The sequence below is a fragment of the Flaviflexus huanghaiensis genome, assembly GCF_014118685.1.
GTDB lineage: Bacteria > Actinomycetota > Actinomycetes > Actinomycetales > Actinomycetaceae > Flaviflexus > Flaviflexus huanghaiensis.
Genome location: NZ_JACFAK010000005.1, coordinates 112,559 through 170,229 on the forward strand (window position 1 = coordinate 112,559; position 57,671 = coordinate 170,229).

Genomic DNA, 57,671 nt, shown 5'->3' on the forward strand with positions numbered 1-57,671 from the left:
ACCTGTCGAGGGGCTACTCGGCGACGTCGTTGTTTGTCCCACCGTCGCGGCTCAGCAGGCAAGGCAGGCGGGCCATGCGACGATTGAGGAAGTCCTTCTCCTCGTCACCCACGGCATCCTCCACGTTCTCGGATATGACCATGCGACCCCAGAGGAGGAAAGGGAGATGTTTGGGCTGCAGCGGAAGCTGTTGCTCGGGTTCCTCGCGACACGCTCATGACCGCGATGATCGATGAGGTGCCGGAGCTTCCGGTTATCCTCACCATCACACTCCTCGCCATCATCTCCGCAGTCACGGTCATGGCTGACTCGGCACTCCTCCGCATCACGCGCACCGAGGCCGCTGAGGCGTTCGGAAGCGGAAAGAAGGGTGCGGGCCGAATCGCGTCGATCGTCGCTTCGAAGACGGCCGCCCGCGCCGGTCTTGCCATGTTGCGGACTGTGGCGGACATGATGGCCGGAGCCGGCGTTGCTCTCCTGCTCGCTGATTTGCTCGGCGCCTGGTGGCAGGTGGTGTTCGTTACCTTCGCCGTAGCCCTCGTGCTGTCTGTCCTCGTCGGTTTCTTCTCCCCGCGCAGGATCGGCTACCGACATCCCGTCACGGTGCTCCGCGCCATAGCCGTTCCCCTATCCGTGCTGACAACGATCTTCTCGCCCTTCGTCAAGAGAGATGAAGATGAGGAGGGCGACGATGATCTCGCGGTCATGGTCGAACGAATGGCCGAATCAGAAGAACTCGAAGACGAGGAACGGATCCTCCTGCAGTCCGTGTTTGACATGAGGGACACGATGGTTCGTGAGGTGATGGTGCCCCGAACCGACATGGTCACCGTTCACATGGACACGGATCTCGACTCGGCCCAAAGCCTCTTCGTCCGCTCGGGATACTCCCGCATTCCCGTCGTCGGCGACACTGTCGACGATGTTGCGGGTGTCCTCTATTCGAAAGACATTGTCCGACGCACACACCGGAGGCTCGACACCGACGAGCTCTCAGCAAAAGACGTTATGCGCGAGGCAGTCTTCATTCCTGAAATGAAGCCGGTCGACGATGTCCTGCACGACATGCAGGCGAACTACTTCCACATGGCGCTCGTCGTTGACGAGTATGGCGGGATCGCTGGCCTCGTCACCATCGAAGACCTTCTCGAAGAGCTCGTCGGCGAGATGGTCGACGAACACGACCAGGCAGCGCCCGAGGTCGAGCAGGTCGCGGACGGGGTCTACCGGGTGCCCGCACGCCTCCCGATCGACGAGCTCGGAGATCTTTTCGGCCTCGCCATCGAAGATGAGGACGTCGATACAGCGGGCGGTCTCCTGGCGAAGGGGCTCGGCCAGATACCGATCCTGGGCTCCGAGACAGATATTCTAGGACTGCACCTCGTCGCAGAACGCTTCGAGGGGCGCCGTAAACGACTTGCCACTCTCATCGCCAGCCTGGAGCAGCAATGAGCGACCTAGGAGGAGCCATGACTCGAGCCGGTTTCGTCAGCCTTGTCGGCAGACCCAACGCGGGCAAATCGACGCTCACGAACGCGCTCGTTGGCGAGAAGGTTGCGATCACGTCCGCCCGGCCACAGACGACCCGTCGCGTCATCCGCGGCATCGTTAACCGTGAGGGGGGCCAGGTCATCCTCGTCGACACTCCCGGTATGCACAGGCCGCGAACGCTTCTTGGGGAGCGGCTCAATGACCTCGTCCGCCAAACCCTCGGCGACGTCGACCTTGTTGCCCTGTGTCTGCCCGCGAATGAACAGCTCGGTCCCGGGGACGCGTACCTGCTCGAGGAGATCAGGAGATCAGGGACCCCCGCCATCGCCATCGTCACCAAGGCGGATCTCGTGACGAAAGAACAGCTTGCCGAGCACCTGACGAAAGTTGCCGGGTTCGCCGACTTCACGGAGATCATCCCAGTCTCTGCCACAACGGGTGACAACGTCGCCCGCCTGGCCGATGTGCTCGTGTCTCTCATGGACGAATCTCCGATCCTCTATCCGGAGGGGGAGACGATCGATGAGCCGGAGCGGATCGTCGTCGCCGAACTCATCCGCGAAGCAGCCCTCGAGGGCGTGCGTGATGAACTGCCGCATTCGATCGCGGTCCTCGTCGAGGAAATGAATGAGCGCCCGCAGCGGAAGGGCGACAAGAGGCCCCCGCTCATCGACATCCATGCCGATCTCTATGTCGAGCGTGACTCTCAGAAGGGCATCGTCATCGGTGCGAAGGGTGCTCGACTCCGGGAGGTCGGCATCGCTGCTCGCGAGGAGATCGAGAAGCTTCTCGCCTGCCGCGTTTATCTCGACATTCACGTGCGGGTCGCGAAAGAGTGGCAGCGGGACCCCAAGCTTCTGCGGCGTCTGGGCTTCTAGTGCGCGACGTGCGTCATCCGAGGCTGGTGGCGACGATCATCGTTGTCCTCCTCCTTGGCATGTGGGGCACAGTCGCCGGGCCGGGATGGTCGCCCGATCCGTACCTCAATCAGATCATCCCGGACACCTCCGATACGGCGATCGGTTCCTCTGTCCGCACCGATCCGCCCCGGACCTACGAAGTTGCGAGCGAGGTCCACTCTCTCGAGAGCGATGCTGGACCAATCAATGTGACGGTGCGCCGCCCCCTCGGCAAGGAGACCCCGAGTCCCGCTGTCGTCTTCATGCATGGGACGGGGACGTACCTGCACACGGCGTTCACCCAGCACGCAACCGTCCTCGCGAGCGCGGGAATCGTCACCCTTGTTGGGGACAAGCCGCTCGACTCCTATTCGACGACGGAGCGGGACTATGGGGAGCTCGCATCCGCCTACCGGGACCAGTGGGAGTGGCTTCGGGAGCTTGACGGTGTCGACGAGAACGAGGTCGGTGTCTATGGCGAATCGGAAGGCGCGTTTATCGCACCCATGGTCGCAGCGGCCGAGCCGGAGGTCGCTTTCGTCGTTCTCGTCTCATCCCCTGTCGTTCCCATCCGCCAACAGGGTGCCCTCGCCGCCGACACGTATCTTAGACAGATGAGAGTGCCCGAACAGCTCCTCCAGGCGATACCCCGCCTCATCGGCGGGGAACTTCCTGGCGGTTTTGACTACATCGACTTCGATGTCGGTCCGTACCAAGAGCAGATCACCCAGCCCGTTCTCATCCTCTACGGAACGGGAGACCTGTCAATGCCGGTCATTCAGGGAGCACAACAGATCATCGATGACATTGCGACCAACGGAAACACTGACTACACGTTGCGCTACTACGAAGGTGCCGACCATGGGCTGCGGGTTCTCGAGCGCGGCTCGCCGTCCCTGTCGCGGGTAGCGGCCGAAGACATCTCACGCTGGATCCTCGGCCTACCGGCCACCGCATCCGCAGATCCCCAGATCGCCGGCGCCCAACCGGTTCAGCACTTCACGGCGGAGGAGCCGGGAACACCCCGGTGGTATGCGTCGGGTGCGGCGCCGATCATCATCCTCATCGTCGGACTCACTCTCACCGTGTTCGGATTCCTGGCCGGACTGGTTGGCCAGATCCGCGTGCAGAAAGCGCCACTTCTTGACCTGCGCGGCACGTCGCGCCCCCTCATCCAAGCAGGTGCATCTGTTGTCATCGCGTGGGCAGTCTTTGTCTGGTACTTGCTGGCAATTGCGGACCTGGCGCTGTCCTACCAGACCGACGCCCTCATCGTGCGCGGGGGGTGGCTCGTCTGTCAGATCGTCGCGATCATCGCCGCAGGCATGGTTGTGAGGCTCATCTACTCCTGGTTACGGGCGCGCCCGCTCACCGGCTTCCCCCACGTTGTCCTCGTCTCCTCGATCCTTGGCCTCACAACGCTCCTCGCAGCCCTGGCCTACTGGAACGTCTATCCCTCCCTCCTGACGGCGCTGTGATGGCAGAGACATTCGCAAGCGACGCGCAGATCGTGACCGGGTTCGCGACTGCGATCGGACATGTCCGCACGCGCCAGGAGGACCGTCTTCTCGTCGCACCTCCGATCATCGCCGTGGCTGACGGGATGGGCGGGCTTGATGCGGGCGATGTCGCGGCAGAGAAGATGATCGGCGAGCTCGAGTCACTGAACCTTGACGGGAGCACGGCTGGAGCGAGAGCGGAGATCAAGAGAGCGATTTCCCGAGCAGAACGCGCCATCGGTCCCGCGTCCGGGACGACTGTTGTCGGTGCCGTCCTCGGACTTGCGACCGCGAAACACTCCTGGCTTGTGTTCCACGTGGGCGATTCGCGGATGTACTCGTACGTGGATGGGCAGCTCGAGGCGCTCACGACTGACCATTCGCTCGTCCAAGAGCTCGTCGACACGGGCGTGCTCAGCCGTGAAGAGGCCCGCTACGACCCGCGCCGCGCCATCGTCACACGAGCTGTCGGTGCCTCGATTTGTTCCGAGCCCGCATTCCGCCACGTCGATGCTGAGGGCTGTATTCTCCTCGCGTGTTCGGACGGGATCACCGATGAGCTGTCGGAGTGGGAGATCGAGGACATTATGGGTGGCGGCGGTAGTCTCGACGACGTCGCCCAGACCCTCGTTGACGCGGCTTTGGATGCAAGCGGCAGCGACAACGCAACTGCCATCCTCGCCAGGGCGTTTGTCTAGTGCGCTGACCTGTTTCCCCTACTATCGGATCATGACAGTTTCGATCGAATTCGTCGGCGAATGGTACACCGTCAACCCGAACGAGCCGTTCCTCATCGGGCGGGAGGGTCCCCTCGAGCTCGACGACAACCCGTACCTCCATCGGAGGTTCCTCACCATCAGCTTCGTTGACGCACTGTACTGGATCGAGAACGTCGGTTCGCGGCTGACCGCGACACTCGCTGACAAGGACGGAGCGACGCAGGCATATCTCGCGCCCGGGGCGCGGATACCGATCGTCTACGCGCAGACGCTTCTCCTGTTCACGGCGGGGCCCACGACGTATGAGATGACGATCTTCAACGATGATCCGCCCTATCTTCCCGCTCATACCGCTCACGGCGACGACACGGGCGAGACGACGATCGGCCCTGTCGAGCTGACGCCCTCCCAGCTCCTCCTCATCCTTGCTCTTGCCGAGCCGGTGTTGACCGGCAGGGGAACGACGTCGTCAATCCCGTCATCCCAGCAAGCTGCGGAGAGGCTGGGATGGCCGCTCACGCGTTTCAACCGCAAGCTTGACCACGTGTGTGAACGACTGACCCGCCACGGTATACGGGGACTGCATGGCGGCCCTGGCAAGCTTGCTGTCAACCGCCGCGCCCGCCTTGTCGAGCATGCGGTCGCCACCCGTCTCGTCACAGCCGAGGATCTCTACCGGCTCGACGATCCCTCGCTCTACGACGACGCGGGCTGATGTCAGGAGCGCTCGGACGCTGACCGGAGAGGGCGGCTCCCTCGCGACGCACGCGTGCCCGTCATGCGAGACACATCGGTGCCAGGTTCGCGGATAATCGCGGGCAGGTCGTACACTGTGGCCATGCGTTCACTCCTGCTTAGTCGCCGCGGCGAGGCCTGATCCGACCGGCCCCTCACCGCGGAGTCACGGCGCGCCGGTCCCCGTCACGAAGCGAAGCAGGACACAGTGAAAACGTCAGGACCTCAAAACCACCAACGACCTTCGACCATGCCGTTCGAGAAGTACCGGCCCTTCCTCGACACGAATCCCGTATCCCTGCCGGATCGGCAGTGGCCCGGCAAGAGGATCGAGAAGGCTCCGCGCTGGCTCTCGACCGATCTGCGGGACGGCAATCAGGCCCTTATCGAGCCAATGGATCCCGCCCGCAAGCGCGCCATGTTCGATCTGCTCGTGAAAATCGGCTACAAGGAGATCGAGATTGGTTTCCCGGCTGCGTCAAAGACGGACTGGGACTTCGTCCGCTCTCTCGTCGAGGATGACGCGGTGCCCGAGGATGTGACCGTCTCTGTTCTCACGCAGGCGCGCACCGATCTCATTAACCGCACGATTGACGCGCTCGAAGGGTTCCCGCGCGCCAACGTCCACCTCTACAACGCGACCGCTCCGGTGTTCCGACGGGTCGTGTTCGGCAACGACCGCGAAGCGACGAAACAGCTCGCGATCAGAGGCACCCGCGATGTTATCGACTACATGGAGAAGACACTCGGCGACGACATGATCGTCGGATACCAGTATTCGCCGGAAATCTTCGTCGACACTGAGCTTGAGTTCGCCCTCGAGGTGTGTGAGGCGGTCATGGACGTGTGGCAGCCGGCAGATGATCGCGAGATCATCCTCAACCTGCCCTCCACGGTCGAACGGTCCACCCCGAACGTGTACGCCGACCAGATCGAGTGGATGAGCAGGAACCTGTCGCGACGGGAATTCGTCGTGCTCTCCGCCCACAACCACAATGATCGGGGCACCGGAGTCGCGACAACGGAGCTCGCCATGCTTGCTGGCGCTGACCGGATCGAAGGATGCCTGTTTGGACAGGGTGAGCGGACCGGCAACGTCGACCTCGTCACCGTCGGCCTCAACCTCTACACGCAGGGCATCGACCCCCAAATCGACTTCTCTGACATCGACGACATCAAGTCCGTTGTCGAGTATTGCACGCGGATGGAGGTCCCGGCCCGCATGCCCTACGTTGGCGACCTTGTCTATACGTCCTTCTCCGGTTCGCACCAGGATGCGATCAAGAAGGGCTTTGAGGCGCGCCGGAAGAAGATCGCGGAAACCGGCGACGTCACGTGGGAGCTTCCCTACCTGCCGATCGACCCAGCCGACCTCGGCCGCTCCTACGAGGCCGTCGTCCGTGTCAATTCCCAGTCTGGCAAGGGCGGTGTCGCCTACCTCCTGTCGACAACGAAGAACCTCGACCTGCCGCGCCGTCTGCAGATCGAGCTGTCGGCGATCGTTAAGGACCACACAGACGAGTCCGGGGGAGAGGTGACCGCCGACGAGCTGTGGCATATCTTCGCCGACGAGTACCTGCCCGCGTCCGAAGTTGCCGGTCTTGAACCCTGGGGCCATTACGCCCTGCGCGGCATGTCGCTATCATCCGGTGAAGGGGCGCGATCCGAGCTCACCGTCACCATCACCGTCGGCGGCGAGGACCGGGTTATTTCCGCGTCCGGCAACGGACCGATCGACGCATTCGTCGCCGCCATCGCGCAGCTCGGTCACCGCGTTCACGTTCTCGATTACGCCGAGCACGCCCTGTCCGAGGGTGGGGACGCAACTGCGGCCGCCTACATTGAGGCCGACATCGACGACAAAATTCTCTGGGGCGTTGGCATCGACCCGTCAACTATCAATGCATCCTTCAAGGCTCTCATCTCCGCTCTCAACCGCACACGCCGCTGAGCGTCGGACCCTGCGGACGGAGCCTTCACCACCCACGAGGATCCTCCGCGGCGCACGGTAACAGTGTGATCCACCGCCGCCATGCGCCAGGTCGACAGTGCACGCCCCGCCACAAGCGGCCTCACTGTCGTGACCGACCCCGCCTCCCTCCTCTGTCCTGTTCGCCACTCAGGGCAATAAGATGTTCCTGTGAAGCTGTACCGCGACAAAGGGATTGTCCTGCGCACCCAGAAGATGGGGGAGTCAAGCAGGATCATCACCCTGTTGACGGCCCAGCACGGCAAGGTCCGCGCCGTCGCGAAAGGTGCCCGGCGGACGAAGTCCCGCTTCGGGGCACGGCTCGAGCCGTTTTCGCTTGTCGATGCGCAGTTCTATCGCGGGAAGACACTGGACACTGTCACCCAGGTCGAGTCCGTCCACGCCTACGGCTCCGAGATCGCCTGGGACTACGACCGGTATGTCGCCGGCACTGTCATGCTCGAGACGACCGAGAAGATTGCCTGGGACGAAGGCGAACCCGACATGCAGCAGTACCTGTTGCTCCACGGCGCGCTCAGCGCGCTCGCGAACAACGAACATCGGCCAGACCTCCTCGTCACCGCTTTCCTCCTCAGGTCCCTCGCGCACGCCGGCTTCGAGCTGTCGACCCGTGAATGTGCGTCGTGCGGACAGCCCGGCCCCCATGATTCGTTCTCGGTGCCCGCAGGTGGAACCGTGTGCATGGGGTGTCGACCACCGGGATCCGCCGCGCCCTCGCGTGAGACAGTGACCCTGCTCGGCTCGCTTATCGCCGGCGAGTGGGATGGTGCAGATGATGTGCCCGGCGCGACACGCAGCCAGGCCAGGGCGCTTGCGGCCGGCCACGCCCAGTGGCACCTTGAGCACCGGATCAAGTCCCTCTCCCTCGTCTAGGAGCACCATGCCCAGCCCACAACTGACCATGCCCGGCGTTACCCCGCCGCCGATTCCGGCCGATATGGTGCCCGGCCACGTGGCGATTGTGATGGACGGCAACGGGCGATGGGCGAACGCTCGGGGGCTACCGCGGACCGAGGGGCACAAGACCGGTGAACCGGTCCTGCTCGACATCATTGCTGGCGCGATTGAGATCGGCGTCAAAGAGCTGTCTGCCTACGCGTTCTCGACGGAAAACTGGTCCCGTAGCCCGTCCGAGGTGCGGTTCCTCATGGGCTTCAACCGGGATGTCATCCACCGTCAAAGGGACACACTCCACGAGTGGGGTGTACGCGTGCGTTGGGCGGGTCGCAAGCCCCGCCTATGGCGCTCGGTCATCAACGAACTTGAGATCGCAGAGAACCTGACGAAGAAGAACACCGGTCTTGTCGTCAACATGTGTGTCAACTACGGGGGCCGGGCCGAGATCGCCGATGCTGCTGCGGCGCTCGCACGCGATGCTGCGGCTGGCACAGTAAGGCCTGACAAGATCACCCCCGAGCTCTTTGCTTCCTACCTCTATCAGCCGATGAGTGACATCGACCTGTTCTGGCGAACCGGTGGGGAGAAGAGGCTGTCGAATTTCCTCCTATGGCAGACCGCCTACGCGGAGATTGTCGTGACCGATAAGCCCTGGCCCGAGGTCGATCGTCGCGATCTCTGGGAGGCCATCACCACCTATGCGAAACGTCACAGGCGGTGGGGTGGGGCGGTGGACATGACCGCTGGCGCAGACGACGCGGAATAGGATAGGTCCATGCTTTCTCGACTCGACCTTCGTAGCGGCGTCACTGCCGACGTTCTTGCTTCCTCCCTGCCCCGTGCCGCGCTCGATATCGACGCTGCCCTGGAAGCCGTCCGCCCGCTCGTGCACGATGTGCGGGAACGCGGTGAGGAGGCCCTCCTCGACCAGGCGGAGCGGTTCGACGGGGTCCGGCCGGACACGATTGCGGTTCCCCCGTCAGCGCTGACGGCCGCTCTCGAGAGCATCGACGACGACCTCGTCGATGCGATCACGCTCGCGATTGAGCACGTCCGCATCGGGCATGAGATTCAGATGCCGGAGGAAAAGTCGGTCGAGATTGTTCCCGGAGGCCGGGTGACCCAGCGCTGGATCCCCATGCGCCGAGTCGGGCTCTACGTGCCGGGCGGACTTGCCGTCTACCCGTCGTCGGTCGTTATGAACGCGGTCTGTGCCCAGGTCGCCGGCGTCGAGTCCATCGCCCTCACCTCTCCCGCGCAGAAGGAGTTCGGTGGACTACCCCACCCCACGATCCTCGCTGCCTGTGCCCTTCTCGGTATCGACGAGGTGTACGCGGCCGGTGGCGCTGGCGCGGTCGGCATGTTCGCCTACGGCGCTGGCCCGTGCCAGCCGGTCGACGTCATCACCGGCCCCGGCAACATTTATGTCGCAGCTGCGAAGCGGCTTGTTCTCGGCACCGTCGGCATTGACTCGGAGGCCGGCACAACCGAGATCGCGATCCTTGCCGATGCGACCGCCAATCCGCGTTTCGTCGCGGCCGACCTGCTCTCCCAGGCAGAACACGATCCGGCCGCCGCATCCGTTCTCGTGACCGACTCCGTCGAGCTCGCCGACGCGGTCGATGTCGAGCTTGCCGAGCAGGCGAAGACAACAAAGCATGCCGAGCGGGTTCATGAGGCACTCACAGGTCCCCAGTCCGGTACCGTGCTCGTCTCCTCCGTTGATGACGGCCTTGCCGTCGTCAACGCCTATGGCGCCGAACATCTGGAGATCCACACGGTCGATGCGGAGCGCGTCGCATCCCGTGTCCACAACGCAGGCGCAATCTTCCTCGGTCCCTACACCCCGGTGCCCGCAGGCGACTACCTCGCGGGCTCGAATCACGTCCTCCCCACGGGCGGGACATCGCGCTACAGCTCGGGTCTCAACGTGCACGCTTTCCTCAAGTCCGTTCAGCAGGTTGAGTATTCGAGGGAGGGGCTCGACAAGATCACGGCACCCCTTGTGACCTTTGCGAATGCGGAAGATCTCCCCGCGCACGGGGACTCACTGCAGGTGAGATTCGCATGACAGCAATGATTGCGGGCTGGTAACGGTCACGTTTGCGCTTCCCATCCGCCCGATTCTTGTGGGTATTATCTGTCTCAGCTGTGAAAATGTGTCCTAACCCGAAGAGGAAGCTGTGCTGACAGGATTGATGGTTGCGGCGCTCGTAGGAATTGGCGGCGGCGGCGATTTTGTCGAACCCTCCTATCTTGACGATGTCATCTTCAGCGTGGCGGTACCGACCCGCTCGGAAGCGCCGTCTGCCGTGGAGAATCACGTCGAGGAGTTGATGGACGACTTCGAGATGACGTGGCACGAGGCCTACAGGTGGTACCTCGGCGAGGACAACCGCGAATTTGGCCTCCTTGACGTTGAGCAAAACTTCGCATCGATCTATGAAGGATTTAGTGCGCTCGAAGGCGAGCTGGTTGTCTGGGTATCTTCCCCCGCGAAGTCCGGCGGGATTGTCGCCCTTCTCGGCGAGTACGATGTCGCCGCAGACGTCAGGCTCATGCCCACGGACGCCAAACCAGACCAGGTGGCGTATTCGTTTGTCACCGCGTACGGGTGCGATGAGTACTACGGGGCCGAGCTCAACGAAGAGGAGACGGGTCTCGTCGTCCTCGCGAGATCACAGTACGCGGCGGACGCTGGCCCTGATCGCTTCGGCACCGTGATCGACGGTGTGACCGTCGAGTATCGATACCAAGAGTAAACGGGCGCACCGATAGCGCGCCTGCGCTTAGGAGAAGTTGACCCGAGACCGTCATCGTCCACCCCTCGCTCCAGGTCAGCCCGACAAGTAGGACGTGTCTGCCCGCTATCTGCCCCACGTCAACGAGCGCCGGGTCGAGCCTCAGCTGTGCGGCAAGCCTCTTCACGCGCGATGACGATTCCTCCGGACCGACCACTGGCTCAATGCCGGTCAGCTCGCCGGCATATTCTACGTTCAATAACCTGGCAAGACCTCGCGCCGTGTGAACCGCCAGGACAGGGTGGCTCGGCTCTGGAGCCGCGACGATAGCCCCGATCTGCGTGCGTCCACGAAGCTGGTGCCAGGCGCCGATGACATCGGCGCATGGAGGGCGTAGCTCGACAGGTAAGCCTCTGTCCGGCCCGTCGAGGCATGTGTCGACTGCTTCCCCCAAGCCGATGTCACGCCGATCAGCCAGGGCCTTTCCCGGCAGAAGCCTGGACCCTGCGGGAAGGCGGAGGCCGGAGGGCCACGCGGCATGAGAGGGCAGGTCAACGCCAGCGCGCCAGCGCTCGTTGAGCACGGCCCGAATTCGGGCCTCTCGTACGGGATTCTTCTCAGGTGTGAGGGTGTCGAAGGGAATGATGGTGGCCGCATGATGAAGCGGTTCGCGCGTGGTCGTGAGGAATCCCCGGCTCGCCCCTGTCTCGACATCGTGCGCCGCGGCCTGGTGCTGACCGGGCACGGCCGGCGACAGTGGTGCGGAGCATTCCCGGCATACCTCGGCCATGATCTGAAATGGAATCTCGGAGTCGAGAACGATCTGCACAGGTCCACGCGACGACAGGATCGCGGAAATGAGGGCGGATAACCGCCCGGGCAGAATATCGAGGGCCGACATGACGTGATCGTGCCACGCCGTCCGGTCAGAAAACGACCTCGGACTCACACCGGGTCATCCGCTACAGTAGTGGCCGTGGCAGATGATCTTCCCATTGTCGTCGGCACTGACGGTTCGATCCGCGCACGATACGCGGTTCTTGAGGCAGCCCGGATAGCACGGACCCATTCGCTTCCCCTGCTCATCATCACCGCCCATTCGCCCCTTTTCGCGATCACGTCGTTCGATCCCGAGCCGACCGCCGACGAGATTGAGCGGCTAGAGACCATCCTGTCCGACTCAGAAGACGCGGTCCGCGACCGTTACCACGACGTGTCGATCGAACTCGGGTGGCGCGTCGGCGACCCGTCTGCGGTTCTCATCGAGGCGTCAAAGAATGCGACCGCGATCGTCGTCGGCGCCCGAGGCCAAGGCGCGATGCACCACATGCGAGTTGGCTCAGTGGCGACGAAGGTCGCCACCCTTGCCTACTGTCCGGTCTTCGTCATGAGGTCTGGCGAGTTCAATCCCGATGGTCCCGTAACGGTCGGGCTGGCCCCCGAAGAGACGTCCCTGCGGGCGCTGGAATGCGGGCTCAAGGTGGCAGCGGCCGAGGGCACATCGCTTCGCGCTTTGCGGGCACACCAGCACGAGGCGGCCGGACTGTGCAACATGCTGGAAGGTGAACACAAAGAGTGGTTGCGGGGCGAGATTAAGAACTCGGTCGGGGACACTCAGAAGCAGTTTGATGAGGTCGCGCTTCAGCACCCGGACGTGACCGCCAGCTTCGTCCACATCCAAGCGCACGCCACGGACTCGCTCATCGACGCGTCCCGCATGTCTCGCCTCATTGTCATCGCACCGAATGGTCAGAGCCTGCAGGAAAGGACTCTTGGCTCGGTTGCTCTCGCCGTCCTTCATCACGCGCCCACTGTCCTCGTTGCCCGCTGACGGAGTCCCGCTTCTTCGAGGCGCGGCCTGTCTGGACGCCGGTGTCGGGCGGCGCGGGCGTCTCGTAGAATGTACCGGTGACCATTCCTTACCGCCCTGCCCTTGCTGGCCTTGAACCGTACGGTGCTCCTCAGCTCGATGTGCCCGTGACGCTCAACGTCAATGAGAACCCGTATTCGCCGAGCGAGGAGATGATCGCCGACATCGCCGCAGCTGTTGCCGACGCATCGAGAACCCTCAATCGCTATCCCGATCGGGACTTTACGGCGCTGAGAGCAGATCTCGCCGACTACCTGGCAGCGGAGTCAGGCGTGCGCCTCGACCCTCAACAGGTGTGGGCGGCAAACGGGTCAAACGAGGTCATGCTCCACATCTTGTTGGCGTTTGCTGGTCCTGGCCGGACCGTCATGTCGTTCACCCCGACGTACTCGATGTATGTGGAGTATGCGAGGGACACCTTCTCCCAGTGGGAAACTTTGCCGCGAAAGGACGATTTCTCCCTCGATCTCGACGCGTTGCCCCGTGAGCTCGCCCGTGTCCGCCCCGCCGTCATTCTCCTCGCGAGCCCCAATAACCCGACGGGCACAGCGCTGTCGACCCATGAGCTGACGGCTGTCCTCGAAGCCGCGCGTGGCAATGGACCCTCCGATGCGGCTGGTTCAGACTGCCTCGTCGTCATTGACGAAGCCTACGGCGAATTCCGCAGGGACGGCGTGCCCTCGGCGCTTGAGTTGCTTGCCGATCATGACAACCTCGCCGTGTCGCGGACAATGTCGAAGGCGTTTGGTGCGGCAGGCCTACGCCTTGGCTACCTCGGTGCGGCACAGGCACTCATCGACCAGCTTCGAATCGTCCGGTTGCCCTACCACCTGTCTGCAGTGACCCAGGCGGCGGCGCGGGCGGCGTTGCGGCACTCGACGATCCAGCTGGCACAGATCGCAGCGCTTCGGGACGGCAGAGATATGATCGTTCAGCGACTACATTCGCTAGGCTTAGAGACAGCGCCGACGGACGCCAACTTCGTCATGTTCGGGACGTTCCCGGATCGGAGCGAGATCTTCTCGAGAGTTCTCGAGCGCGGCGTCCTTATCCGCGAGGTTGGCCCCGCCGGCTGGCTCCGGGTATCGGTGGGAACACCCGACGAGAATGAGGCGTTCTTCAACGCACTGGAAGAGGCAATGAGATGAGAACGGCAACAATCAACCGTCAGACGAGCGAATCGACGATCACCCTCACTCTCGACTTAGATGGTGACGGCACGTCGACGATCGACACTGGCGTGCCCTTCTACGACCACATGCTCACGGCACTGTCGCGACACTCTCTCATCAACCTCGACGTCCACGCTCGCGGCGACATCGAAGTCGATGTTCACCACACCGTCGAAGACACCGCTATTTGCTTCGGTGAGGCTCTCCGCGAGGCACTCGCTGACAAGCGCGGCATCCGCCGCTTCGGTGACGCGCTTGTACCGCTCGATGAGGCGCTCGCGAGGGCAGTCGTCGACATTTCCGGGCGTCCCTACCTCGTTCACGATGGGGAGCCGGCAGGCCAGGAGTATCACCTCATCGGCGGTCACTTCACAGGTTCGATGACCCGCCACGTTTTCGAATCCATCGCGTTCCACGCCGGCATCTGCATGCACATTGACGTGATCCGCGGCCGCGACCCGCACCACATCGTCGAAGCGCAGTTCAAGGCCTTCGCACGAGCTCTGCGCACGGCGGTCGAGCCGGATCCTCGGGTCAGCACGGTCCCGTCGACGAAAGGCTCCCTATGAGTGAAAACTCCCGCCGGTACGTCATCGTCACCCCCTTCAAGAAGGTCGATGTCCTTGCTGGTTTTTGCAAGATGAACGGCTTGGACGTGTGGGTCATACCTTCAGCGCAAGGTGCCATGGTCGTCCATGACCTGCCTGTGCCCGTCTTCGATGACTGGGATATATCGGAACTGCTCGGCAGCCGCCCAGCGGACGATGCTGACACGCCCGAGGCTGTCAACACCGCGCCGGACGGAGGGGTAAGTGCGCACCTCGACCCGACGGAGGCTGACACGGACCCGGAGAGGAGCGAGGGCTCTGACCTCGACCCTGCTCCCGGCCAGACGTCGCTCTTCGACGATGACAATGCACCATCGCTGTTCGACAGCGAGAAGCTCTCGTCCCTCTTCGGGGATGAGTCCGTGTCCTCTGTCCCCACACTCGATGACGTGACAGACGCTTCGACGCCAACCGAAACGCGAGAGCCGCAAGTAGATGAGCCAGCGGGCGGTGACGGCGACGAGAGCCCGACGGGGAAAGGCGCCAGCCTGTCCGCTGACGACCGGGACGGGGTAGCGAGAATGCTCGCAAAGCTGTCGCGTGCCGGAGTTCTCGTTCTCACGTCGGAGCTTGGCGAAGATGTTGGTAACGAAATCGGGGTGTCCGGGCTCGTTACCGCGCAGGTTGTCGACTCGACCGGCTTCACGGCCGACACTCCTGCTGGCCTCATTGTGGCCACCGGTGAGCCGATCCTCGAAGATCTCCTGCTGGGAGACGCGTCGCCGGAGGATGTACCGGGTGCGATCCGTTCCGGCAGCATCGACACGTCCGCTATCGAGCGGCTCGCAGGCGGTGCGAAGGACCCTGGCAAGCCCCTGCCCCCTCGCAGGCCCCGCCGCTTCTTCGGCAAGGACTCTTCGTGAAGGTTGTCGTCCTCGACTATGGCTCCGGCAACGTCCACTCTGCCGTTCGAGCACTGGTCGAAGCAGGTGCCGACGTTGAGCTCACCGCCGACCCGAAAAAGGTGATGGCGGCCGACGGGCTCGTCGTGCCTGGTGTTGGCGCATTCGACACCGTCGTCGACCGTCTTCGCGCGCTACGTGGCGATCGGCTCATTGAGCGCCGCATCGCGGGCGGTCAGCCTGTTCTTGGCATCTGCGTCGGCCTACAGGTTCTGTTCGAAGCTTCCGACGAATTCGGTAGCACGAAGCCCGGCCTTGATCAGTTTCCTGGCCGCGTGACGCGGCTCGACTCGCCGATCATTCCGCACATGGGGTGGTCGACCGTCGCAGCCCCGACGGGTTCGGCCCTCTTCCGCGGGATCGAAGATGAACGGTTTTATTTCGTTCATTCCTACGCGGTCCACACCGACCCTGCAGCTGACGCGGACCCGATCTTCTCCCCGCCCCTAGTCTCCTGGTCTGACCATGGCAGCCGCTTCGTCGCCGCCATCGAACAAGGCCCTCTTTCCGCAACACAATTCCACCCGGAGAAGTCCGGTCGCGCAGGAATTACCCTGCTACGCAACTGGCTCTCGACGATTAAAGGACAGTCATGACGACACCACTCCAGCTCCTGCCCGCCATTGACGTTGTCGACGGGAAAGCCGTTCGGCTCCTGCGCGGGGAGGCCGGGACTGAAACCGGATATGGCGAGCCACGGGAGGTCGCGCAGGACTGGATTGCAGGTGGAGCAACCTTCATTCACCTCGTCGACCTTGACGCGGCCTTCGGTCGTGGCGACAACCGCGCCCTTATTCGCGAGATTGTTGCCGACAGCCCCGTCCGCATCGAGCTGTCGGGCGGCATCCGCGACGACGAGAGCCTCAAGGCTGCTCTGGCGGCCGGCGCAACCCGCGTCAACCTGGGCACGGCCGCTCTGGAGGATCCGGAGTGGACCGAGCGTGTCATCAAGGACTATGGGGATCAGATCGCCGTCGGGCTCGACGTCCGCGGACACACTCTCTCAGCACGTGGGTGGACTCGGGATGGTGGGGACCTTTTCCAGGTTCTCGAGCGACTCAACGAAGCCGGCTGTGCACGGTATGTCGTCACTGATGTGAAGAAGGACGGCACCATGGAGGGTCCGAACACGACGCTACTTCGCGAAGTCTGCTCCCGCACCGATGCACCCGTCATTGCGTCCGGAGGTGTGTCTTCGCTTGCTGACCTGAGGGCGTTGCGTGCACTCACGGACGAGGGTGTGGAAGGCGCGATTGTTGGCAAAGCCCTGTACGCAGGGGCCTTCACACTGCCCGAGGCCATCGAGGTGGCGGGTGAGCAGTGATGGGTGGTCATGATCTTCAGGGGAAGCTAACCGGCGGGAACGCGGTCGACAAGCTGCAACCGAACCCGTTCGCGGGCGACGACGGCCGGGTTGACCCGCAACTGGCTGAGGCACTCGAGCTCCGTGAGTTCGCGTCTCGGCTTGAAGCAATCGTCGAGGTTCTGCCGAACGCTCGCGTCATTGTTCCCGTCCTTGCCCACGAGCATCCGGGCCGAACGGACGACGGGGGAGTGGCGAGCCACGCGTCGGCCGACAAGGATCCGTGCAAGGCGGCCGCGATGCTCGCGGTCGAAGCTCCTGACGGGCGGGCGGCTATGCCGATCTTCTCCTCGGTTGAGGCGCTCATGCGCTGGAACCCGAAGGCAAGGCCCGTGCCCGTCCACACGCAGAATGCCGCGATCGCGGCCGTGGCCGAGGCGGATGGTCTCCTTGTGCTCGACCCAGCCTCCGACCGTCCCATGCTGCTGGGCCGGCCCGCCGTCAGCGCCCTCGCGACGGGCGCGTCGTGGACCCCGCCGTGGCGGGACGAGGAGTTGCCGACCGTCGTAGCGCGTGCACTCGCGGGTATTGATGGCCTCAAGGGCCTGCAGATCACTCCGGGCCGCAACGCCGAGACCGCGATCGTCCTCGCAGTCGACGGCGAGGCGAGCCGCGAGGCGGTCGCCGCAGCCTTGGGTGAGGCGAGTAGCAGGCTTGGCGGTGTCGATGAGCTTACGCACCGGCTCGATTCCGTCGAACTCGTACCGGCAAGGGTCGCCACGTAATGAACGCCACTGGTACGGTTGTGGGCGGTTATGCATCGCACAGAGGTAGATGCCACGTCGTCTGATAGACTCTTTGGCGACCGACCGGTCAACGGACCGGGACGCAAGCGGAGAGATCCCACCTGGGTGCCTACGGTACCGGGTTATGAGAGTCACAGTGGGCAGGTGCATGATGCCCGTGACCCCTCTGCTCCGTGCGCGTACACGTCGAGATATAGAGGAGCAATTATCAACGAACCAAGAGTCAATGAGCGGATTCGGGTGCCCAAGGTACGTCTTGTCGGCCCCGCCGGCGAGCAGGTCGGCGTAGTCCGCGTAGAAGACGCACTTCGCCTGGCGCAAGAAGCCAATCTTGACCTCGTCGAGGTTGCACCGAACTCTGAACCGCCAGTTGCCAAACTCATGGACTACGGCAAATACAAGTACGAGGCCGCAATGAAGGCCCGTGACGCACGTCGTAACCAGGTGAATACGCAGCTGAAGGAGATCAGGCTTCGCCTCAAGATCGACACCCATGACTACGAGACCAAGAAGGGCCACGCAGAGCGGTTCCTCAACGGTGGCGACAAAGTCAAGGTGATGATTCAGTTCCGTGGACGCGAACAGTCCCGACCCGAAATGGGAGTCAAGCTCCTGCAGAGAATGGCCGACGATCTGGCAGAACTCGGCACCGTCGAATCACATCCCCGCCAAGATGGCAGGAACATGGTGATGGTCATCGCGCCGATCAAGAAGAAGTCCGAGGCCAAGTCCGACCAGCGTCGCCGCCGCGAAGCGGAGCGCGAAGCGCGTCGGGCCCAGAAGTCGGAGTAGCACTCCCCGCCCGCGGGTCAGTCCCGCGGCCAACGAAAGAGGAAATATCCATGCCTAAAATGAAGCCGCACTCCGGGGCCAAGAAGCGCTTCCGCGTGACTGGATCAGGCAAGATCATGCGCGAGAGGGCCGGCAAGCGCCACCTCCTCGAGCACAAGTCGTCGCGTCGCACGCGCCGTCTGTCGAAGGACCAGCTCGTCAGCCCGGCAGACGCCAAAAACGTCAAGAAGATGCTCGGCCTCTAGGCCACAAAGGAGAAGCAGATCATGGCACGTGTCAAGCGCGCAGTTAACGCACACAAGAAGCGTCGCACCGTTCTCGAGCAGGCCAGCGGTTACCGCGGCCAGCGCTCGCGCCTGTACCGCAAGGCGAAGGAGCAGGTCACCCACTCGTTCGTCTACAACTACCGTGACCGCAAGGTCCGTAAGAACGAGTTCCGCAAGCTGTGGATCACCCGCATCAACGCAGCGGCCCGCGCCGAGGGAATGACGTACAACCGGTTCATGCAGGGCCTCAAGCTCGCCGAGGTTGAGGTTGATCGTCGCATGCTCGCCGAACTCGCCGTCAACGAGCCGTCAGCCTTCAAGGCGCTCGTCGACACCGCGAAAGCCGCGCTTCCCGAGGATGTCAACGCACCGAGGAGCGAAGTAGCCTGAGATTGCACGAGAGGGGCCCGCATGAGCTGGCCCCTCCGTCATATCTAGAGCAATTATGCGCAGATACCACGACACGCTCTCAGGCCAGCTCGTCAAGATCCAGGGCCTTTACCAGGCGAAGAACCGAGCCACCTACTCGCAGGAGATCGCCGAGGGTCCGCAGGCAGCTCGCGAGGCCCTCACATGGGCGGGAGATCGCGTGCGTGACGTCCTCATGACAGAGGAAGCCCTCGACCGCCATCCAGACCTTGCAAGGTTGGCGGAATCGCACTGGACTCACGTGCTCCCCAGCCGCGTGCTGGGTCAGATTACGGGAGACAGTCAGGGCGTCCTTGTCGTTCTCAACACCGCCCCCACGCCATCGATCGAGGACGTTCTCACGGACGCGATGATTGCTGTGCTCGCGGTCGAGATGCAGGACCCGGGCAACGCCGGCACTCTCATACGCACGGCCGATGCTGCGGGCGCCGCAGGAGTCTTCTTCGGCTCAGGATCTGCCGACCCCGCCTCACCAAAGGTCATCCGGTCGGCGGCGGGCTCGACCTATCATCTGCCGATTGTGGGAAGCGCCGATCCACGCACCGTGATCGCTCACGCGAAGAAGCGCGGACTGCAGGTCCTTGCCGCTGATGGGAACGGCGACAAAACGCTTGGGGGGACCGGTCTCGATCTTGGCAGACCGACTCTATGGGTGTTTGGTAACGAGGCTCGCGGCCTCGCCCCTGACCTTCTCACACGAGCCGACGAGAGCGTCGCGATCCCGATTCCGGGCAGATCTGAGTCTCTCAACGTGTCCGCCGCAGCGGCGGTGTGTCTGTACGCGAGCGTGTTCGCGCAGTCGGCGTAGTCGTGAACTACTCTTGACAGCAGAATGAAGGGGCACTGATGGCGAGACGAGCACACGTTGCACTGTGGGGCGCCGGTGCGCTCTTCGCCGGCTCGCAGATGCTGGCCCGCCGGGCTCGAAAGGTGTCCGACCAGCGCCGCCCCTACGCCCGCTTCTGGGAGCGCTCGAACCTTGCCGTCATCGCGAAGCTGGAGCGCAATAGGCGGGCGGGCCTGCCCGACCCCCTCATCTATGTCGCACTCGGCGACTCCGCCGCCCAGAGCCTTGGCGCGACATCGGTGGTCGACGGATATGTTCCGCGGCTCGCTGCCGCATTGGAGGACATGACAGGACGCGACGTCGCTCTCATCAACCTGTCCGTCTCCGGCGCCGTTATCCCGTCCGTTCTCACCCATCAGCTCATGTCCCTCAAGGGCCTCGAGCGCCACGACGACATCGTTCCCGACATCGTCACGTGCGAGGTGGGCGGCAATGACGTGAGCTATCGTCTCGACAGCCCGACAATGGCGGAATTCGTCGAGTCGCTGACGTCAGCCCTGCCCCGCGGCACCTACATCGCGGACGTCCCCAGTTTTGGGCCGACGCCGCACGGACGCAGGGCGCGAGAGATCTCCGAGCTCATGAGAATCTATGCCGATCGTGACGGCCACTACCTCGTTCCACTTGAAAACTTCACGTCCGGGCTTTCGCTGTCGTCGTACCTCTTCAGCTACCACTCCTCGGATTTCTTCCACCCCAACACACACGCTTATCAGCACTGGGCTCAGCTGTGGGTGGACACGATCGCTCCCATCATGGATCTCCCCACGGTTGATGTGGCCGACGTTGCCGCGTTCCAACCCTGGGCTTAAGCTCCCCGCCCACGCATTGTCACGTGGCGGGTTCATGCCCGGCGAACAGCCGGGCTCTCGCGGTCAGGCCACCTCGCCTGACGATCACACGTAAGGAGACTCAGTGTCGCAGCTCTTCAGCCCCATCACAGTCGGTGGGGTGACTGTTCGCAACCGGGCGTGGATGTCGCCGATGTGCCAGTACTCGGCAGAACCATCCGGGGCAGAGATGGGTAGGCCCCATGACTGGCATGGTGTTCACTACGCGTCTCGCGGCTGGGGCGGAGTCGGCGCCGTTATCGTCGAAGCGACCGCCGTCACGGCCGACGGCAGAATCTCCCCGTTCGACCTGTCTCTCCATAGCGATGATCAGATCCCGTCCTTCACTCGCCTCGCCGACCTCATCCGGTCGACCGGCGCGGTACCCGGTATGCAGCTTGGTCATGCGGGACGCAAGGCGTCGGGCCCACGCCCGTGGGATGAGCCGGCTCTCCTCTATCCGGCATCCTCCGACATCGGCTGGCAGCCGGTCGCACCATCGGCGATCCCATTCTCCGGCCTGTATGAAGACCCCCGTGAGCTGACCGGAGATGAGATTGAGGGTGTCATCGAGGCCTTCGCACAGGCCGCGCAAAGGGCCGTTGAGGCGGGCTTCGAGATCATCGAACTGCACGGTGCCCACGGATACCTCCTGCACCAGTTCATGTCGCCACTGTCGAATACTCGCACGGACCGCTGGGGCGGCGAGAATCGGACGGCTTTCCCCCTTGAGGTGATCCGGGCGGTGCGACCGCACGTCCCGGGGGCTCTCGCAATCCGCGTGTCAGCGACCGACTGGTGTGAGTTTGTCGGTGATGAGAGGACCGGATGGTCCGTGGCGGACACCGTCTCCTTCGTTCGTGAGGCGAAGAAGCTCGGACTCGACTTCGTCGATGTGTCCTCTGGCGGCAACATTCCCGACATCAAGGTTCCAGCGGGCCCCGGATATCAGGTTCGCTTCGCTCGGGACCTCGCCGAGGCTGGGGTACCCCGCAGCGCTGTTGGCCTTATTACTGAAGCTGTCCAGGCCGAGCAGATTATCCGCGAGAGCGCAGACGTTGCCATGCTCGGCAGGATTCTCCTCTCAGACCCGTATGTGCTGCAGGCGTGGCGTACCCGGCTTCGTGAGAAACCGGACGTCGCCCAGCCCTACCATCGCGGCCTTCTTCGCAGCTAACTCTCAGGTCGCGCGAGGCATGAGGCGAGGGGTGGGAGCATGTCAACGCTCCCACCCCTCGCCATGTCAGCTTGTCGTGCTGTGGCTCAGGCAGCGCGTGCCTGAGCACGGACTAGTTGGCGGCGCCGCGGTACAGGACGTCGACGAGTTGCTCGATGTTCTCTTCCACTGCCCTCGTTGCCGCGACCGTCAGTGGCGAGAACGTATACGTGTCGGGCGTCTGCTCGAGGAGTTGTTGCACGGCTTCGAGTGCCGCCTTATCGGCGTACGTGTAGTAGTTAATCTTCCGAACGCCGCGTCGGATGCACTCGATGTATTCTGCTTCGCTCAGGCCGGACCCGCCGTGCATGACAATCGGCACGCCCGTGCGTTCCCGGAGCTCAGTGATGAGGTCGAAGTTGAGGTGGGGTTCGGCCTTATAGAGGCCGTGGACAGTGCCAAACGAGCAGGCAAGTGCAGTCACGCCCGAGGCCCGGACAAACTCCTCCGCCATCTGCGGGTCGGTGTACATCATGCTCGGATCCGATGACGTGGCCTCGGACCCGTCCTCGCGGCCCGGCATGACACCGAGCTCGGCCTCGACCCCGTAGCCGTATTCGTTCGCGAGAGCGACAACGTCCCGAGTGACCTTGAGGTTGTCTTCGTAGGGCATGCGGGAGGCGTCGATCATCGCCGAGTTGAAGCCAACGTCGAAGCCGCGCTTGACGTAATCGAAGGTCTCCCCGTGGTCGACGTGGACGACGAGGGGAGCACTCGAGCGCTGTGCAAGGTCGACCATCACAGGGCCGATGTCCTCGATCGCGTTGATCACCTCATGGACCTCGGCGTGCTGAATGATGACGGGAACCTGTCGTCGCTCAGCCACTCGCACCGTCGCCAACAGCATCTCGTAGGTCGGCGTGTTGATGGCGGCGATGCCGCAATTGTTCCTCTCAGCGTAGTCGAGGGCTTCCTTGAGGCTGATCAGCATGGTGGCTCCTTTGCATTCGGCGGCTACGGCGCCGCCACTCGGATCAGTCTATGCCGGTTCTTCGAGGCCGACTGGGAGGTCGGTCCCGAATGTGCGGGGGTGGGCACCGCGCCCGCGATCGGTCGTGTCGGGCTGGGGCGCGGGGCGTGAGGACCGATCGACGGCGAATGTCAGCGCGGGATATCGAATGCACGCAGGGCTTCGAGGGATGCTCGTGCGTTTGCGATGGGTCCCTCACGTGCCGCGGGCTCCCGGGTAAGCATGATGTCTTGTTCGAGGACGTAATATCCGCTGAAACCAGCTGCGTCGAGCGTCGCGACGATCGCTGCGAAGTCGACATCGCCCTGGCCGACAGGGGCGAACATGCCAGCCCTGACGGCCTCGCCCCACGTGAGCTCGCCCGCGATGAGCCGGTTGGCAATCGATGTGTCGACGTCCTTGGCGTGAACGATGGAGACCCGGTCGGCGTACGTCCTCGTCAGCGCGACGACATCGGCTCCGCCGCACGTGAGGTGTCCAGTGTCGAGGCACAGCCCAACGGACGTATTGTCGAGGACCCTGCGGACCTCATCGACGTTCTGCACCATCGTGCCCCAGTGCGGGTGGATGCAGGCATCGACACCGCGCCGCTCACATGCGTGAGCGATCCGGTCGATATTTTTCACCAACGTTGACCATCCCGCCTCATCGAGAACCGGGCGATCGTCATAGTTGGTCCTGCCGGAATCCGCGGCGAGCACGAGACACGATCCGCCCGCAACCTCGAAGGCATCGAGTTCCTTCTCAACATCGGGTACGGGGTCACTATCCGGGTCGTGCATGATCGCGAGGAAGAAGGAGCCGACCGCTTCGAGATCGTGCCGGGCAATAATCTCAGCCCGCTTTTCGGGTTCGGACGGCAACCAACCGGGTGGTCCGAACTCGGTTGCGGTGAGACCGATCTGCCGCATCTCTGACAGAACCCGGTCAGGCGACATCTGGTGGCCCCATGCGGGTACCTCGCATACCCCCCACGTGATTGGGGCTCCTGCGATGTTCATGTCGTCTCCTTGCGAGCTGGGGCTGTCACAGTGTCAAGATCAGAGCGAGATGATGGTACCGGTTCGCGCTGACCTGTCGGCTGCCTCTGCAATCTCGAGGGCCCGCCGACCGTCCTCAATCGTCGGGTCCGGTGTGCGGCCTTCAGCCAATGCCAGCAGAAACTCATCAAGCTCACGCCTATAGGCGTCTTCGTAGCGGCTGAGGAAGAAATCGAGATAGGGGTCCTGAGCGTCGGTCGAGTCCGCCGTCGACACCCGTACGGTTGTCGGGCGCACGTTGTCGGCGTTGAGGGTACCGTTGCTCCCAAAAACCTCAAGGCGCTGGTCATAGCCAGCGGCACAGTGCCTCGAGTTCGTGATCGTCGCTGTCCGGCCCTCGGAGTTCACGAGGGTGACGATGGCGCCATCGAAGTCGCCCGTCTGCTCAAGCGCCGGGTCAAGGTTCTGGCCGATAGCGACGACGGAAACGATGTCGCCGAGGAAGTGGCGCGCCATGTCAAAGTCGTGGATCGTCATATCCTTGAAGATCCCACCCGATGTCGGGATGTAATCCATGGGGGGCGGGGCAGGGTCACGAGAAATGATCGTGACCTGCTCGACGTCGCCGATGACTCCGGCCTCGACGAGATGGTGAAGACGAGCGAAGGACGGGTCGAATCTCCGGTTGAAGCCGATCATGACCGTCGCGTCGAGCCCGGCGAGCTCCGCTTCGAGCGCGTCGACGTGACCAAGATCAGCGGCGACCGGCTTCTCGCATAGCACCGGCCTGCCTCGGCGGGCGGCCGCGACAATATGCTCGGGGTGGTACGCGGTGGGGGAACACACGATGACGGCATCGACCTCGTCGAGCAGGTCGTCGATTGATTCTGTCGGTCGGCCCCCGTAGGCCTGGGTGAACGCCGTTGCGGACGAGAGCGACGGCTCCATAACCGCGGCGAGCTCCGTATTCGGATGATGCAGCACCGACCTCGCATGTACGTGGGCGATGCGGCCGGCTCCGATGATGCCAATCTTGATCACGTCATTAGCCAATTCTCTCGACGGTGGGACACGATAAGCATAGGCGCGCGCGGCCCGCACGCGTACGTGCCACATCGTGATGTCCGGCCACGTCTCCACGTTAGATCGACCGGTCCACCCGGTCAATCATTTGTTCTAACAAATACGGGGTCAGGACGCTCGGCAGGTCCGGAGGTGTTAGTCCGCGACGAGTGGGATGGTGATGTTGTACTGGGAGGCGTCGTACACGTGCTTACCGAACTCAACGACCTCGCCGGAGACGCTGTAAGCCGTGCGCTCAATCGTGAGGAGCGCCGCTCCGGTCTCGATGCCAAGCAACGTCGCTTCCCGGTGGTTAGCGACCCGAGCCCCGATTGTCTGCGCCCCGGTCGACAGCTTGACCCCGCGCTCCGACAGGCAGGCGTACAAACCCTTACGCGACAGCTCCGTGAGGGTTGGCGCGACCGCTGCGGGTATCGTGTTGTGCATAATTCCGAGCGGTCGGTCGTTGATTGACCGCAACCTCTCGATGGTGACGACTTCGTCGCCGACATCGCATGCGAGCATCGCCGCCTGGCCTTCGTCAGCAAGTTGAACCTGGTACGAGAGAACCTCCGTGTGGGTGACAAAGCCCGCTGCCTCAAGGTCTGCGTTAAGCGAGGTGAGGCCAATCTGGCGATGAACGTGCGTGGGTGTCACCCTCGTGCCCACCCCGCGTCTGCGCACGAGAAGTCCGCTACTCACGAGCTCCTGGAGGGCGCGTCGTGCCGTCGGGCGCGACACAGTGAGCCGTTGGGCGAGCGACACCTCATCCTCAATGAGACGGCCCGGCTCAATGACACCTGACATGATGAGCTTTGTCAGGGGAGCGGCAATCTGTTGATACAGCGGCGTCGCCGAGCTGCGGTCCAGTGCAATGTCGGCAACGTACGGGGTATCAGAGCTGGCGGGCGCAATGGACATGCTTCCTCGTGTGCGGGGCGGGTTCACGTTACATTAAGCACACACGAGCGAGCTTTGTAAAGTCCGTCAAGCGCCAATTTGCCGTGCTCTGAGCAACGGTGCGGACAATTGACTAAACATTAGCTGTCGCAGATGATGGGAAGTGCCCTGTCGACGAGGTAAGGAGCCGCCGTGACCGTTGACGTTCTCACAATGGGCAGATGCGGGGTGGACATTTATCCCCTTCAGACCGGCCTCGGCTTGGAAGAGGTCACAACCTTCGGGAAATTCCTCGGCGGATCGCCGACTAATGTCGCGGTCGCGGCTGCACGGTTAGGGCACTCGGCGGCCACCGTCACCGGCGTCGGCAACGATCCATTCGGACGCTTCGTCCGTTCTGACATGAGACGGCTCGGGGTTTCCGATGAGTACGTCATCGTCACCGACCTCAACACGCCCGTCGTCTTTTGCGAGATCTTTCCGCCGGATAACTTCCCTCTCTATTTCTACCGTCAACCCTCGGCGCCTGACCTGCAACTGACGGCCGCCGACATTCCAGAACATGCGGTGCGGGATGCGAAGGTCTTCTTAATCTCCGGTACAGGACTGTCGGAAGAGCCGTCGCGTTCCGCCCACCACCACGCGCTAAAGGTGCGTGGCGGCGCCCGATGGACCATCGCCGATCTCGACTATCGGCCCATGTTCTGGGAGAGTCCAGAAACTGCCTCTCGCGAAATTTCCGCCGTACTTGAACGCGTCAACGTCGCTGTCGGCAACCTCGAGGAGTGCGAGGTCGCTGTCGGTGAGAGCGAGCCTGATCGAGCAGCCGATGCGCTGCTCGATCGCGGCATCGACCTCGCCATCGTCAAACAAGGCCCACGAGGCACGCTCGCCAAGACAGCCGATGAGCGGGTCGACATCCCCGTCATGCCGGTCGACGTCGTGAACGGACTCGGTGCGGGCGACGCCTTCGGTGGTTCGCTGGCTCACGGACTCATCATGGGCTGGGACCTGGCGCGCACTATCGAGTTCGCATCCGCCGCTGGCGCCATCGTCGCGTCGCGGCTTGAGTGCTCGACCGCCATGCCCTACGAGAATGAGGTCCTCGACCTCATCGGCCACAACCGACGTTGAGGCCGTAGCGCAGACATCATGCCGAGGATGTGGAGAGAACATGAAGGACAACGACACATACGTCATCAGGGCAAACGAGACGGCCGAGGGCCCCTACGACACGGTCATCACCACTGCCCGCGCCGGCTGGGAGTACTGCATGCTGCGGGTCGCGGCGCTCGGGGCGGGCGACGAGATCGAGGTGGAGACTGGGGAGACAGAGCTTCTCGTTCTGCCGCTGTCCGGTGCCGCACATGTCACGATCGACGGTGCAACCTATGAGCTTGCTGGTCGCGAATCCGTCTTCACCGACATCACCGACTACCTCTACGTCCCGCGGGGGACGAGCTTCCTGCTGAGGGCGACGAGCGCCGGACGGTTTGCGCTGCCAGCGACGAAAGCGTGGAAGGACCTGCCTGTCCGGCTCTGCCCGCGCTCCGAGGTGACGACCAGCATTCGCGGACGCGGAATCATGACCCGTCAGGTGAACAACTATGCGCTCGGAAACCGGGTCTAGACATCCCGTCTGCTCGTGTGCGAGGTGCTGACTCCCGGCGGCAACTGGTCTTCCTACCCGCCGCATAAGCACGATGAACACACGGACGTCGAGCGGGAACTTGAAGAAATTTACCACTTCGACATCCGAGGTGGCGGCCCCGACAGCACGCGTGACGGATTCGGTCTCCAACGCGTCTACTCATCAGGGAAGGATATCGACGTCTGCGCCGAGGTCCGCTCGGGCGATACGGTGCTCGTCCCCTGGGGTTATCACGGCCCATCCGTAGCTGCCCCCGGCCACGACATGTATTACCTCAATGTCATGGGCGGACCCGCGGAAGATGCGAGGTGGCTCATGACCGACGATCCCCACCACACGTGGCAACGGCAGGCGTGGGAAGGGGACGATATTGACCCCCGCGTGCCGTTTACTGCCCTCAACGAGGAGAACTGACATGGAGACTGTTCGGCTCACAGTCGCGCAGGCGACGATTCGCTTCCTCGTCAACCAGCACGTCGAAAGAGATGGCGTGACTCAACGGTTCTTCGCTGGCGCCTTCGGTATCTTCGGCCATGGAAACGTCGCCGGGATTGGGCAGGCCCTCCTCCAAAACGAGATCGACCCGATTCCGGATGGCGGGTCGATTCCGTACGTCATGCCGCGCAACGAACAGGGGATGGTTCACGCGGCTACCTCCTACGCGAAGGCGAAAAACAGACTCCAGACGATGGTGTGCACCTCCTCCATCGGGCCCGGCGCGCTCAACATGGTGACCGGCGCCGCAGTCGCCACGACAAACCGGTTGCCCGTGCTCCTTCTTCCTTCCGACCAGTTCGCCACCCGCATTCCCGACCCGGTCCTGCAACAGGTCGAGAACTCCCAGACGCTTGACACGTCGGTCAACGACGCCTTCCGACCCGTCTCCGTCTTCTTCGACAGGATCAACCGGCCCGAGCAACTCGTGCCCTCCCTCATGCAGGCGATGAGGGCCTTAACTGATCCGGCTGACACCGGCGCCGTCACCATCGCCATGCCGCAGGATGTTCAGGCTGAGGCCTACGACTTCCCCGCCTCCGCATTTGCAGAGCGTGTGTGGCACGTACGCCGAACCCCACCGGACGTAGCGGCTCTCGACCGCGCCCTCACCCTCATAAGAGCAGCGAAGAGGCCGCTTGTCATCGCTGGCGGCGGCGTCACCTACTCCGATGCCTCCGAAGCTCTCCGCGCCTTCGCAACCGCGACCGGAGTGCCGGTCGCGGACACCCATGCGGGCAAGGGCGCGATGAACTTCGACAGCCCCCAGTCTGTTGGCGGAGTCGGATCGACCGGCGCCGCGTCAGCCAATCACCTCGCGGAGGATGCCGATCTCATTATCGGCATCGGAACCCGCTACTCTGACTTCACGACCGCATCCCGCTCCCAGTTCAAAAACCCGACGGTTCAGTTCCTCAACATCAACATCAAGCCCTTCGACGCCGTGAAGAATGGGGCGGAGATGATGGTGGCAGATGCTCGAGAAGCGCTGACGGCGCTCGCCAATGCGCTCGCGGACTGGCATGTTTCCGATGAGTACGCGAAGAAGATCGCGGAGGAGCGCGTGGCGTGGGCGAAGGTGACCGACGCGTGCTACAAGACTCGACATCACCCCGTGCCCGCCCAAACCGAGGTGTTCGGGGCACTGAACGACATGATGGGTGATAAGGACGTCCTCATTAATGCGGCTGGCTCCATGCCCGGGGATCTTCAGGCTCTCTGGCGGGCGCGTACGCCCGATCAGTATCACGTTGAATACGCATTCTCAGCTATGGGGTACGAGATTCCGGCGGCGATGGGAGTGAAGATGGCGCTCCCCGAATCCGAGGTTGTCGCCATCGTCGGTGACGGCACGTATCAGATGCTCCCGATGGAGCTTGCCACCATTGTCCAGGAGCGGCTCAAGGTCATTATCGTCCTCCTGCAAAATCACGGATTCGCCTCTATCGGCGGGTTGTCGGCGGCCGTGGGTTCGCAACGCTTCGGCACGCGATACCGAATGGGGGGCGGCTCGCACACGGGCGATGGAGAGTTCGTCCCGGTCGATATTGCGAAGAACGCTGAATCGTGGGGACTCACCGTGCTCAAGGTCACGACGATCGACGAATTCAAGGATGCCTTCCGTTCCGCTCAGGCGGCGCCGCGGGCGATGATGATTTACATCGAGACGAGCCCGGATGGTCCCAATCCGCCGAGTAGTTCGTGGTGGGACGTCCCGGTCTCCCAGGTGTCTCGCATCGAGTCGACGACGTCCGCGTACACGGCATACGAGGCCGCTAAGCGCGAGCAGCGATGGTATTGAGACGAGGCTGGATCATTGGGCACGCACGATGTCGCGTCCGCACAGATCGGAGCGCAAGGTCCGCCTCGACACCTAGCGGAGCGGAGGAGTTCATATGAGAACGATTGAGCAGTGGGTCGGCGGCCAGCCCTTCTATGGTGACCCGGCAGGCAGGATCCCCGTCGAGAATCCAGCGACCGGCGATGTCATCGCAGAGCTACTGGAGGCGTCGCCCGCAGACCTGGACGACGCGGTTCGAGTTGCGGCCGAGGCACAAAAAGAGTGGGCACGAACGCCGCTCGCAAAGCGCACAGCCATGATGTTCACCATGAGAGAGCTCGTGCTTGCTCACGAGGACGAGCTTGCGAGGGCGATCGTCACGGAGCACGGAAAGGACTATTCTGACGCGGTCGGCGAGATCCAGAGAGGCCGGGAGACACTCGATTTCGCGTGTGGAATCGGTTCCACCCTCAGGGGCGATTATTCTTTTGATGTCTCGGCCGGCATCGACGTCCACTCGATCCGCCAGCCCCTTGGCGTTGTCGCGGGGATCTGCCCGTTCAACTTCCCTGTCATGGTGCCGATGTGGATGCATCCTCTCGCGATCATGACGGGCAACTCCTTCATCCTCAAGCCAGCTGCCCAGACCCCCTCTGCTTCGCTCATTATCGCCCGGCTCTATAGGGAGGCCGGGCTACCGGACGGTGTCTTCAACGTTGTCTCAGGTGAACGTGACATCGTCGCCCATATCCTCACTCATCCGGGAATCGACGCGATCTCGTTCGTCGGCTCAACTCCGGTTGCCCACATTGTTAGAGACACTGCCACCGCCCACGGCAAGCGGGTGCAGGCTCTCGGAGGAGCCAACAACCACGCGATCGTTCTGCCCGATGCTGACCTCGAGTTCGCAGCGACCCACATCTCCGCAGCGGCTTTCGGAGCGGCAGGGGAGCGATGCATGGCACTACCCATCGTCGTCACCGTCGGCGGCATCGGCAACGAACTTGTCGATCGCATAGCGCACCACGCGAAGAAGATCCGCGTTGGCGATGGCATGGATGAAGGGGTCGACATGGGCCCAGTCATCTCAGCGACGGCACGTCAGCGCATCATCGCGCTCGTCGATGAGGCGGAGCGCGACGGCGCTCGCGTCGTTCTTGACGGTCGAGGTCTCGTTGTCGAGGGGAGGGAAGGTGGCCACTTCCTGGGGCCAACAATCGTGACGGGCGTGTCGACCGACAGTACTCTCTACCACCAGGAAGTTTTCGGCCCGGTTCTCACCGTCCTCGAGGTAGACACGTACGAGGATGCCATCGATCTCGTCAACGCGTCACCGTTCGGCAATGGAGCGGCGATCTTCACGAACGACGGGGGTATGGCACGCAGATTCACCCTCGAGGTTGAAGCGGGAATGGTTGGTGTCAACGTTCCGATCCCAACGCCTGTCGCCTACTATTCGTTCGGAGGTTGGAAGGAGTCCCTGCTTGGGGATCGCCACATCCACGGCCCGGAAGGAGTCAGCTTCTACACGCGGGCGAAGGTCATCACGACGCGTTGGCCCGATGCAGGAGCACACGGCGCAACGATGTCATTCCGCCGCGACGAGTGACTCGCGGAAAAGGTAGGAATCCGGAGGTCTACCACGAGATAACCTTGTCGACCTGCAGTAGCGTGCGCGGAATCAGCTGTGTTCTTCGACCATGACGGCAACGATGCCGCTGTCCGCTACCGCCGACTGGGTTTCATCGCGGTCCCATTCGACGAGGATGTCTGGCCCGATAGGATGCTCGACGCCATCAGCTCCCGTGACCCTGCCGTGACCGGACACGACATACAGTCGGCGGTGCCGGCCTCGGAGAGAAAGTGGAAGCGAGGACCCCTTCTTCAGCTTCACGACGTCGACGAACACGTGGTTGGCCACGAACTGACCCGAGTTGAGAACGGAGAAAGCGACGCCGGGGAGATTGTTCGCTTCGGACCATGAAGCCTGTGTGATGATCATGATTGAAGGCTAGCCGGGAACGTTCGTCCCACGCAGGTCATCGCCTTGCAGGCCCCTGCCAGGAGAAGAACCTCCGCGTTCCAACGGGAGGAGACGTGCGCGCACTGACGATCTCAGGCGATCATCGCGTAGCCGAGCGCGGGGATGACTGTGGCGAGTGTGAGACTCGCGGCGATGGTGACGGCCGGAGCCGAGAGCGCTACGCCCACGAGGGCAACGGCGATGACGATGAAAAAGAAGCGAAACACAGGCCGCACGTGAACGGGCGAGTCGACCGGGCGATACTCATGTCCTGACATGGCTGCGTCCTTTCAGCGATGGGGAACGCTCACACAGGTGACTGTAGCACCGGGAGAGGAACCGCCTTCCGACCAGTGAACCGCACGCGAGACTCTCTCGTCGAGGGGCGCGTCCGAGGTATCGCTCGGTACTGCCCATTGGCTCATGGACGCAGAGAGGGCGGAGGCCGATGTGGCCCCCGCCCTCCGACGACATGCGGTACTACTTGTTGAACATGTCCTTTGCCTTGTCCTTGGCCTCCTGTGCAAAGTCCTTGGCCGATTCTCCGACCTTCTTTGCCTTCGCGCTAAGCTGGTCGCCCTTGCCCTCGCGCTCAAGCTGTTCGTCTCCGGTTACTTTGCCAGCGCCTTCCTTGGCCTTACCGCCAAGGTCCTCAAACTGGTTCTCGGCCTTATCGTCAGCACTCATGACATTCTCCTTTGTTCTGGGAACGGTACGTGACTAGTGTGCTGTGGATCGCGCTCGAGAGCATAGTTTTTCAGCTCCCAGGAAAGCCTCCTACCAGCAGTTTCCCAGCGATTCTGGTGCTTTGACCCAGTTCAGCGCCCGCATTTGTCAGCGGCGTGCGTTCTCATAAGACATGGGTGCGGCCTCGTCGATGTGTGTCGACACCGACGGAGAGGTCCGGGTAACGGGTGGATGCGGAACCGATGGTGGGGTCGCGTTAGGATGTCGAGTGACGTTGAGAGAAAGGCACACATGTCTGAGGCACCGGGGCTCGACCCGCGCGACGAAGCAGGAGTAGCGGTAGCAGTCGAGGCGGCACGTGCCGCTTTTGCGGCGTCGACAACCTTCGATGAGCTGAAGGCGGCACGGCTTGCGCACAGCGGCGACCATGCTCCCATCACGTCCGCCAACCAAATGATCAAGCAGCTCGACAAGGCTGAGAAGCCGGTTGCCGGAAAGATCATGGGAGGAGCACGTCGGGCGCTCCAGGAGGCCCTCGCCGAAGCAACGGCACGCCTCGAGGAGGAGGCGGCACGCCGGGTGCTTGTCGAGGAAACGGTCGACGTGACTGTACCCACCCGCAGGACCCCGCTCGGCGCACGCCACCCGCTGTCGGTTCTGCTCGAGGACGTCAGCGACTTCTTCATCTCCATGGGATGGGACATCGCCGAAGGCCCGGAGGTCGAACACGAGTGGTTCAACTTTGATGCGCTGAATTTCGGGCCAGACCATCCGGCGCGGCAGATGCAGGACACGTTCTACGTCGATGGTATTGAGCAGGATGGCGAGATCGACCGCCAGCCGGGTCTCGTGTTGCGCACTCACACCTCGCCCGTCCAGGCTCACGAACTGCTGGCACGCGGCGTCCCTCTCTACATTGCTGTTCCCGGTAAGACGTTCCGCACCGACGCGCTCGATGCGACACACACGCCCGTCTTCCATCAGATCGAAGGTCTTGCCGTCGACAAAGGGCTGACGATGGCTCATCTCAAGGGCACGCTCGACCATTTCGCGAAGGCGCTGTTCGGCCCGGACGCGAAGGCGCGGTTACGGCCCTCGTTCTTCCCGTTCACGGAGCCGAGTGCCGAGCTCGACATCTGGTTCCCGCAGAAGAAGGGCGGGGCGGGTTGGATTGAGTGGGGCGGCTGCGGCATGGTCAACCCCAACGTCCTCACGTCAGCCGGCATTGACCCCGACGTTTATACGGGCTTCGCGTTTGGAATGGGAATTGAACGTGCGCTCATGCTCCGCCACGGAATCGCCGACATGCGCGACATGGTTGAGGGCGACGTTCGGTTCTCAGCACAGTTCTCGACCAACGGAAGGAGCATCTGACAATGCCTCTCATTCCCATCGATTGGCTCTCCGACCACGTCGACACCCCGGAAGGGCTGACCGCTGATGAGCTCGCCGCCGACCTTGTCAAGGTCGGCCTCGAGGAGGAAGAGATCCACCGCGGTGACATCACAGGTCCGATTGTCGTCGGCCGCGTTCTCTCCATCTCCAAGGAGGAACAGAAGAACGGCAAGACAATTAACTATTGCCGTGTCGATGTCGGCGATTTGAATGATGAACCTGGCGAGGGTAAGGAGCCGTCCGACGTGCCGTCGCGCGGCATCATCTGCGGTGCACACAACTTCGATGAGGGAGACTACGTCGTTGTCTCGTTGCCCGGAGCGCTTCTGCCTGGTGGCTTTGCAATCTCTGCTCGCAAGACGTACGGCCACATTTCAGACGGCATGATCTGCTCCATGGCGGAACTCGGTCTCGGGACCGATCATGACGGAATCATTGTCCTTGCACGTAGCGGTGACGAAGCGGCAATTGCCGCGCTCCCCGCTGTCGGTGAGGACGTTATGCACCACCTCGGGCTTGGTCGCGAGACCCTTGAGATTAACGTGACCCCTGATCGGGGCTACTGCTTCTCAATGCGGGGAGTGGCTCGCGAGTATTCTCATTCGACTGGCGCCCGCTTCACCGATCCCGGCCTGCCGGAGAACCTCGAAAGTGCCATCCCCGAGCCCAGTGATGAGCCGAACGTCGTCCTGTTGGACGAAGCGCCGATTAACGCCGCTGCGGGTTGTGACCGGTTCGTCACCCGCGTTGTCCGCGGCATCGACCCGTCCGCACAGAGTCCGGCATGGATGCGGGACCGTCTCACCGAGGCGGGCATGCGGCCCATTTCCCTTGCGGTCGACGTGACAAACTACGTCATGCTCGATCTCGGCCAGCCGTTGCATGCCTACGACTTCGACGCGCTGGAACTTCCAATCGTTGTTCGCCGTGCCCGCGCAGGGGAGCGGCTGACAACACTTGATGACGTTGAGCGCACACTTCATCCCGAAGATCTTCTCATCACCGATACAGGTGCCGAGAGGATTCTCGGTCTCGCTGGTGTGATGGGTGGGGCGTCGACCGAGATTAGCGAGAGTACTGTCAACGTTCTCATCGAAGCCGCGCACTTCGATTCGACGAGCATTGCCCGGACGGCGCGACGCCACCGCCTGCCGTCCGAAGCGTCGAAGCGTTTCGAGCGTGGGGTGGACACTCAAATCGCGCCGGTTGCGGCTCAGCGGGTGGTCGACCTTCTCGTGGAATACGGCGGGGGTGCGGCGTCCGATGCCGTGACGGACGTCGATCACACCGCTCCTCTTCCGACCATCGCCTTCGACCCAGCCGAAGTCACCCGCCTGACGGGACTGACCCCCTCGCGTGAGGAAACCGCCGGTATTCTCCGCCAGATCGGATGCCGCGTCTCTGACAGCTTCGACGTCGCCCCCCCGAGCTGGCGCCCTGACCTGGTCGGTCCTGCTCACCTTGTCGAGGAGATTGCTCGCCTCATTGGGTACGACGAGATCGCGACCCTCCTGCCCGCATCCCCAGCTGGTCGGGGCCTGACAGATGTGCAACGCCGTCGGCGAGACATCATGCGAACCCTTGCGGAAATGGGGTGGACGGAGGCACTGTCCTATCCGTTCGTCAGCGCCTCAGTCCACGACGATCAGGGGATTCCCGACGACGATGAGCGCAGAGCCGCCCTTCGCCTTCGCAATCCACTCCAGGATGATGTTCCGCTCATGAGGACGTCGATTCTTGATTCTTTGCTACGCACGGCAGCCCTCAACGTGGCACGGCAGAATGCCGGCACCGCAGTTGTCGAAGCTGGGCTTGTCACTCATCCGGCTGGCATCACCCCTATCGCCGCTCCGCCAGGGGGTGTGAAGCCCTCCGATGAGGTCATCGCCGCGCTTCACGCAGCGATCCCAAACCAGCCGCATCACGTTGCCGGGGTTGCTGTACCGCGGACCCTCGGCGCAAGGGCGGGCTTTGAGCCGGTCGTGTGGGACTGGCGCGACGCTATCGAAGCCGTCCGCTCGATCTGCAGGATCATCGGCCTGTCTGTCACTGTTCACGCGGATTCGCGTGCCCCCTTCCATCCCGGCAGGTGTGCGCGAATAGAGGCCGCCGGCACGATCATCGGTTACGCTGGCGAACTTGCGCCCGCCGTCTGTACAGCAGTCGAGATTCCCGCGCGCTCGATCGCGTTCGAGGTTGATACGGACGCGATGAGTGCGGTTCGCGGCGTTGAGCCGATCTCTGTCAAACCCGTGCGTACACATCCTGCGGCCAAAGAGGACATCGCGCTCGTCGTCGCTGACTCTGTCACGGCCGCCGAGGTCGAGGCGATCATCCGCTCTGCAGCTGGCGAGCTCCTTGAGGACACCTGGTTGTTCGATGTTTATGCGGGCGAACAGTTGCCGGACGGGACAAAGTCTCTTGCCTTCGCGTTGCAGTTCCGTGCCGACCACACGCTGACCGCCGAGGAGACAGCCGCAGTCCGCGCAAGAATCGTCAAGCGCGCTCGGAAGGTGGTCGGCGCATCTCTTCGCGAGTGAAGAGTTTCCTGTTCCTCGTGTGCCGCCCCATGGGAGAAATTGCTGACATGGAGCGGCACGAGGTTCTCGATCGAGGACGGATCGACGCCGATGACCTTGTCAGTTGTCGGCTCGACCTGTCAGGCCCGCTGCCGCGCCTCGATGACTTCAGCGGAGTCATCATCTCCGGCTCTCCTTACAATCTCATGACGGCCGACGAGGCGAAGACTCCGGCTCAGGTTACGACCGAGGAGAAGCTCGCTGACCTGTGCGACGAGATCCTCGAACGCGATATTCCCACTCTCGGCTTGTGCTATGGGCTTCAGGTCCTCGCTTTACGTGCAGGCGGTAGCCTGACGAGAGACCATGCGGAGAGGATCAGTGCCCCGATCCTCTCGGTGACGGAAGCGGGTCGTGACGATCCGCTACTCGCGGGGCTGTGGCCGACCTTTCGAGGCTATGTTGGGCACGCTGAAGCCGTCGGCCGCATACCCGAGTCGATGAGCGTTCTTGTCACGTCCGAGACGGCGCCGGTTCAGATGGGAAAGTTTGGCACCAACGTGTACGGCACGCAGTTCCACCCTGAAATTAGCCGCGAGGGGGCGCGTTTTCGAATCGGATTGTACGGCGGGACGTATTTCGACCCGCACGACTACGAGGATGTACTGACGGAATGCATGAGTGCCTACACTGAGGACAGTATTCTTCGGACCTTCATCGAGCTGTATCGGAGTTGACCCATGGATTTCGCCACGTCTGCCCAGTCCACCGTCGGCATCGAATGGGAATTGCAGCTCATCGACAAGGACTCTAACGACCTGCGCCAGGCTGCCGGCTTCGTCATGGAGCAGCTGAAAGACAACGACTTCATCCACGCCGAAATGTTGCTCAATACGATCGAGATCACCTCTGGTGTCCACACGTCGGTCAATGGTTGCATCGATGATCTCATCTGCGGCGCGGATGCGCTGCGGAAGGTGACCGAGCCGCTTCGAATTGACATCGCGACAGCGGGCTCCCATCCATTTGCCGATCCCGCGTACCAGCGGGTCACCGACTCTGCGCGGTACGAGGAGCTCGTCAACCGCACACAGTATTGGGGCAGGCAAATGTTGCTCTTCGGCACCCATGTTCACGTCGGTCTTGACCGACGCGACAAAGTTCTCCCCATCGTCCGAGCGATGCTGACCCGGGCGTTCCACATCCAGGCACTGTCATCCTCGTCGCCATACTGGGCGGGTGAACATACGCAGTATGCGTCGAACCGGGCGATGGTGTTCCAGCAGTTGCCGACGGCTGGCACACCCCGGCAGTTCGATGAATGGCATGAGCTCGAGCGCTACGCGGCCGACCTGAAGAAGACCGGCGTTATTGAGAACTTCAATGAGGTCCGCTGGGACATCCGCCCCTCGCCCGGCTGGGGGACGATCGAGACCCGCGTTGCCGATGCGAACACGAACCTACATGAGTTGCGGGCGATTGCCGCTCTCATCCACTGCCTCGTTGACCATTTCGCAGCCGAGCTTGACGAGGGCCGGGAACTACCGACGCTTCCTGACTGGTTTGTTGATGAAAACAAGTGGCGTGCAGCCCGCTATGGGATGGACGCGATACTCATCGTCGACCGGCACGGCAACGAGGAGCATATCTCCGACACGGTCAAGGACATGCTCGTTGCCCTCGAACCGACCGCAGAGAAGCTTGGCTGCCTCGACGACCTTGCCGGAATCACCGACATCCTCGAGATCGGTGCCGCCTATCAGCGGTTCACGGAGGTCGCAAAGCGACATGGCGGCTCGCTCGATGCGGTCGTCGAACACATGAGGGCGGAGATGAAGGCCGAGAAGCCACTCCCGTCTGCCGCTACCGTTCTCGAAAGGCAGGGACCCCGATGAAGATTCTCGTTACTGGCGCTTCCCGTGGCATCGGCCGCGCCATAGCTCACGCAATCGCGAGGCCGGGCAGGGAAATCCACGTCCATGCACGCTCCATCGAGGCGCTCGCCGAGACCGAGGAACTGTGCCGCGCGACAGGCGCTGACATCGTTCGCCATGCAGCTGATCTGTCTCAGCCTTCCGAGGCCCTCCGGCTTGCCTCGGAGTTACCGGATCTCGACATGCTCGTCAACAATGCGGGTGTGTCAGGCACAGAACGCCTACCGTGGGACATCACTCCAGAGGAGTTCGATGCGACGCTGAAAACGAACGTCCTCGCCCCATTCATCCTTTCCTCGGCAGCTGCCCGGTCCATGCTCGACCGGGGCGGGTTTATCGTCGACCTGTCTTCGGGTGCGGCTGTCACGGACCGCGCCGACTCCGCTGACTACTGGGTGTCGAAGACAGCCCTGATGAGGCTTGGCGGCTCGTTCCACGAAGCTGGCCACGACAGGGGTCTCAAGGTTTTTGAAGTGGCTCCCGGTGTCGTCCAAACCGATATGACGCTGTCGATGAGGATGCATGATGGGCGCAGCGAGTGGACTGACCCATCGGAAGTCGCAGGTATCATCGCGGCGATAGCCGACGGTGAGCTCGACGGGCTGGCGGGAACCCACATCCGTGCAGGCGTGGACACCCTCGACGAGCTTCGGGCGCGGGCCGCACGTGGAGTTGGCTCGGGGGAGCGCAGGCTGCGTCTCACACCCTGGGGCGCCTGACAGTAGCGGTACGCCCGCCGTCAGTGGCGGACGCTGGGTGCTGGTTCGATGGCGAGGTGCTCGACGACCTCGACACCGGGAAACAGCGCGAGGACAGTGCCTGGCAATCTGATTTTCGACGTGCGTAGCCCGGATCCGATAATGGCGGGGCCACCGAGGACGAGCGGGTCGAGCCATACGGGCCACGAGCTATCGAGCCCCAGCGGCGTGATTGCGCCATACTCCATGCCGGTTCGTTCAACTGCGGCTTCCATGTGCAGGAATGAGCATTTGCGGACGTCAAGACGTCGCTTAATCGTGTGATTAACATTCGCGCGGGTGGTTGCGCGCACGCAGCAGGCCGCTAACCTCTCGACACCGTGACGTCGGCCAGCGACAAGGACGCAGTTGACCGAGTCAAAAAGGGCCGTGCCCCATTCGCGGGTCAGCACCTCTGTATCGGCGTGGGCTGGGTCGATCTCGGAGACGAGGATTCGGCTCGCGATATCGGGGTTGTGGGCGCCAAACGCCATGATCGAGGCAGCCACGCTCGGAGCGACCAGGTGGGTATTCTCGAGCGCGGGCGTCCACGTCGGCGTCACGGAGCCACCTCCTCCTCGCCTTCGTGGGGCACCGTTGTCTTGCGAAGCTGGATGGCGGTGATGCGGTTGTGTTCGACGGCCGCGACCTCGAGCTCGTAGCGGACATGAAGGCCGTCGTCCTCGTCGTCCGTAGTGAATTCGGGGTTGATGGGGACGATGTCTCCCTCGCGTGCCAGTCTTCCCATGTGCGACAGCATCCAACCTGCGATGGTCTCGTAGGGACCGTCGGGCAGGGCAATGCCGGAACGATCCGCGAAGTCCTCGAGCGACGTCTGCCCATCGAACATCTTCGACTCGTGTAGCTTCATCTCCTCGCGATACTGCTCGTAGTCGTACTCATCCCAGATCTCACCAACAAGCTCTTCGATGATGTCTTCAAGAGTGACGAGACCGTCGGTGCCGCCGTATTCGTCGACAACAACGCCGATGTGATGACCGGATGACCTCATGTGGTTCATGACGGGCATGATTGTCGACGTGCCCGGGACCATGAGGATTTCGCGAATGAGCGGCTCGATCGGATCGTCCTCCGATGTTGCATGCCGCGCTTCATACAGGTCGCGGATGTGAACAAAGCCCGCGACGTCGTCGATCTCCTCGTGGTAGACGGGGTAGCGGGAATATGGATGGTCACGGACGACGGCCAGGGCCTCTCCGACGGTCGCATCGTCCCGGATCGCGACGACGTCGCGCCGGTGCTTCATGACCTCGCGCAGGAGTGTGTTGGATGCCTGGAAGATGTCCTCAACCATGTCCCGTTCGGACGGGTCGAACCCCTCGTGGCTGACGACGATATCGCGCACCTCTTCATCGCTCATCGCCGAGCCGTCCTCGTCAGGGTTGATACCCGCGAGGCGCAGGACCGCTCGAGAGGACGAGTCGATGATCCAGATGACCGGCTTGAGAAGCACGGCGAACTTCGCCAGTGGTGGGCCGAGAACTTTCGAGGTTCTTTCGTTCCGCGACAGGGCGATTCGCTTCGGGACAAGCTCTCCGAGCACGAGCGAGAGGTAGGAGATAAGGATGGTGAGAACGACGAGAGCGATTCCCGACGCCGCGCCGGTTGCGACGCCAAGATCCTCCAGGACGGGGACGAGCTGGGGCGCGAGCGTTGATGCGCCGAAGGCTGACGAGAAGAAACCAGCGAATGTCACGCCGATCTGGACAGCCGACAGAAACGTGCCGGAGTCTCGCGCTAGTTCGGCGACCTTAGCGCCAGCCTTCGATTCGCGCTCCATGCGCCGTAGCTGACTCTCTCGAAGCGAGACCAGAGCCATTTCCGATGCGGCGAAGATGCCGCCGATGATGACGAAGATGAACACCATCGCGATGTCGAGCAGGAGGTCGCTCATGACACGACCTCCGCGCTCGGCAGGATGAAGCTGGGCCTGGCGGTAGAACTGTCAGATTCCGAATTCGGGGGTTTATCCACGACCACCATAGTAACGGCACCGCCCCGCACCGTCAGGAACGCGAACTGCACGCACGATGCTCGGTGACGTTGCCCGACAGGGGACCGCCTAGTCCACTTTGAACAGAGTCTTACCGACGGAGGTTGCGGACTCAATGTGAGCATGGCCGGTAGCCGCCTCCGATAGGGGCAGGATTTTGCCGATAAGGACATCGAGGCGTCCGGTCGACACATGTCCCATGAGTTCGCCCCAGCGCCACTCCTGCTCAGCACCGAGGTGGTCGGCGAGCGTAGGGCGGGTGACGAAGAGGCTGCCGAGCTTATTGAGACGCTGCAGATCGAAGGGCGGGACCTGGCCCGATGCTCCGCCGAAGAGACACATGAGTCCGCGCGGGCGCAGGCAGGTGATCGTATGGTCGAAGGAGTCCTTGCCAATCCCGTCGTAGACAACGTCGACCTTGCCGACGAGTTTCTCGACCTGCTCCGGAACGCTGGCCCAGTCGTCGGCGACGATCGTGTGTGTTGCCAGCGAGAAGGCGAGTTTGTCAGCCGAGCCAACCGTGCCGACCGTCGTCGCTCCGCGATGTGTCGCGAGTTGGGCAGCGAGCCGTCCGACGCCGCCAGCCGCGCCCGTGAGGAGAATCTTCGTCCCCGAGCCGACCGGGAAGACAGAACGAATGAGATAGTGCGCGGTCATTCCTTGAAGTGGCAGTGCAGCCGCGATATCCATATCGACGTCGTCAGGAACGTACATGGCGGCCGACGCGGGAATGACGACCTTCTGTGCGTACGAGGCAGCGCCGTTGCCCCACGCTACCCGCGTCCCATCCCACCAGCCTTCGACGCCATCGCCCCGGCCGATGACTCGACCCGAGCCCTCTCGGCCGGGAATGAACGGATAATCGACGTCATATACTCCGCTACGTTCGTACGTGTCGATGAAGTTGAGTCCCGCGTAGTCGACATCGATGAGGAGCTCACCTGGGCCTGGAACGGGATCAGGGACCTCCACCCACTCGAGAGCCTCGGGGCCACCTGCTGCCTTCGCCTGTATCGCAAACATCGTTCGCCTCCTTGGACCTAGACTAGGTGGAAAAGCTCGTACGGGGGAGAGAACCATGGAATCAACGCGCCGCCTCTACATCGACAAGGAGCATTCGGCTGTCTACCGGTCCGCGCTCAGCTTCGCCAAGGCGACGACGAAGGCCGCCGAGGAGGCCGGCCTGGGCCGAGACTTGGTCGAGCTCATCAACGTCCGTTGCTCCCAGATGAACACGTGCCCCGCCTGCCTCAAGATTCATGTTCCGCAGTTGGTTCGAGCCGGTCTCGACTCGGTCAAGATTGCTGTCATCCCGTCCTGGCGCGATACCGAAATCTTCACGCCGGAGGAGCGCGCCGTCCTTGAGATTGCCGAACTCGTCACCGACCTGCCCCAGCCTCGTGACGCCGGTCAACGCTACGACGAGGCGGCGTCCGTCCTCACCCCGGAACAGCTGTCGGCCGCCGCTTGGGTGGCGACTGCTATCAACGCCTTCAACCGTATCTCCGTCATCTCCGGTCACCCCGTGCGTTGAGCGACACGAGGTCCCACATTGTGGCAACCCTCGGTCCCCGCTGAGGAAGGCCGATAGGGTGTAACCGGGCTAACAGAACAAAGCTTCCAGTTTCGATACACGCGGGCGTATAGTTATTCGCATGGTCACAGTAGCTGTAGCAGGAGCCAGCGGATACGCGGGGGGAGAGGCTCTCCGGCTTCTCCTTGCCCACCCGGAGCTCGAGATCGGGGCGCTGGCCGCCCATTCGTCGAGGGGACCGCTTGGTTCCCATCAACCGCACCTGGCGCCGCTTGCCAGCCGTGAACTCGTCGGACTCGAGCCCGAACTGCTTGCCGATTCGGATGTTGTCGTCCTTGGTCTGCCACATGGCGCGTCAGGTCAGCTCACCGCAGAGATCCTCGCAATCAACCCCGACGTGCGCATGGTCGACCTCGGGGCTGACCATCGCCTGGAGAATAGGGGCGACTGGGAGGCATTTTATGGCGAGGGCTGGTCCGAACCGTGGGCCTATGCCATGCCGGAGCTGCTTCGTACCGGTCAAACCCAGCGAGAAATTCTTGCCGATGCGAAGGTCATCGCCGCACCGGGTTGCAACGCGTCGGCGGTAACGTTCGCTGCACAGCCAGCGATAAGGGCCGGTATTGCCACCGGAGAGGACATCGTCGCCGTGTTGGCAGTCGGCTATTCCGGGGCGGGTAAGGCGCTAAAGACACACCTGCTTGCATCCGAGGGCATCGGAAATCTCAACCCGTACGCGGTTGGCGGCACCCATCGCCACATTCCCGAGATCACCCAGAATCTCCGACTGGCGGGCGGAACCCTGAGCGGCCTGTCGTTCACCCCGGTCCTCGCGCCGGTCGTCCGCGGCATCATTGCGACGGTGTCGATGCCCGTCGCGCCCGGGACGACCCCGAGCGACGTCACAGACGCCTACCGCTCCGCATACGACGGTGAGCCGTTCGTCCGCTGGTCCGCGACTCCTCCGAACACCGCCGTCACGACGGGCTCCAATAGCGCCCTCGTGCACGCTGTCCTTGACCGTGACGGGCAGCGCCTCACGGCGGTCTGCACGCTCGACAACCTCGTGAAGGGCACGGCGGGCGCCGCCATCCAAGCCTTAAATCTCTCCCTCGGCATTCCCGAGGAGACCGGCCTATCGAGCATCGGAGTCGCTCCATGATTACGCATCCCCTCGGATTCCGGGCGGCTGGTGTCACAGCCGGTTTGAAGGAATCCGGCAAGCCCGACCTTGCTCTCGTCGTCAATGACGGACCAGAACACACCGCAGCTGGGGTATTTACAACAAACCGAATCGTTGCGTGGCCGGTGACGTGGACAAAGAGCGCGATAGCGGACGGCATCATTCAGGCCGTTGTCCTCAATTCCGGCAACGCGAACGTTGCGACTCCGGGTGGCATGGCCGTGACGGAAGCGACAGCGCAGACAGTCGCCGACAGCCTCGGCATCCCAATCCGCGATGTGGCAGTTTGCTCGACAGGAGTCATTGGCACGGCGCTGTCAGCCGCCCCCCTCATGTCGGGTGTGGAGAAGGCAGTTCCCGCCCTCAGTTCGGACGGCGGTCCTGCCGCTGCAGAGGCGATCATGACGACTGATACGTCGCAGAAGGAATCGCAATTCACTGCAGATTTTCGGATCGGTGGCATGGCAAAGGGTGCTGGCATGATTGCGCCTGGCATGGCGACGATGCTGTGCGTCATCACGACCGACGCCGTCATCGACCCGGCCTTCGCACAGGATGCGCTCTCGGCGGCAGTCGATCTCACATTCAATCGAATCGACGTTGACGGGTGCATGTCGACAAACGACACGGTCCTCCTCCTCTCCAGTGGCGCAAGCGGAATCTCACCTGACCCGGCGCAATTCCAGCAGGGCCTGACGTCTGTGTGTGATGACCTCGCCCGACAAATCGTGGCGGACGGCGAAGGTGCGAGTCACGTTATCAACCTACGCGTGACGAAGTCAGCGACGGAGGCTGGTGCCCTGGCGGTTGCCCGCGCCATCGCCCAGTCGAACCTTTTTAAGTGTGCGATCTTCGGCAATGACCCGAACTGGGGCAGGATCATCTCCGCGGCTGGAACGGTGCCGGAAACGGTCGCGCCGTTCGACCCGGCGGATCTTGCCGTCATCATCAACGGTGTGATTGTTGCAGAAAACGGTATCGACACCGGCAGGCGCGACGAGGTCGATATGGCGGCCAACCGGGACGTCACCATCGAGCTTCAGCTCGGCTCCGGGGCGGAGTCGGCACAGATTTGGACCAACGACCTGACGTATGACTACGTCACGGAGAATTCGGCGTACACGACATGAGCATTCTCGACAGGCTACAGGCGGCACAGGAAAAGGCAGAGGTTCTCGTTCAGGCGTTGCCCTGGATTAGGGAGTTCTCCGGCCAAACCATGGTCATCAAATATGGCGGCAACGCCATGGTCAATGACGAGCTTAAGCAGGCGTTCGTCCACGACGTCATGTTCTTCCATCACGTCGGGCTGCGCCCCGTCATCGTCCACGGTGGCGGCCCGCAGATCAACGCGATGCTCGGCAGATTGAGCATCGAGTCGGAGTTCCGAGGTGGACTGCGGGTCACGACTCCAGAGGCGATGGATATCGTCCGGATGGTTCTCACAGGTCAGGTGCAGCGCGAGCTCGTCTCCCTCATTAACAGGGATGCGCCCTATGCGGTCGGCATGTCCGGTGAAGACGCGGGACTTCTCACCGCGGTAAAGCGCACTGCCCTTATAGACGGTGCGGAGGTTGATCTCGGCCAGGTTGGCGACGTCCACCACGTCAACCCGGCCGGCATCCTCGAACTCCTCGATGCTGACCGCATCCCCGTCGTGTCGACGATCGCAGTTGACGTTGAAGGCGACGGGATCCTTAACGTCAACGCGGACACCGCCGCGGCTGCGATCGCCGGAGCACTCGGCGCTCGGAAGCTTCTCATGTTGACCGATGTCGAAGGACTGTACCTTGACTGGCCGAACAAGGACTCCCTCGCCGCAACGGTGACGGATGCTCAGGTTCGTGAGCTCCTTCCATCGCTCGATGCGGGAATGAAGCCGAAAATGGAGGCCGCACTTTACGCCATCGATGCGGGAGTTGGCGCCGCCCATATTATCGATGGCCGCATGGCCCATTCCATGCTTCTTGAGATCTTCACGGATGCCGGTGTCGGCACCCTCGTCACGAAGGGGAACGAATGATTGAGACCTACCAGCAGGTGTACCAGAATGCTTTCGGTACGCCGTCGCTCGTCCTAGATCACGGCAAGGGCGCATACGTATGGGATACGGATGGGAAGAAGCATCTCGACCTCCTCGCTGGTATCGCAGTCAATGCGCTTGGCTACGCCGACCCGGCGATGATGAAAGCGATCGCGGACCAGGCTGCCAAACTCGCCCACGTGTCGAACTTCTTCACGACGGAGCCTCAGATCAACCTCGCCACGAAGCTTGTCGAGCTTCTCATCACCGAGGGCGGCCGGGCAGGCAAGGTATTCCTTGCGAACTCCGGCGCGGAGGCGAACGAGGGTGCGATGAAGCTCGCCATGCTCCACAAGCCGGGAGGGCGGATCATCGCCCTGGAGGGCGGATTCCACGGCCGGACCCTCGGCTCCCTGTCGATCACCCACAAGCCAGCGATCCGCGAGCCTTTCGGCCAGATTCCGGGGTGCGCGTTCATCAGTACCGATGTTGAGGCTCTCGAAACGCTTGGAGACGATGTCGCCGCGATCTTCATTGAGCCGATTCAGGGCGAGCGCGGTGTTGTCCCCCTCAGCCCCGAGTTTCTCATCGCCGCTCGGCAGACCGCGGACCGCATCGGTGCCCTCCTTGTCGCTGACGAAATCCAAACTGGTATGGGTCGGACGGGTCGCTGGTTCGCGCACACGGAGCACATCCAGGCCGACGTTGTCACGCTCGCGAAGGGGCTTGGGGGAGGCATGCCGGTCGGCGCGATCATCGCAACCGGCCCGGCTGCCGGCCTATTCACGCCGGGAAGCCACGGCAGCACGTTCGGTGGCAATCCGATTGTCGCCGCGGCGTCGCTTGCTGTCATCGGCAGGGTCGAGGGCCTCCTCGATCACGTCCAACAGACCGGCGCATGGCTGACATCAGCCCTCGAAGTAGCGGGTTTCCCCGTCCGGGGCGCAGGCCTGCTCCTTGGCGTCACCGTCAACGACGCACCGCGACTGGTTGGCGAAATGAGGGAGCGCGGCTTCATCGTCAACGCAACGGGCGACGACACGCTACGGCTGGCCCCACCGCTCATCATCACCCAGGCAGATCTCGAGCCCTTCATCGATACTCTGCGTGACCTGAGGGGATGACGTGAAGACGACGCCGACCACTCGGGCCGCCCGTCACGCAGTGATCGCGGAGATAATCAATACCGCCCACATCGCCTCACAGGAAGCGCTTCGGGTTGAGCTCGCTGAGCGCGGCATCGTCGTCACCCAGGCGACGCTGTCACGCGACCTTGACGATCTCAGGGCGACGAAGGTCCGCTTCAGCAGTGGCCGGCAGGCCTACGTTCTGCCCAATCCCGATGAAGTGCCAGACGCGACCGTGGCCGCCCGCGACTATCTCGAGCGGTATTGCCGGGACTTCCTCCTCACCGCGAGGGTCGCGTTCAACCAGGTCGTGCTGCGGACACCACCGGGTGCTGCGCAGATCCTCGCATCCTCAGTCGACCGTGCCGTGCTCGAGGGCGTCCTCGGCTGCGTTGCGGGCGACGATACTGTCCTCCTCGTCACCGATTCCGGAGATCGGGCGACATCACTTGCTACGTACCTTCTACATCTGGCCGAACAGCGGTCACCAGAGAAAGAGAAAAACGCATGAGCGAACATAAGGATCGGGTTGTCCTTGCCTACTCCGGTGGGCTGGACACCTCCGTCGCGATCGGATGGATTGGTGAGCAGACCGGCGCCGAAGTGGTGACCGTGTCCGTGGACGTTGGGCAGGGCGGCGAGGACCTCGAGGTCATCCGCCAGCGCGCGCTCGACTGCGGAGCTGTGGAAGCCTACATCGCCGATGCTCGCGACGAGTTCGCGGAAGATTACTGCATGCCAGCGCTTGCCGCGAATGGCCTGTACATGGATGCGTACCCGCTGGTGTCGGCCATCTCGAGACCGATCATTGTCAAGCATCTCGTCACCGCTGCCCGTCAGTTCGGCGCGACGACCGTGGCTCACGGATGTACGGGCAAGGGCAACGACCAGGTCCGTTTCGAGGTTGGCATCACGTCTCTCGGTCCGAATCTCCAGTGTCTCGCTCCTGTACGCGACCTCGCGCTGACTCGCGACTTCGCGATCGAGTACGCGAACAAGCACAACCTGCCGATCGAGACGACGAAGAGCAACCCATTTTCGATCGACCAGAATGTGTGGGGCAGGGCCATTGAGACCGGCTTCCTTGAGGACATCTGGAACGCGCCGACAAAGGATGTGTACTCCTACACTGACGACCCGACCTACCCGCCGCTTCCAGACGAAGTCATCATCACGTTCGAGGCGGGCATCCCCGTCGCGATTGACGGTGCGCAGGTCACGCCTCTGCAGGCGATCCAGCAACTGAATCAGCGCGCCGGAGCTCAGGGAATCGGCCGCATCGATATCGTCGAAGATCGCATGGTTGGCATCAAGTCCCGTGAGATTTATGAGGCGCCGGGGGCGATGACACTCATCGAGGCCCACCGCCAGCTCGAGGACATCACTCTCGACCGCGACCAAGCCCGCTTCAAGAGGACCGTGTCGGACCAGTGGACGAACCTTGTGTACGAAGGTCAGTGGTTCTCGCCTCTCAAGCAGTCTCTCGATGCGTTTATCCAGGACACCCAGCGCTACGTGTCCGGTGACATCCGGATGACACTGCACGGCGGCCGCGCCACCGTGACGGGACGCCGCTCAGAAACGTCACTGTATGATTTCAACCTCGCGACGTACGATGCTGGCGACACGTTTGACCAGTCGTCGGCGCGCGGATTCATTGAGCTCACCGGGCTTCCCGCGAAACTTGCAGCGGCCCGCGACGTCACCTTCGGCAACGGCGAAGCGATGGGCGAGACAGTCCTCAGCTGATGTGTTCTATGGGGCGGCGGTCTTCGGACCGCCGCCCTTTCGCGTCGGAGGGCATTCGACACCCTGATCGGATTCGGTCCTGCCGAGGTTTCTGCCAGCGGGTATGCAATCGAAGCGGTGGACGCCGGAGATGTGAGACTTTACGCTGGAGTCCCGTGCCCACCCGCACATGCACGGGGGTTTCCCTTGGTCTCAACAAAGGAGTCTGACCAATGAGATTATCCAGAACACTGGGGGTGGCCGGCATCGCTGCCGCTGTCGCCCTCACACCATCGATAGCCCACGCCGAAATCCGGAGGGTGGAGGCGCCGGAGGACAGCCTCACCCTGCTTGCCACGACCGACCTTCACGGAACCGCGCTCGACTGGGATTACTTCACCGGAACGACGTTCGGAGCATCGAACGCCACCAACGCGCGCGGCATGGATCGCCTGTCCACCGCCATTACCCAGATCCGCGCCGACAAGGGCGCGGAATCCGTTCTTCTGCTCGACAACGGCGACGCCAACCAGGGCAACCCCCTCGAGAGCGTCTACCACTCGGAGCGCGCCGGTGACACGGTCGATCCCATGGCGTCTGTGTTCAACCACCTCGCTTACGATGCGGGCGCTGTCGGCAATCACGAGTTCAACTACGGACTCGAGGATCTCGCCCAGTACGAGACGAACCTGAAAATGCCGCTACTGGGCGCGAATGTTCTCGACGTGGACACCGGCGAGCCTTACCTCGAGCCCTGGACGGTGGTGACGAAGACGACCGCAAGCGGGCACGACGTCGAGGTCGGCATCATCGGTGTCGTGACCCCCGGCGTCCGTATCTGGGACCGGCTCCACGTCCAAGGGAAGCTCACCTTCCAGGACCCCGTTCTGGCCGTCCAGGAGTTCGTCCCGGAGGTCGAGGGGGCAGGCGCCGATGTTGTCATCGTCCTTGCGCACACCGGTCTCGACGCAGAGGGCTACGTATGGAATCCCGATGATCTCGAGGAGAACGTCGCCACCTCGATCGCGAGGGAGACGAGTGGGGTGGACGTCATCGTCGGCGGGCACTCCCACCGCACGGACAAGGTCCAGGAGTACTTCCAGAACGCTGAGGGCGAGCAGGTGCTTTTCACACAGCCCGGCTATCATGCACGCTTCCTGTCGAATGTCGACATCCCGATCCAACTCGACCCGGAGGGCGCGCCGGAGGTTGTCTGGTCAGACACGGTCAAGCCGACTGCGGTAGCCGCAGGCGCCCCTACACACGCAGCGGATCCTGCCATCGAGGACGTCATCGCGCCCTGGCACGACAAGACGCTCGCGTGGGTCTCGCAGGTCGTCGCGCAGGCGACCGAGACGATGTCGGCCGGAACCTCCGTCTACGAGGACACCGCGATCGTCGACTTCATCTCCCGAGTTCAGATGGACGAGGCGGAGCGCGCGCTCGCCGGCACGGACTACGCGGACCTGCCGCTCCTCTCAGCTGCGGCCCCGTTCTCCCGCACAGCAGTCTTCCGTGAGGGCGACGTGACGGTGGCCGACATGGCAGCCCTCTACATCTACGACAACACGCTCATGGCGGTCGAGCTGACCGGCGAGCAGGTGCGCGACTACCTCGAGTACGCCGCACGCTACTACAAGCAGGTCGAGGAGGACGCTGAGATCACTGACTGGTTCGAGGTGACGAACGCGCAATACCCGGGCCAGACTCGTGGCATCCCCGACTACGCCTACGACATCCTCTCCGGCGTCGACTACCACATCAACATCTCCAAGCCGGTCGGCGAGCGCATCGAGAATCTCACCTACCCGGACGGATCACCCGTTGGTGCCGACGATCGAGTCGTCCTGGTTCTCAACAACTACCGGCAGTCCGGCGGCAGCGGATACCCGCACGTTGTCGACGCTCCCATCGTCTACAACGAGCAGAAGGCGATCCGCGATCTCATGATCGACTGGGCCATCGACGCAGGCACCATCGACCCCGCGGACTTCTTTGTCGAGAACTGGACAGTCTCTTCCTCGACCGTTCTCGAGACACCCGAAGAACCCACCGACCCCGCACCGGCATTGAAAGGCAACGTCTTCTATCTCTCGGACAGCTGGACGTCGACCACGCACACATACGGCTTCTCCTACGGCCGGATTGGCGATGAGGTATTCGTCGGCGACTGGGATGGCGATGGGAAGGATACGCTCGGCGTCCGCCGCGGTAAAACGTTCTTCCTCAACAATTCACTCGCGACCGGCCGGGCTACCCACGAGTTTGATTACGGACGCGTCGGCGACACGGTCCTCGTCGGCAACTGGGATGGCACGGACGGCGACACGCTGGCGGTGCGACGTGGCAACACGTACTACATCGCAAACCAGCTACGCGGCGGCGCCGCGGACACCGTGTTCGACTACGGTCGGACCGCTGACGAGGCGCTCGCGGGTGACTGGAACGGCGACGGGACGGACACGATCACGGTCCGCCGCGGAACGACATTCTTCGTGTCGAATAAGCTGCGCGGCGGTGTCGCCGACACCTCGTATGCATACGGACGTCTCGGCGACCGCGCCCTGGCGGGCGATTTCGACGGCGATGGAGTCGACACGATCACGCTTGCGCGCGGCAACGTCTTCTACATCAACAACGCCCACGCAGGCGGAGCGGCCGACACGACACTCGTCTACGGACGAGCAGGCGACGCCGTCTTTGTCGGCGACTGGAATGGCGACGGGATGGATACACCGGGCGTCAACCGCGTCGTTCGATAAATCATCGACCGCATCGTCCGAATAAGTGACGGGCCCGTGGCACATGCTGCGGGCCCGTCCTTCTGCCTGCCGCTGGCAGCTCCGTCACCTGCTGTCAATGGTGCGGCCATTGAGGTAAGTGTGGCTGTGACATTCGATTGTCGAGCGTCTGGTGTGCCTTGCGGCGACCCGCCTGACCCGAGCCTATGAGACGCTGTGGTGGAGATCGCATGGTGGAGCGGGCCGGAAGTCTGGCCCACGGCCCGGCCTTCGCCGATAGCATGGTCGTGACGGAGGGGATCCATGAGCATTCGTGTGGAAGCAGGACGGTTCGCCAGTGTGTCCCAGACCTTTGACAGTGGTGTTCTCATCGCCCACCACCCTCGGAATGGCATCCGGGTTCTCACTGTCGACCCTGAGTTCGACGAAAACGGTAACGCGCAGATATTCGCGGTGGGCCAGTCAGTGTTTGAGGCCCTCGTTGCGTCACACAGCGCAACGATCGTCTGGCAGCCGAATGTGAAACATGGTTGGACGCTGATCTACGACGGGCGGCTCGATCCGCGTAGCCCGCGCCTCGAGGATGGCGCGACAGAAAAGGATGCTGTCACCCTGACGATGGTGTCCGGAATGCTTCACCGCCCGTCCTCGCACGCGGACGGCCCCGATTGGCAGTGGCCCGAGTCCTAGGCGGAAGGAACCCTGTGGAGAACAGCCGAGCGAGACGGAGAACACGATGGTAGACATGCAGTCTCTAGAACCGGTCATTTACGTCGACAGAGGACCCGACGGAATGACGGAAGTCAGGCCCGTCCAACGCCTGCGTCGTTTCCACATGGAGCACCGGCACGTCGCCCACGCATCGTGCGATCCGGTGTCCGTGCCCGTCACCCAGGGCCGAGTACGGCTGTGGGTCGACCCCGACGCGGTGCCCGACACCGTCACCGTCAGCTTCTTTCGCCGCCCCCGCCGAGCTCTCATGTTCCCGCTCGAGATCGACGCGTACGACCTGACGGGCGGGGATCTCCATGCCGAGTTCGGGATGGACGGCGCAAAGCAGAGCATCGTCTTCACAGTCCCGGAGGAGTGCGCGGTTCTCAGAGTGACGGCATCGTATGCGAGCGAGGAACGAGTGACCGATCGTTACGTCCTCAAGCTCGAGGGCTGACGTCACAGACACTCAAGCGGCGCGCCCAACTGTCACCAGCAGACGGCGCCGACCGCAGCAGACTGAACGAGCTTGGCATACTTGCCGAGCACGCCGTGAAGCCGGGGATTGTGGGGATGAACGAGACGCTGTCGGCGTTCATCGAGAGTCGCATCGTCGACGTCAAGGTCGATGGTCCGATTCGGAATATCGACTCTAATCCGGTCTCCGTCTTCGACGAGGGCGATTGGCCCGCCATCGACCGCTTCGGGTGCGACATGTCCGATGCAGAGACCGGTCGACCCGCCGGAAAACCGACCGTCGGTGATGAGGAGGACGTCTTTTCCGATACCGGCGCCCTTGATCGCCCCAGTGATGGCCAGCATCTCCCTCATCCCGGGCCCACCCTTCGGGCCCTCGTACCTGATGATGATGACATCCCCGGCCTTAAGCTCACCGTTGAGCACCGCATCCATCGCAGGTTGCTCACGTTCAAAGACGCGCGCGGTTCCGTCGAAGATCTCGGCATCGAATCCAGCGGTCTTGACAACTGCGCCATCCGGGGCGAGTGAACCCTTGAGGATAGCGAGGCCGCCTGTGGCGTGAATCGGATTGTCCATGGCACGCAAAATCTTGCCATCCGGGTCCGGGGGATGAACGTTGGCGAGGTTCTCCGCCACCGTCTTCCCCGTCACGGTCAGGCAGTCACCGTTGATGAGGCCGTTGTCGAGCAGGGCTTTCATGACAACGGGAACACCACCCACTTTGAAGACGTCGTTCATGACGTATTCGCCGAACGGCTTGAGATTCCCAAGGTGGGGAACCTTGTTCGCGACCTTATTGAAGTCCTCGAGGGATAGGTCGACCTCGGCCTCGTGGGCGATCGCCATAAGGTGAAGGACAGCATTCGTTGAGCCGCCGAACGCCATGACGACTGCGATGGCGTTGAGTAGTGACTCGCGCGTTATGATGTCGCGGGCCGTGATGCCGCGCCGCAGGAGTTCAACGACAGCGCTACCTGATGAGCGGGCAAAGAGAGTCCTGTTTCGGTGAACCGCAGGTGGCGCTGCTGAGCCCGGTAGTGACATCCCCATCGCCTCGGCCGCGGAGGCCATGGTGTTCGCCGTGTACATGCCCCCGCAGGCGCCTTCCCCGGGGCAGACCGCGCGTTCGATCGCGTCGACATCCTTCTCCGACATTGTCCCTGCACGGCAGGCACCAACCGCCTCAAACGCATCAATGAGGGTCACCTCGATCTCGGTGCCATCCTCGAGCTTTGCTGTGCCGGGCATGATCGACCCGTTGTACAGGAACACGGAGGCCAGGTCGAGCCGGGCCGCCGCCATGAGCATTCCTGGAATCGACTTGTCACAGCCCGCAAGGAGCACGGAGCCGTCGAGTCGTTCGGCTGACATGACGGTCTCAACAGAGTCGGCGATAACCTCGCGGGAGACGAGGGAATAGTGCATGCCCTCATGGCCCATCGAGATCCCGTCCGAGACGGAGATCGTGCCGAACTCCAGCGGATAGCCGCCTGCCTGATGGACGCCCTCCTTCGAGAAACCCGCGAGCTTCGACAGGGTCATGTTGCAGGGGGTGATCTCATTCCACGATGAGGCGATGCCGATTTGCGGCTTGTCCCAGTCGTCGTCACCCATTCCGACAGCTCGTAACATGCCGCGGGCGGCAGTCCGCTCGAGACCATCCGTCACATCCCGCGAACGGGGCTTCATATCGGTTGAGTCACTCATGGTCCAAGTGTAAGCCCCGCCACAGCCTCACACTGGATCGGCAGGCGGCAGAAAGCGACATGGCCCGAATAACGGTCACGTGTCGCGTGGCGAACCTGTTTCTGTCGGCCGCTCGAACTCCTGTTGTAACGGCATGCCGTTGAGGCCCAGCCCGAGACGGAGATACGTTGCAGGGAGCAAAGCGCGGAACCAGAGAGCGCCAAAGATCCCAATACCTGCCGTGGCCCAGAGAGCCGCCGAGATTCCGATGAAGGCCGTCATTCCCGAGACGACAAACGGGCCGGCCGCCATGCCGGAATTCGAGATCGCCTGCCAGGTTCCGAGGAAGTTCGCTCGCTTGGTTGACGGCGAAAGATCCGCACCGATTGTCATGAGAATTCCGGAACCGAACCCATTACCGAGTCCGAGCAATGCGCTTCCGAGGAAGAAGCCGAGCGGATCTGCCCAGAGAACCATGAGGACGATGGAGGCGGACATGACCGTGAGGCTCGGCACGAGCCCCCATAGCCTGCCGCGCCGGTCCGATAGTCGCCCGCCGGGATAGAACATGGCGGTGTCAATGAGTGCGGACACAGCGAACGCGAGAGCGATGATCGCGTTGTCCAAGCCGAGGGTCGCGCCCCACAGGGGGATAATGACGTTCTTGTTTGAGCGGAGAACCATGAGCGTTGTCACGCCCAGGCCGGCGATCGCTGTTGCTCGAAGGTCGGGGCGAGTGACGCCTCCAGGATGGGCGTCTGGACTGTGTGCAGTAGGCGTCTCACGTGTTACTGGCTCCCGAGACGGCAGCGGGGCCAGGTAGCGGACGATGAGAGCCAGGGCGAGCGCAACTGTCACTGCGTTCATGACGAAGATCGATTCGAGCCCCCACAAGGCGATGAGTGCTGTAGAGACGAGCGGACCAACGAGCACGCCAAGGCGTAGCATGCCGCCTAGAGTGGCGAGCCCCCGGCCTCGCCATTCTCCGGGCAGAGCATCAGCGATGTATGTCTGCCGTGCCAGCATCCACACGTTGAGCGACACCGCGATAAGGGCGATGCCGATCATGAACGCACCCGTCGCATATGCGGTGCCAGGCACGAACATCGCGCTGAGAGCAATCCCGAGTGCGGCCAGTGCGAGGATGCTCGCAACGATAAGCGAAAGACGGTCACCGAGCCGTGTGATGACCCGGCCCAGAAGCGGGGCCGTCAACACGCCGACCACGCCGGCGACACCGAGCACCGCAGATGCCCCCGCATCGGAAAACCCGATGTCGAGAGCGGCGAGCACGACAACGGGCTGAAGAGCGCCATTTCCGATGGAGTAGATGAGGGAGGGCAGGTAAATCGGTGCGACGAGCTCCCGTAGCGGGTTGGTCACGATCCAGCCGGGTTGTGGCCCGCACCCGGTTGGGGGGTCTGACGACGTAGCGGGCGACAGTCATGGATGGGTCGTGAAACCATGCGGCCAGCATAGGCGCAGACCGCGCCGCTAGCATGGGCTGGATTCTCCCACGTGCGGCGATTGAGGCAAGATAAAGGAATGACCGACAAGAATATGGCGCTGTGGGGCGGCCGCTTCGAAGGCGGCCCCGCCGATGCTCTCGCTCACCTGTCCAAGTCGACGCATTTTGACTGGCGCCTCGCGCTCTATGACATCAGGGGGTCACGGGCCCATGCTCGTGAGCTCGGCCGTGCCGGTCTGCTCACGGATGTCGAGGTGCGGGATATGATCGGCGCGCTAGACGAGCTCGAAGGCGATGTTCGAAGCGGAGCATTTACACCCTCGCTGGCTGACGAAGACGTCCACACCGCGCTTGAGCGGGGCCTCCTCGAGAGGGCAGGTGAGCTTGGAGGGAAGTTGCGTGCAGGAAGGTCTCGTAACGACCAGATTGCGACGTTCATCCGCATGTACCTGCGCGACGAGTCCCGAAGGATCGGTGCTCGTGTCCTCGACCTCGCCGCGGCGCTTCTCGACCAGGCCGAGAAAGCTGGAGAGTCGATCATGCCCGGGCGCACGCACCTTCAGCATGCGCAGCCGGTCCTCGTCGCCCACCATCTGCTCGCCCATGCCTGGCCGCTTCTGCGCGACGTCGACCGGCTCGCGGACGCCGATGCGCGCGCGTCCGTCTCTCCCTACGGGTCAGGAGCTTTGGCTGGTAGCACGCTCGGAATGGACGCGACCGCGATTGCTCACGAGCTCGGATTCGGTTCCGTCGCTGAGAACTCGATCGACGCAACAGCCTCCCGCGACATTGTCGCCGAGTACTCCTTCATCTTCGCGATGATCGGGATCGACATGTCCCGCATCGCCGAAGAGATCATTGTGTGGAATACGAAGGAGTTCTCGTTCGTCACCCTCGATGACTCCTACTCCACCGGCTCGTCGATCATGCCGCAGAAGAAGAATCCGGACGTTGCGGAACTCGCCCGCGGAAAGGCCGGTCGTGTGATCGGCGATCATACCGGACTGCTTGCCACCCTCAAGGGACTGCCGCTCGCGTACAACCGGGATCTCCAGGAGGACAAGGAGCCAGTATTCGATCAGGTCGATACACTCGACGCCCTCCTGCCAGCCATGACCGGAATGATCTCGACAATGACTCTCCACTATGAGCGCATGGCCGAGCTAGCCCCGCAAGGATTTTCGCTTGCCACCGACATCGCGGAATGGCTTGTCAAGCAGGGTGTTGCGTTCCGCGATGCGCACGAGATCTCCGGCGCCTGCGTTCGCGTGTGCGAGGAACGTGGGATCGAGCTCGACGAGCTTTCCGATAGCGACTTCAAGGCGATCGACGATCGTCTGACCCCGCAGGTGCGCACAGTTCTCGCCACGGAGGGTTCCGTCGCCTCGCGCGACGGCATCGGGGGCACGGCTCCTGCCCGAGTCGCTGAGCAGCGTCGCCGCGCAACCATCGAAATCGATCGTCTTCGGGGCTTCACCGCGCCGTGATCGACCTGAGTCGCGACCCGTGCGAGGTCGCCCCCATGCTCCTTGGCGCAACGATCACGACCGACGTGACGGTTCGGATCGTTGAAGTCGAAGCGTACAGGGGCGAGTTCGATCCGGGGTCTCATGCCTTTCGTGGGAGAACGAAACGTAACGCGTCAATGTTCGGTCCTCCCGGGCATCTCTATGTCTATTACATTTACGGAATGCACTGGTCCGCAAATGTCGTGTGTTGGCCCGAGGGCCAAGCCGGAGGAGTTCTCCTTCGGGCGGGAGAGGTCGTCGGCGGACACGAGCTCGCCCGTAGCCGGCGACCGGCTGCCAGAACTGACCGAGATCTCGCGCGG

At 62.8% G+C, this 57,671-nt stretch carries 56 protein-coding genes and 1 pseudogene (2 of these 57 running past the window's edge); 45 read left to right on the forward strand and 12 right to left on the reverse strand.

What is annotated here, in order from left to right; translation table 11 throughout:
- From ybeY to H7E91_RS05395, 24 genes are all read left to right on the forward strand, one after another.
- On the forward strand, nt 1-220 hold the final stretch of the coding sequence (gene ybeY / locus H7E91_RS05280; RefSeq protein ID WP_182354051.1) for an rRNA maturation RNase YbeY. The gene continues 239 nt to the left of window position 1, outside the view; 220 of the gene's 459 nt are visible here — the last part of the coding sequence; its start codon lies beyond the left edge, outside the window; its stop codon occupies nt 218-220.
- The gene (locus H7E91_RS05285; protein WP_182354052.1) at nt 217-1,452 is read left to right on the forward strand and encodes a hemolysin family protein; all 1,236 of its coding nucleotides are present in this window, start codon (nt 217-219) and stop codon (nt 1,450-1,452) included. The genes ybeY and H7E91_RS05285 overlap by 4 nt, the downstream gene beginning before the upstream one ends.
- A gap of 17 nt (nt 1,453-1,469) precedes the next feature.
- The gene (gene era, locus H7E91_RS05290) at nt 1,470-2,369 is read left to right on the forward strand and encodes a GTPase Era (protein ID WP_182354053.1); all 900 of its coding nucleotides are present in this window, start codon (nt 1,470-1,472) and stop codon (nt 2,367-2,369) included.
- Between the two features lie 8 nt (nt 2,370-2,377).
- Nucleotides 2,378-3,868 (forward strand): prolyl oligopeptidase family serine peptidase, encoded by a 1,491-nt coding sequence (locus tag H7E91_RS05295; protein WP_182354054.1) that lies wholly within the window; start codon nt 2,378-2,380, stop codon nt 3,866-3,868.
- Nucleotides 3,868-4,587: a PP2C family protein-serine/threonine phosphatase gene (locus tag H7E91_RS05300; RefSeq protein ID WP_182354055.1), complete on the forward strand. Its 720-nt coding sequence runs from the start codon at nt 3,868-3,870 to the stop codon at nt 4,585-4,587. Before H7E91_RS05295 ends, H7E91_RS05300 begins: the two co-directional genes overlap by 1 nt.
- Before the next feature lie 31 nt (nt 4,588-4,618).
- Complete coding sequence (locus H7E91_RS05305; protein WP_182354056.1) at nt 4,619-5,323, forward strand: hypothetical protein; 705 nt, start codon at nt 4,619-4,621, stop codon at nt 5,321-5,323.
- 270 nt (nt 5,324-5,593) lie between these two features.
- Nucleotides 5,594-7,294 (forward strand): 2-isopropylmalate synthase, encoded by a 1,701-nt coding sequence (leuA, locus tag H7E91_RS05310; protein ID WP_182354057.1) that lies wholly within the window; start codon nt 5,594-5,596, stop codon nt 7,292-7,294.
- Nucleotides 7,295-7,483: 189 nt separating this feature from the next.
- The gene (gene recO, locus H7E91_RS05315) at nt 7,484-8,206 is read left to right on the forward strand and encodes a DNA repair protein RecO (RefSeq protein ID WP_182354058.1); all 723 of its coding nucleotides are present in this window, start codon (nt 7,484-7,486) and stop codon (nt 8,204-8,206) included.
- Nucleotides 8,207-8,213: 7 nt separating this feature from the next.
- The gene (locus tag H7E91_RS05320) at nt 8,214-8,996 is read left to right on the forward strand and encodes an isoprenyl transferase (RefSeq protein ID WP_182354059.1); all 783 of its coding nucleotides are present in this window, start codon (nt 8,214-8,216) and stop codon (nt 8,994-8,996) included.
- Nucleotides 8,997-9,005: 9 nt separating this feature from the next.
- On the forward strand, nt 9,006-10,301 hold the full coding sequence (gene hisD, locus H7E91_RS05325) for a histidinol dehydrogenase (RefSeq protein WP_182354060.1): 1,296 nt from the start codon (nt 9,006-9,008) through the stop codon (nt 10,299-10,301).
- Nucleotides 10,302-10,413: 112 nt separating this feature from the next.
- Entirely contained in the window at nt 10,414-10,992 is a 579-nt protein-coding gene (locus H7E91_RS05330) for a hypothetical protein (RefSeq protein ID WP_182354061.1), read from the forward strand.
- 955 nt (nt 10,993-11,947) lie between these two features.
- Nucleotides 11,948-12,802: a universal stress protein gene (locus H7E91_RS12095; RefSeq protein WP_182354062.1), complete on the forward strand. Its 855-nt coding sequence runs from the start codon at nt 11,948-11,950 to the stop codon at nt 12,800-12,802.
- A gap of 77 nt (nt 12,803-12,879) precedes the next feature.
- Entirely contained in the window at nt 12,880-13,989 is a 1,110-nt protein-coding gene (locus H7E91_RS05340) for a histidinol-phosphate transaminase (RefSeq protein ID WP_182354063.1), read from the forward strand.
- Nucleotides 13,986-14,582 (forward strand): imidazoleglycerol-phosphate dehydratase HisB, encoded by a 597-nt coding sequence (hisB, locus tag H7E91_RS05345; protein ID WP_182354064.1) that lies wholly within the window; start codon nt 13,986-13,988, stop codon nt 14,580-14,582. Before H7E91_RS05340 ends, hisB begins: the two co-directional genes overlap by 4 nt.
- Nucleotides 14,579-15,484, forward strand: a complete 906-nt coding sequence (locus H7E91_RS05350) for a hypothetical protein (protein ID WP_182354065.1) — start codon at nt 14,579-14,581, stop codon at nt 15,482-15,484. Before hisB ends, H7E91_RS05350 begins: the two co-directional genes overlap by 4 nt.
- Nucleotides 15,481-16,119 (forward strand): imidazole glycerol phosphate synthase subunit HisH, encoded by a 639-nt coding sequence (gene hisH / locus H7E91_RS05355; protein WP_182354066.1) that lies wholly within the window; start codon nt 15,481-15,483, stop codon nt 16,117-16,119. The genes H7E91_RS05350 and hisH overlap by 4 nt, the downstream gene beginning before the upstream one ends.
- A complete protein-coding gene (gene priA, locus H7E91_RS05360) occupies nt 16,116-16,847 on the forward strand; it encodes a bifunctional 1-(5-phosphoribosyl)-5-((5-phosphoribosylamino)methylideneamino)imidazole-4-carboxamide isomerase/phosphoribosylanthranilate isomerase PriA (protein WP_182354067.1) in 732 nt (243 codons plus the stop codon). The genes hisH and priA overlap by 4 nt, the downstream gene beginning before the upstream one ends.
- On the forward strand, nt 16,847-17,611 hold the full coding sequence (locus H7E91_RS05365; protein WP_182354068.1) for an SseB family protein: 765 nt from the start codon (nt 16,847-16,849) through the stop codon (nt 17,609-17,611). Before priA ends, H7E91_RS05365 begins: the two co-directional genes overlap by 1 nt.
- A 228-nt stretch (nt 17,612-17,839) precedes the next feature.
- Nucleotides 17,840-18,424, forward strand: coding sequence for a translation initiation factor IF-3 (gene infC / locus H7E91_RS05370; protein ID WP_479682477.1), 585 nt, complete (start codon nt 17,840-17,842; stop codon nt 18,422-18,424).
- A gap of 50 nt (nt 18,425-18,474) precedes the next feature.
- Nucleotides 18,475-18,669 (forward strand): 50S ribosomal protein L35, encoded by a 195-nt coding sequence (rpmI, locus tag H7E91_RS05375; RefSeq protein ID WP_182354070.1) that lies wholly within the window; start codon nt 18,475-18,477, stop codon nt 18,667-18,669.
- A gap of 21 nt (nt 18,670-18,690) precedes the next feature.
- A complete protein-coding gene (gene rplT, locus H7E91_RS05380; protein WP_182354071.1) occupies nt 18,691-19,080 on the forward strand; it encodes a 50S ribosomal protein L20 in 390 nt (129 codons plus the stop codon).
- A 55-nt stretch (nt 19,081-19,135) separates the two neighbouring features.
- Nucleotides 19,136-19,927: a TrmH family RNA methyltransferase gene (locus tag H7E91_RS05385; protein WP_182354072.1), complete on the forward strand. Its 792-nt coding sequence runs from the start codon at nt 19,136-19,138 to the stop codon at nt 19,925-19,927.
- Between the two features lie 38 nt (nt 19,928-19,965).
- Complete coding sequence (locus H7E91_RS05390) at nt 19,966-20,778, forward strand: SGNH/GDSL hydrolase family protein (protein ID WP_182354073.1); 813 nt, start codon at nt 19,966-19,968, stop codon at nt 20,776-20,778.
- Nucleotides 20,779-20,881: 103 nt separating this feature from the next.
- The gene (locus H7E91_RS05395) at nt 20,882-21,973 is read left to right on the forward strand and encodes an NADH:flavin oxidoreductase/NADH oxidase (protein ID WP_182354074.1); all 1,092 of its coding nucleotides are present in this window, start codon (nt 20,882-20,884) and stop codon (nt 21,971-21,973) included.
- A 112-nt stretch (nt 21,974-22,085) separates the two neighbouring features.
- Here the strand turns inward: H7E91_RS05395 and H7E91_RS05400 are convergent, their stop codons facing one another.
- From H7E91_RS05400 to H7E91_RS05415, 4 genes are all read right to left on the reverse strand, one after another.
- Nucleotides 22,086-22,943 carry a class II fructose-bisphosphate aldolase gene (locus H7E91_RS05400; RefSeq protein WP_182354075.1) on the reverse strand — a complete coding sequence of 286 codons (858 nt, stop codon included), beginning with the start codon at nt 22,941-22,943 and terminating at the stop codon, nt 22,086-22,088.
- Between the two features lie 170 nt (nt 22,944-23,113).
- Entirely contained in the window at nt 23,114-23,983 is an 870-nt protein-coding gene (locus H7E91_RS05405) for a sugar phosphate isomerase/epimerase family protein (protein WP_182354076.1), read from the reverse strand.
- Nucleotides 23,984-24,022: 39 nt separating this feature from the next.
- Nucleotides 24,023-25,003, reverse strand: coding sequence for an inositol 2-dehydrogenase (gene iolG, locus H7E91_RS05410; protein WP_182354077.1), 981 nt, complete (start codon nt 25,001-25,003; stop codon nt 24,023-24,025).
- Nucleotides 25,004-25,180: 177 nt separating this feature from the next.
- Nucleotides 25,181-25,945, reverse strand: coding sequence for a GntR family transcriptional regulator (locus H7E91_RS05415; RefSeq protein ID WP_182354078.1), 765 nt, complete (start codon nt 25,943-25,945; stop codon nt 25,181-25,183).
- A gap of 171 nt (nt 25,946-26,116) precedes the next feature.
- Between H7E91_RS05415 and iolC the strand changes: the two genes are divergently transcribed.
- From iolC to H7E91_RS05435, 4 genes and pseudogenes are all read left to right on the forward strand, one after another.
- Entirely contained in the window at nt 26,117-27,058 is a 942-nt protein-coding gene (iolC, locus tag H7E91_RS05420; RefSeq protein ID WP_338401743.1) for a 5-dehydro-2-deoxygluconokinase, read from the forward strand.
- Between the two features lie 40 nt (nt 27,059-27,098).
- Nucleotides 27,099-27,989: pseudogene (gene iolB, locus H7E91_RS05425) on the forward strand (5-deoxy-glucuronate isomerase).
- Nucleotide 27,990: 1 nt separating this feature from the next.
- Nucleotides 27,991-29,871 carry a 3D-(3,5/4)-trihydroxycyclohexane-1,2-dione acylhydrolase (decyclizing) gene (iolD, locus tag H7E91_RS05430; RefSeq protein WP_182354079.1) on the forward strand — a complete coding sequence of 627 codons (1,881 nt, stop codon included), beginning with the start codon at nt 27,991-27,993 and terminating at the stop codon, nt 29,869-29,871.
- 94 nt (nt 29,872-29,965) lie between these two features.
- Nucleotides 29,966-31,459 (forward strand): CoA-acylating methylmalonate-semialdehyde dehydrogenase, encoded by a 1,494-nt coding sequence (locus H7E91_RS05435; protein WP_182354080.1) that lies wholly within the window; start codon nt 29,966-29,968, stop codon nt 31,457-31,459.
- Nucleotides 31,460-31,531: 72 nt separating this feature from the next.
- Here H7E91_RS05435 and H7E91_RS05440 read toward each other — a convergent pair whose 3' ends face one another.
- From H7E91_RS05440 to H7E91_RS05450, 3 genes are all read right to left on the reverse strand, one after another.
- Nucleotides 31,532-31,852, reverse strand: coding sequence for a hypothetical protein (locus H7E91_RS05440; protein ID WP_182354081.1), 321 nt, complete (start codon nt 31,850-31,852; stop codon nt 31,532-31,534).
- 113 nt (nt 31,853-31,965) lie between these two features.
- Entirely contained in the window at nt 31,966-32,151 is a 186-nt protein-coding gene (locus tag H7E91_RS05445; RefSeq protein WP_182354082.1) for a hypothetical protein, read from the reverse strand.
- A gap of 202 nt (nt 32,152-32,353) precedes the next feature.
- Nucleotides 32,354-32,560, reverse strand: a complete 207-nt coding sequence (locus H7E91_RS05450; protein WP_182354083.1) for a CsbD family protein — start codon at nt 32,558-32,560, stop codon at nt 32,354-32,356.
- A 291-nt stretch (nt 32,561-32,851) separates the two neighbouring features.
- Here H7E91_RS05450 and pheS point away from each other — a divergent pair, with 291 nt between their 5' ends.
- Genes pheS through H7E91_RS05475 form a run of 5 tightly spaced genes read left to right on the forward strand, consistent with a single transcriptional unit; the run spans nt 32,852 to nt 39,127 of the window.
- Nucleotides 32,852-33,934 carry a phenylalanine--tRNA ligase subunit alpha gene (gene pheS, locus H7E91_RS05455; protein ID WP_182354084.1) on the forward strand — a complete coding sequence of 361 codons (1,083 nt, stop codon included), beginning with the start codon at nt 32,852-32,854 and terminating at the stop codon, nt 33,932-33,934.
- A 2-nt stretch (nt 33,935-33,936) separates the two neighbouring features.
- A complete protein-coding gene (gene pheT, locus H7E91_RS05460; RefSeq protein WP_182354085.1) occupies nt 33,937-36,495 on the forward strand; it encodes a phenylalanine--tRNA ligase subunit beta in 2,559 nt (852 codons plus the stop codon).
- Entirely contained in the window at nt 36,492-37,211 is a 720-nt protein-coding gene (locus H7E91_RS05465) for a glutamine amidotransferase-related protein (RefSeq protein ID WP_182354086.1), read from the forward strand. Before pheT ends, H7E91_RS05465 begins: the two co-directional genes overlap by 4 nt.
- Nucleotides 37,212-37,214: 3 nt before the next feature.
- On the forward strand, nt 37,215-38,369 hold the full coding sequence (locus H7E91_RS05470) for a glutamate--cysteine ligase (protein ID WP_182354087.1): 1,155 nt from the start codon (nt 37,215-37,217) through the stop codon (nt 38,367-38,369).
- On the forward strand, nt 38,366-39,127 hold the full coding sequence (locus H7E91_RS05475) for an SDR family NAD(P)-dependent oxidoreductase (protein ID WP_182354088.1): 762 nt from the start codon (nt 38,366-38,368) through the stop codon (nt 39,125-39,127). Before H7E91_RS05470 ends, H7E91_RS05475 begins: the two co-directional genes overlap by 4 nt.
- Nucleotides 39,128-39,147: 20 nt before the next feature.
- Here H7E91_RS05475 and H7E91_RS05480 read toward each other — a convergent pair whose 3' ends face one another.
- From H7E91_RS05480 to H7E91_RS05490, 3 genes are all read right to left on the reverse strand, one after another.
- Nucleotides 39,148-39,708: a YbaK/EbsC family protein gene (locus H7E91_RS05480; RefSeq protein WP_338401744.1), complete on the reverse strand. Its 561-nt coding sequence runs from the start codon at nt 39,706-39,708 to the stop codon at nt 39,148-39,150.
- Nucleotides 39,705-41,060 (reverse strand): hemolysin family protein, encoded by a 1,356-nt coding sequence (locus H7E91_RS05485; RefSeq protein WP_182354089.1) that lies wholly within the window; start codon nt 41,058-41,060, stop codon nt 39,705-39,707. Before H7E91_RS05485 ends, H7E91_RS05480 begins: the two co-directional genes overlap by 4 nt.
- A gap of 168 nt (nt 41,061-41,228) precedes the next feature.
- The gene (locus H7E91_RS05490) at nt 41,229-42,182 is read right to left on the reverse strand and encodes a quinone oxidoreductase family protein (protein WP_182354090.1); all 954 of its coding nucleotides are present in this window, start codon (nt 42,180-42,182) and stop codon (nt 41,229-41,231) included.
- 55 nt (nt 42,183-42,237) lie between these two features.
- Here H7E91_RS05490 and H7E91_RS05495 point away from each other — a divergent pair, with 55 nt between their 5' ends.
- The 10 genes from H7E91_RS05495 (at nt 42,238) to H7E91_RS05540 (ending at nt 52,663) form a co-directional block, all read left to right on the forward strand.
- The gene (locus tag H7E91_RS05495; protein ID WP_182354091.1) at nt 42,238-42,693 is read left to right on the forward strand and encodes a carboxymuconolactone decarboxylase family protein; all 456 of its coding nucleotides are present in this window, start codon (nt 42,238-42,240) and stop codon (nt 42,691-42,693) included.
- A 121-nt stretch (nt 42,694-42,814) separates the two neighbouring features.
- Nucleotides 42,815-43,855, forward strand: coding sequence for an N-acetyl-gamma-glutamyl-phosphate reductase (argC, locus tag H7E91_RS05500; RefSeq protein ID WP_182354092.1), 1,041 nt, complete (start codon nt 42,815-42,817; stop codon nt 43,853-43,855).
- Entirely contained in the window at nt 43,852-45,006 is a 1,155-nt protein-coding gene (gene argJ, locus H7E91_RS05505; protein WP_182354093.1) for a bifunctional glutamate N-acetyltransferase/amino-acid acetyltransferase ArgJ, read from the forward strand. The genes argC and argJ overlap by 4 nt, the downstream gene beginning before the upstream one ends.
- On the forward strand, nt 45,003-45,899 hold the full coding sequence (gene argB / locus H7E91_RS05510) for an acetylglutamate kinase (protein WP_182354094.1): 897 nt from the start codon (nt 45,003-45,005) through the stop codon (nt 45,897-45,899). The genes argJ and argB overlap by 4 nt, the downstream gene beginning before the upstream one ends.
- The gene (locus H7E91_RS05515) at nt 45,896-47,023 is read left to right on the forward strand and encodes an acetylornithine transaminase (protein ID WP_182354095.1); all 1,128 of its coding nucleotides are present in this window, start codon (nt 45,896-45,898) and stop codon (nt 47,021-47,023) included. Before argB ends, H7E91_RS05515 begins: the two co-directional genes overlap by 4 nt.
- Before the next feature lies 1 nt (nt 47,024).
- Nucleotides 47,025-47,537 (forward strand): arginine repressor, encoded by a 513-nt coding sequence (locus H7E91_RS05520; RefSeq protein WP_182354096.1) that lies wholly within the window; start codon nt 47,025-47,027, stop codon nt 47,535-47,537.
- Nucleotides 47,534-48,775 carry an argininosuccinate synthase gene (locus H7E91_RS05525; RefSeq protein ID WP_182354097.1) on the forward strand — a complete coding sequence of 414 codons (1,242 nt, stop codon included), beginning with the start codon at nt 47,534-47,536 and terminating at the stop codon, nt 48,773-48,775. Before H7E91_RS05520 ends, H7E91_RS05525 begins: the two co-directional genes overlap by 4 nt.
- A 212-nt stretch (nt 48,776-48,987) precedes the next feature.
- Nucleotides 48,988-51,516: a bifunctional metallophosphatase/5'-nucleotidase gene (locus H7E91_RS05530; RefSeq protein WP_182354098.1), complete on the forward strand. Its 2,529-nt coding sequence runs from the start codon at nt 48,988-48,990 to the stop codon at nt 51,514-51,516.
- 282 nt (nt 51,517-51,798) lie between these two features.
- Nucleotides 51,799-52,185, forward strand: a complete 387-nt coding sequence (locus tag H7E91_RS05535; protein ID WP_182354099.1) for a hypothetical protein — start codon at nt 51,799-51,801, stop codon at nt 52,183-52,185.
- Nucleotides 52,186-52,240: 55 nt separating this feature from the next.
- The gene (locus H7E91_RS05540; RefSeq protein WP_182354100.1) at nt 52,241-52,663 is read left to right on the forward strand and encodes a hypothetical protein; all 423 of its coding nucleotides are present in this window, start codon (nt 52,241-52,243) and stop codon (nt 52,661-52,663) included.
- A 32-nt stretch (nt 52,664-52,695) separates the two neighbouring features.
- Here the strand turns inward: H7E91_RS05540 and ilvD are convergent, their stop codons facing one another.
- Both ilvD and H7E91_RS05550 read right to left on the reverse strand, forming a co-directional pair.
- Nucleotides 52,696-54,393, reverse strand: a complete 1,698-nt coding sequence (ilvD, locus tag H7E91_RS05545; protein ID WP_182354101.1) for a dihydroxy-acid dehydratase — start codon at nt 54,391-54,393, stop codon at nt 52,696-52,698.
- A gap of 75 nt (nt 54,394-54,468) precedes the next feature.
- Nucleotides 54,469-55,755, reverse strand: coding sequence for an MFS transporter (locus H7E91_RS05550; RefSeq protein ID WP_182354102.1), 1,287 nt, complete (start codon nt 55,753-55,755; stop codon nt 54,469-54,471).
- A 162-nt stretch (nt 55,756-55,917) separates the two neighbouring features.
- On the opposite strand from H7E91_RS05550, the gene argH reads away from it, so the two are divergent.
- Both argH and H7E91_RS05560 read left to right on the forward strand, forming a co-directional pair.
- Nucleotides 55,918-57,327, forward strand: a complete 1,410-nt coding sequence (gene argH / locus H7E91_RS05555; RefSeq protein ID WP_182354103.1) for an argininosuccinate lyase — start codon at nt 55,918-55,920, stop codon at nt 57,325-57,327.
- Nucleotides 57,324-57,671: the 5' portion of a DNA-3-methyladenine glycosylase gene (locus H7E91_RS05560; protein WP_182354104.1), read on the forward strand. 219 nt of this gene lie beyond the right edge of the window; only the first 348 of its 567 coding nucleotides appear in the window; its start codon is at nt 57,324-57,326; its stop codon lies beyond the right edge, outside the window. The genes argH and H7E91_RS05560 overlap by 4 nt, the downstream gene beginning before the upstream one ends.

Excerpts from the sequence above, each read along its gene's own strand:
- H7E91_RS05440 (WP_182354081.1), bottom strand. The coding sequence starts at position 31,852 with ATGATCATCACACAGGCTTCATGGTCCGAAGCGAACAATCTCCCCGGC.
- H7E91_RS05535 (WP_182354099.1), top strand. The coding sequence starts at position 51,799 with ATGAGCATTCGTGTGGAAGCAGGACGGTTCGCCAGTGTGTCCCAGACC.
- H7E91_RS05435 (WP_182354080.1), top strand. The coding sequence starts at position 29,966 with ATGAGAACGATTGAGCAGTGGGTCGGCGGCCAGCCCTTCTATGGTGAC.
- pheT (WP_182354085.1), top strand. The coding sequence starts at position 33,937 with ATGCCTCTCATTCCCATCGATTGGCTCTCCGACCACGTCGACACCCCG.
- H7E91_RS05405 (WP_182354076.1), bottom strand. The coding sequence starts at position 23,983 with ATGAACATCGCAGGAGCCCCAATCACGTGGGGGGTATGCGAGGTACCC.
- H7E91_RS05320 (WP_182354059.1), top strand. The coding sequence starts at position 8,214 with ATGCCCAGCCCACAACTGACCATGCCCGGCGTTACCCCGCCGCCGATT.
- H7E91_RS05400 (WP_182354075.1), bottom strand. The coding sequence starts at position 22,943 with ATGCTGATCAGCCTCAAGGAAGCCCTCGACTACGCTGAGAGGAACAAT.
- H7E91_RS05445 (WP_182354082.1), bottom strand. The coding sequence starts at position 32,151 with ATGTCAGGACATGAGTATCGCCCGGTCGACTCGCCCGTTCACGTGCGG.
- H7E91_RS05525 (WP_182354097.1), top strand. The coding sequence starts at position 47,534 with ATGAGCGAACATAAGGATCGGGTTGTCCTTGCCTACTCCGGTGGGCTG.
- H7E91_RS05300 (WP_182354055.1), top strand. The coding sequence starts at position 3,868 with ATGGCAGAGACATTCGCAAGCGACGCGCAGATCGTGACCGGGTTCGCG.
- argC (WP_182354092.1), top strand. The coding sequence starts at position 42,815 with ATGGTCACAGTAGCTGTAGCAGGAGCCAGCGGATACGCGGGGGGAGAG.
- hisB (WP_182354064.1), top strand. The coding sequence starts at position 13,986 with ATGAGAACGGCAACAATCAACCGTCAGACGAGCGAATCGACGATCACC.
- H7E91_RS05515 (WP_182354095.1), top strand. The coding sequence starts at position 45,896 with ATGATTGAGACCTACCAGCAGGTGTACCAGAATGCTTTCGGTACGCCG.
- H7E91_RS05390 (WP_182354073.1), top strand. The coding sequence starts at position 19,966 with ATGGCGAGACGAGCACACGTTGCACTGTGGGGCGCCGGTGCGCTCTTC.
- hisD (WP_182354060.1), top strand. The coding sequence starts at position 9,006 with ATGCTTTCTCGACTCGACCTTCGTAGCGGCGTCACTGCCGACGTTCTT.
- H7E91_RS05470 (WP_182354087.1), top strand. The coding sequence starts at position 37,215 with ATGGATTTCGCCACGTCTGCCCAGTCCACCGTCGGCATCGAATGGGAA.
- H7E91_RS05350 (WP_182354065.1), top strand. The coding sequence starts at position 14,579 with ATGAGTGAAAACTCCCGCCGGTACGTCATCGTCACCCCCTTCAAGAAG.
- H7E91_RS05475 (WP_182354088.1), top strand. The coding sequence starts at position 38,366 with ATGAAGATTCTCGTTACTGGCGCTTCCCGTGGCATCGGCCGCGCCATA.
- leuA (WP_182354057.1), top strand. The coding sequence starts at position 5,594 with ATGCCGTTCGAGAAGTACCGGCCCTTCCTCGACACGAATCCCGTATCC.
- ilvD (WP_182354101.1), bottom strand. The coding sequence starts at position 54,393 with ATGAGTGACTCAACCGATATGAAGCCCCGTTCGCGGGATGTGACGGAT.
- H7E91_RS05530 (WP_182354098.1), top strand. The coding sequence starts at position 48,988 with ATGAGATTATCCAGAACACTGGGGGTGGCCGGCATCGCTGCCGCTGTC.
- priA (WP_182354067.1), top strand. The coding sequence starts at position 16,116 with ATGACGACACCACTCCAGCTCCTGCCCGCCATTGACGTTGTCGACGGG.
- H7E91_RS05490 (WP_182354090.1), bottom strand. The coding sequence starts at position 42,182 with ATGTTTGCGATACAGGCGAAGGCAGCAGGTGGCCCCGAGGCTCTCGAG.
- argH (WP_182354103.1), top strand. The coding sequence starts at position 55,918 with ATGACCGACAAGAATATGGCGCTGTGGGGCGGCCGCTTCGAAGGCGGC.
- H7E91_RS05285 (WP_182354052.1), top strand. The coding sequence starts at position 217 with ATGACCGCGATGATCGATGAGGTGCCGGAGCTTCCGGTTATCCTCACC.
- rplT (WP_182354071.1), top strand. The coding sequence starts at position 18,691 with ATGGCACGTGTCAAGCGCGCAGTTAACGCACACAAGAAGCGTCGCACC.
- H7E91_RS05485 (WP_182354089.1), bottom strand. The coding sequence starts at position 41,060 with ATGAGCGACCTCCTGCTCGACATCGCGATGGTGTTCATCTTCGTCATC.
- argJ (WP_182354093.1), top strand. The coding sequence starts at position 43,852 with ATGATTACGCATCCCCTCGGATTCCGGGCGGCTGGTGTCACAGCCGGT.
- H7E91_RS05540 (WP_182354100.1), top strand. The coding sequence starts at position 52,241 with ATGCAGTCTCTAGAACCGGTCATTTACGTCGACAGAGGACCCGACGGA.
- H7E91_RS05305 (WP_182354056.1), top strand. The coding sequence starts at position 4,619 with ATGACAGTTTCGATCGAATTCGTCGGCGAATGGTACACCGTCAACCCG.
- H7E91_RS05365 (WP_182354068.1), top strand. The coding sequence starts at position 16,847 with ATGGGTGGTCATGATCTTCAGGGGAAGCTAACCGGCGGGAACGCGGTC.
- H7E91_RS05495 (WP_182354091.1), top strand. The coding sequence starts at position 42,238 with ATGGAATCAACGCGCCGCCTCTACATCGACAAGGAGCATTCGGCTGTC.
- H7E91_RS05415 (WP_182354078.1), bottom strand. The coding sequence starts at position 25,945 with ATGTCCATTGCGCCCGCCAGCTCTGATACCCCGTACGTTGCCGACATT.
- argB (WP_182354094.1), top strand. The coding sequence starts at position 45,003 with ATGAGCATTCTCGACAGGCTACAGGCGGCACAGGAAAAGGCAGAGGTT.
- H7E91_RS05450 (WP_182354083.1), bottom strand. The coding sequence starts at position 32,560 with ATGAGTGCTGACGATAAGGCCGAGAACCAGTTTGAGGACCTTGGCGGT.
- rpmI (WP_182354070.1), top strand. The coding sequence starts at position 18,475 with ATGCCTAAAATGAAGCCGCACTCCGGGGCCAAGAAGCGCTTCCGCGTG.
- H7E91_RS05385 (WP_182354072.1), top strand. The coding sequence starts at position 19,136 with ATGCGCAGATACCACGACACGCTCTCAGGCCAGCTCGTCAAGATCCAG.
- iolD (WP_182354079.1), top strand. The coding sequence starts at position 27,991 with ATGGAGACTGTTCGGCTCACAGTCGCGCAGGCGACGATTCGCTTCCTC.
- pheS (WP_182354084.1), top strand. The coding sequence starts at position 32,852 with ATGTCTGAGGCACCGGGGCTCGACCCGCGCGACGAAGCAGGAGTAGCG.
- era (WP_182354053.1), top strand. The coding sequence starts at position 1,470 with ATGACTCGAGCCGGTTTCGTCAGCCTTGTCGGCAGACCCAACGCGGGC.